The sequence below is a fragment of the Acinetobacter sp. ANC_7512 genome (genome assembly GCF_056779935.1).
In genome coordinates, this window is the sequence record NZ_JBWYIX010000013.1 from 57,672 (window position 1) to 109,495 (window position 51,824).

Below are 51,824 nucleotides of genomic sequence, written 5' to 3' on the forward strand. Positions count from 1 at the left end.
TGGCGATGAACCCGGTAGATCACCCGCATGGTGGTGGTGAAGGGCGTAACAAAGGTATTCAACCTGTAAGCCCATGGGGTCAAAAAGCTAAAGGGTACAAGACACGTACCAATAAGCGTACGACTAAGATGATCATTCGCGACCGTCGCGTTAAGTAACAAGTAAAGGAATCTGACAATGCCTCGTTCTCTGAAAAAAGGCCCATTCGTCGATGCGCACTTGTTCGCTAAGGTTGAAGCGGCTATCGCGGCTAATAACCGTAAGCCGATCAAAACTTGGTCGCGTCGTTCGATGATCCTCCCGGATTTTGTTGGTTTAACAATTTCTGTACACAATGGTCGTAACCATGTTCCGGTAATCGTATCTGAGCATATGGTTGGTCACAAGCTTGGTGAATTTGCACCGACTCGTACTTACCGTGGTCACGGTGTTGACAAGAAATCTAAACGTTAATAGGTGCTATGATGGAAGTAACTGCTAAATTACGCGGTGCCGCTATCTCGGCACAAAAAGCTCGTTTGGTTGCAGACTTGATTCGCGGCAAATCTGTTGCGCACGCTCTTAACATCCTAAACTTCAGCAACAAAAAAGCTGCAGTTTTAGTTAAGAAAGCGTTGGAATCTGCGATTGCAAACGCTGAACATAATAACAGTTTAGATGTAGACGATCTTAAAGTTTCTACGATCTACGTTGATGAAGGCATGAGCCTTAAACGTATTTTGCCACGTGCTAAAGGCCGTGCAGATCGTATTACTAAGCGTACTTGTCACATCACCGTTAAGGTAGGGGTTTGATATGGGTCAGAAGGTTCATCCAATCGGTATCCGCCTAGGTGTTGTGAAACGTCATAACGCTAACTGGTATGCGAATCCGAAACAATACGCTGAATACTTGCTTAAAGATCTTCAAGTTCGTGAGTTTTTGAACAAAAAACTTAAGAATGCGATGGTAAGCAATATTCTTATCGAGCGTCCAACAGGTGCTGCTAAAGTAACAATTAGCACTGCTCGTCCTGGTATCGTCATCGGTAAAAAAGGCGAAGACATTGAAAAATTACAGCGCGAACTTACCAACATTATGGGTGTTCCAGCGCAAGTAAGCATCAACGAAATTGATCGTCCAGATTTAGACGCTCGTCTAGTTGGTGAAGCAATTGCTTCTCAATTAGAAAAACGTGTAATGTTCCGTCGTGCTATGAAGCGTGCGGTTCAAAACACTATGCGTGCTGGTGCGAAAGGTATCAAAGTTGAAGTTTCTGGTCGTTTAGGCGGTGCAGAGATTGCACGTACTGAATGGTATCGTGAAGGTCGTGTACCTCTACATACTCTTCGTGCTGACATCGACTATTCAGCGGTTCGCGCAGAAACTACTTACGGTACGATCGGCGTTAAAGTTTGGATCTTCCGTGGTGAGATCTTGGGCGGCATGAAACAAGTCATGAACCCAGCTCCAGCTGAAGAACGTCCAGCTAAACGTGGTCGCGGTCGTGGTGAAGGTCAAGAGCGTCGTGGTCGTCGCAATGATCGTTCTGCTGAAAAAGGAGAATAATCCATGTTGCAACCTAAACGTACTAAATTCCGTAAAGTGCAAAAAGGCCGTAACACTGGTCTAGCACATCGCGGTAGCACAGTATCTTTTGGTACTATCGCACTTAAATCAGTTGAACGTGGTCGCATGACTGCGCGTCAAATTGAAGCAGCGCGTCGTACAATCAGCCGTCGTGTAAAACGTGGTGGTAAGATCTTTATCCGTGTATTCCCGGACAAACCAATTACTGAAAAACCATTAGAAGTTCGTATGGGTAAAGGTAAAGGTTCTGTGGAATATTGGGTTTGTGAAATCAAACCAGGTAAGATCCTGTACGAAATGGAAGGTGTGAACGAAGAATTAGCGCGTGAAGCATTTACACTTGCTGCTGCTAAACTTCCGTTTAAAACCACTATCGTGACTCGGACGGTAATGTAATGAAAACTAAAGATCTACGTGAAAAGTCGGTAGAAGAATTGACAGCTTTGCTTGATGAGCAACAGTTGAACCAATTCCGTCTTCGCATGGCTAAAGCAACTGGTCAATTGGGTAAATCGCACGAAGTGCAATTAACTCGTAAAACTATTGCTCGCATCAAGACCCTCCTTACCGAAAAACAGGGGAACGCACAATGAGTGAGCAAACAGTTCGCACGTTAACAGGCAAAGTAGTAAGCGACAAGATGGACAAGTCTATCGTTGTTCTTATCGAACGCCGCGTTCAACACCCGTTGTATGGCAAATCAATCCGCCGTTCAACAAAATTACACGCTCATGATGAGAACAACACTGCTAAAACTGGCGATGTTGTAACTATCAAAGAAAGCCGCCCAATTTCTAAAACTAAGTCTTGGACTTTAGTTGAAGTTGTTGAAGCAGCTGCTGAGTAAATAACGTTCTTGTTGCATCATCGGTCAATTTCGAGTACTCTTTGAGCCTTTCGAAATTGTGACCGGTGATGCTCGGTTTTGGAGTAGGGCAATGATTCAGACCGAAACTATGCTCGACGTAGCAGACAACAGTGGTGCTCGCCGCGTACAATGTATTAAAGTACTTGGTGGTTCACATCGTCGTTATGCTTCAGTTGGCGACATTATTAAAGTTACTGTAAAAGAAGCAATTCCACGTGGCCGTGTTAAAAAAGGCGACGTAATGAATGCAGTAGTTGTACGTACAAAATTCGGTATCCGTCGTCCAGATGGTTCTGTTATTCGTTTCGATGATAACGCTGCTGTTATTTTGAACAACAACAAAGCTCCGATTGCTACTCGTATTTTCGGACCAGTGACTCGTGAACTTCGTACTGAACAGTTCATGAAAATCATTTCATTGGCTCCTGAAGTTCTATAATAGAGGCAATCATGGCTAAGATTAAAAAAGGCGATCAAGTAATCGTGATCGCAGGTAAAGAAAAAGGCAAACAAGGTACTGTTTTGTCTGTTTCTAATGACCGAGTTAAGGTTGAAGGTCTTAACTTAGTTAAGAAGCATCAAAAGCCTAACCGTGCAACAGGTGCTGAAGGCGCTATCGTTACACAAGAAGCTTTGCTTCATATCTCTAACGTGGCAATTTTTAATGCTACAACCCAAAAGGCTGACCGTGTTGGTTACCAAGTGATTGATGGCGTGAAAACTCGCGTTTACAAATCAAATGGTGAATCAGTGGCGGTAGCGAAGTAATAGGTTGAAATAGGCAATGGCCAGACTTAAAGCGCGTTACAACGACGAACTTAAAGCTCAATTACAAGAACAATTGGGCGTTAAGAATGTGATGGAGATCCCTCGCATCACTAAAATCACGATCAATATGGGTGTTGGTGCAGCAGCTGCTGACAAAAAACTCCTTGATGGTGCTCTTTCTGATATGCAAGCTATCGCTGGTCAAAAACCAGTTCTTACGTTAGCTCGTAAATCTATCGCTGGTTTCAAAATCCGTGATGGTTGGCCGATTGGTTGTAAAGTTACTTTACGCGGCGAACGCATGTACGAATTCTTAGACCGTTTGATCTCTATCGCGATCCCTCGTATCCGTGACTTCCGTGGTTTCTCTGCGAAATCATTTGACGGTCGTGGTAACTACTCTATGGGTCTTAAAGAACAGATCATGTTCCCTGAGATCGATTTTGATAAGATTGACCGTATTCGTGGTATGGATATTACCATCACTACGACTGCTCGCACCGATGACGAAGGCCGTGCGCTTATGCGTGCATTCGGCTTCCCGTTCAAATAAGAGGTCGATATGGCTAAGAAAGGTATGATTAATCGCGAATTGAAACGCGAAGCTACTGTTGCTAAATACGCTGCAAAACGTGCTGAATTAAAAGCTGTTATTGCAAACGTAAATGCAAGCGACGAAGAGCGTTTCGAAGCGATGATGAAGTTACAAGCATTACCACGTAATGCATCTCCAGTACGTCTTCGTAACCGTTGTGGTTTAACTGGTCGTCCTCATGGTTACTTCCGTAAGTTCGGTTTAAGCCGTAACAAATTACGTGACACAGTAATGCAAGGTGATGTACCGGGCGTTGTTAAGGCAAGCTGGTAAGGAGCACTATAAATGAGTATGCAAGATACCGTTGCCGACATGTTAACACGTGTTCGTAACGCACAAATGGCGAAGAAACAAACTGTTTCTATGCCAAACTCAAAGTTAAAAGTTGCGATTGCTAACGTTCTTCAACAAGAAGGTTATATCGCTGACGTAGCTGTTGCGGATGCTGAAGGCAAACCAACACTTACTTTGACTTTAAAATATTTCGAAGGCAAACCAGTTATTGAAACTGTGAAGCGCGTTAGCCGTCCAGGTTTACGTCAATATCGCGGTAAAGATAACCTTCCAAGCGTTAAGCAAGGTTTAGGTATTGCAATTGTTTCTACAAGCAAAGGCATCATGACTGATCGCGCTGCACGTGCTGCAGGTATCGGTGGTGAAGTTATTGCTTTTGTTTCTTAATAGGTGATTCCTCATGTCTCGTGTGGCTAAAGCCCCAGTAACTGTACCTAACGGTGTAACAGTTACTCAGAACGGCCGGCAGGTCGAAGTGAAAGGCAGCAAAGGTACTTTGTCTTTCAACCTGCATGCGCTGGTCGAGCTAAAACAGGAAGACGGTATTCTAGCTGTTGCTCCTAAAGCTGAATCTAAAGATGCTTGGATGCAAGCTGGTACTGCTCGCGCTGTGCTTAACAACCTTGTTAAAGGTGTTAGCGAAGGTTTCGAACGTAAGTTACAACTTATCGGTGTTGGTTATAAAGCTGCGGTTAAAGGGAATACAGTTCACCTTAACCTAGGTTTCTCTCACCCGATCGATTACAACCTTCCTGAAGGTGTAACTGCTGAAACACCTACAGCTACTGAAATCGTGCTTAAATCTGCTGATAAAGCAGCTTTAGGTCAAGTTGCTGCAGATATCCGTGGTTACCGTCCGCCAGAGCCATATAAAGGTAAAGGTGTTCGTTATTCTGATGAAGTTGTACTTCGTAAAGAAGCTAAGAAGAAATAAGGCGCGAGGTTCTTATGAACGAAAAGAAACAAACCCGTTTGCGTCGTGCGAAAAGCACACGCTTGCACATCCGTGCATTGGGTGCGACTCGTTTGTGTGTAAACCGCACTCCGCGTCACATCTATGCTCAAGTAATCTCAGCAGATGGTGGCAAAGTATTAGCGCAAGCTTCTACTTTAGATGCTACGTTACGTAGTGGTACTACAGGTAACGTTGAAGCAGCTACTAAAGTTGGTGCTTTAATCGCTGAACGTGCTAAAGCAGCTGGCATCACTAAAGTTGCATTTGACCGTTCTGGTTTCAAATATCATGGTCGTATCAAAGCCTTGGCTGATGCTGCTCGTGAAAACGGCTTGGAGTTCTAATCATGGCTAAAGTTGAACAAAACGAAGGTCTTGTTGAAAAGCTGGTTGCCGTTGATCGTGTAGCCAAAGTTGTTAAGGGTGGTCGTATCTTCTCTTTCACAGCATTAACTGTTGTGGGTGATGGTAATGGTCGCGTAGGTTTTGGTCGTGGTAAAGCTCGTGAAGTTCCAGCTGCTATTTCTAAAGCACTTGAAGCTGCTCGTCGCAACATGATTACTGTTGAACTTGTTGATGGTACTGTTCAGCACCCTATCAACGCTCGTCACGGTGCTAGCCGTGTTTACATGCAACCTGCTTCTGAAGGTACTGGTGTAATTGCTGGTGGCGCTATGCGTGCTGTTTTAGAAGCTGTTGGTGTACGTAACGTATTAACTAAATGTTATGGTTCTACTAACGCTGCGAACGTAGTAAACGCGACTTTTAATGGTCTGCGTGATATGACTTCTCCTGAGAAAGTTGCTGCGAAACGTGGTCTTTCAGTAGCACAAATTCAAGGGTAATCAATCATGAAAACGATTAAAGTTACCCAGACTAAATCTGCATCGCATCGCTTGAAAAATCACAAGCTTAGCCTTAAAGGTTTAGGTCTGCGTCGTATTGGTCACACTGTAGAAGTTCAAGATACTCCTTCTAACCGTGGTATGATCAATCAAGTTTACTATATGGTTAGTGTAGAGGAATAAGCCATGACTCTGCGTTTAAATACAATTGCACCTGCAGAAGGTGCTAAGCGTGAAAACCTTCGTTTAGGCCGTGGTATTGGTTCTGGCGTTGGTAAGACTGGTGGCCGTGGTGTCAAAGGTCAAAACTCACGTAAGAGCGGTGGTACTCGTCCAGGTTTCGAGGGTGGTCAAACTGCGTTATATCGTCGTCTACCTAAGTTCGGTTTCACTAGCCAATTGGCTTTGAAAACTGCTGAAGTACGTTTGTCTGAACTTAACAAAGTTGAAGGCGATATCGTTACTCTTGAAACTTTAAAAGCAGCGAACGTTGTACGTAAAGATATGATTCGTGCTCGTATCGTTCTTTCTGGTGAAATCACTCGTGCATTCACTGTTCAAGGTGTTGCATTGACTAAAGGCGCTAAAGCTGCTGTTGAAGCTGCTGGCGGTAAAGTCGAGGAGTAATCGCGAGTGTCTATGTCTCCTAGTTCTACAGGTCATGTTCACATGATGAAAGGTCAACCATTTCACGTGAAATATCGTGAAATTATTCGCCGATTAATGTTTTTAATTGGTGCTTTGGTGGTCTTTCGACTAGGAGCGCATATTCCGCTGCCAGGTATTGATAATGTCGCTTTAGAACGTTTCTTTAATGCAAACCAGGGTACTTTCCTTGGTTTGTTTAATATGTTCTCAGGCGGGGCATTGGAACGAATGTCCATTCTTGCGTTGGGGATCATGCCGTATATTTCTGCATCGATTATCGTGCAGTTAATGTCAACGGTTGTTCCTTCGCTGGAAGCATTGAAAAAAGAAGGCGAGCAGGGCAAGCGTAAGATTAACCAATATACGCGTTACGGCACATTATTCCTTGCAATTGTACAAGGTATTGGTATGTGTGCGGGTCTGATCAGTCAAGGGATTACCTTTACTTCAGGTTTAGCATTCTATATTCCTGCATTAACGTCTTTAGTTGCAGGTACCATGTTCTTAATGTGGTTGGGAGAGCAAATTACCGAACGTGGTGTTGGTAATGGGATCTCTATGATCATCTTTGCAGGTATTGTTGCTGGTTTACCAAGTATGGTTGTGCAATCATTTACCCTTGTGGAAAATGGTCAATCAAGTTTAATTGGTATTGCTATATTTGGCTTATTGTCTTTAGCTGTTTTAGCTGCGATTGTGTTTATTGAAAAAGCACAACGTCGTATACCTGTTAACTATGCTCAAAAGCAGCAAGGTCGCCGAGTATTTACTGCACAGCAGACTCACTTACCATTAAAAATAAATATGGCGGGTGTAATTCCAGCAATTTTCGCAAGTTCGTTATTGCTGTTTCCTGCAAGTTTAGGTCAATGGTTAGGTAGTTCTGATCCTAATGCAGGGATCGTTAAGCGTACACTACAAGATTTGGCATTAGTTTTATCGCCTGGACAACCATTATATTTGGTGCTATTCGGTGCGCTTATTATTTTCTTCTGTTATTTTTATACGGCACTAGTTTTCAGTCCTAAAGAAGTATCAGAAAACTTAAAGCGTAGTGGAGCTTATGTACCTGGTATCCGCCCAGGTGAGCAAACTGCTCGTTATTTAGATCATATTCTTAGTCGTTTAACATTTATCGGTTCGATTTATATCACTGTTGTATGTTTAATGCCGATGGTGCTTCAAAGTTCTTTTGGTATTCCATTCCATTTGGGTGGTACATCGCTGTTGATCGTGGTTGTTGTAGTTATGGACTTTATGGCTCAGCTACAGGCACACCTCACATCGCGCCAATATGATAATCAAACACTAATGAGTAAAACGACTGCTCATCCTAAGGGATAAGCGCACTTAGAGGTTTCATCATGAAAGTTCAAGCTTCTGTAAAGAAAATTTGTGGTAGCTGTAAAGTTATCCGTCGTAATGGGGTAATCCGCGTGATTTGTAGCGCTGAACCTCGTCATAAGCAGCGTCAAGGTTAATCTGATCAAGACCTGTTGATTTCAGTAGGCTAATTAGGTTATTATCCGCCCCTCAAAGATTTTGTGGGGCGGTTGATTATCTCTACTGCCTTTTTGGAGAAAGTGAATGGCTCGTATTGCCGGTGTAAACATTCCGGATAACAAGCATGCTGTTATCTCTCTTACGTATATCTTTGGTATTGGTCGCCATACTGCTAAGCAAATCTTAGCTGCAACTGGTATTGCACCAACTACTAAGATCCGTGAATTAGATGACGCTCAGCTTGATGCGATTCGTGCAGAAGTTGCTAAGGTTCCGACCGAAGGTGACTTACGTCGCGAAATTTCCATGAACATTAAACGTTTAATGGATTTAGGCTGCTACCGCGGTCTTCGTCATCGTCGCAGCTTGCCTGTCCGCGGACAACGCACCAAAACTAACGCACGTACCCGTAAAGGTCCGCGCAAACCTATTAAGAAATAAGATTTCTGGAAGCTAAAAGATGGCTAAAGATACTCGCACACGCAAGAAGGTCACTCGTACCGTCTCTGAAGGTGTTGCACACATTCACGCTTCTTTTAATAACACCATTGTGACTATTACCGATCGTCAAGGTAATGCACTGGCTTGGGCCACTTCAGGTGGACAAGGCTTCCGTGGATCACGTAAATCAACTCCGTTTGCTGCTCAGGTAGCTGCTGAAGTTGCTGGTAAAGCTGCTTTAGATTACGGTTTGAAAAACTTGGACGTCCTTGTTAAAGGTCCTGGTCCAGGTCGTGAATCTGCGGTTCGTGCTTTAGGTGCAGTGGGTTATAAAATTAATAGCATTACCGATGTGACTCCAATTCCTCACAACGGTTGCCGTCCACCTAAAAAACGTCGCGTGTAAGGAGAAACATTCATGGCTCGTTATATTGGTCCAAAATGCAAACTCTCTCGCCGCGAAGGGACAGACCTGCAACTTAAATCAGGCGTTAAACCGTTTGATGTTAAGACAAAAAAACATGCTAAAGCTCCTGGCCAACATGGTGGAGCTCGTGGTGGTAAACAATCAGAGTACTCACTACAATTACGTGAAAAACAAAAAGTACGTCGTATGTACGGTGTTTTAGAACGTCAATTTAGTAACTACTATAAAGAAGCTGCTCGTGTTAAAGGCGCAACAGGTGAAAACTTGTTGAAATTGCTTGAAAGCCGTTTAGATAACGTTGTTTATCGTATGGGCTTTGGTTCTACACGTGCAGAAGCTCGTCAGCTTGTATCTCACCGTTCAATCACTTTAAATGGTCGTCGTGTTAACATCGCGTCAATCCAAGTTAAAGCTGGTGACGTGATTGCAGTACACGAAGGCGCTAAACAACAATTACGTATTAAAAACGCAATTGAATTGGCTGCTCAACGTGGAACTCCTTCTTGGATGGAAGTTGACCATTCTAAATTAGAAGGTACATTCAAATCTGCACCTGATCGTTCTGATTTACCTGCTGAAATCAACGAAAGCTTGATTGTTGAATTGTATTCTAAATAATCCTTGAGGTAGCAATAATGACGCGTACTGCAAACGAGTTTCTAACTCCGCAAGCGATCAAGGTCGAAGCGGCAAGCGGGACCTCGGCAAAAGTGATTCTAGAACCTTTAGAGCGTGGCTTTGGTCATACTCTAGGTAATGCTTTACGTCGCATTCTTTTATCATCTTTACCTGGCGCTGCTGTGGTTGAAGTTGAGATTGAAGGCGTCGAGCACGAGTACAGTACTTTAGAAGGCTTGCAGCAGGACATCGTCGAGCTCTTGCTGAACCTTAAAGGATTGTCTATTAAGCTGTTCGATCAAAATGAAGCATATTTGACATTAGAGAAACAAGGACCTGGCGATGTAACTGCCGCTGATCTTCGTTTACCTCACAATGTCGAAGTGGTTAACCCTGAACATTTGATCGGCACGTTAAGTGCTTCAGGCTCATTGAAAATGCGCTTGAAAGTTGTTCAAGGTCGTGGTTATGAGACTTCTGATTCTCGCTTCCCAGAAGGTGAAACTCGCCCAGTGGGACGTTTACAATTAGATGCGTCTTATAGCCCGATTAAACGTGTTTCTTACACAGTTGAAAATGCTCGTGTAGAACAACGTACAGACCTTGACAAGTTGGTCATTGATCTTGAAACAAACGGGACTGTTGATCCTGAAGAAGCGATCCGTAAAGCGGCAACAATCTTGCAACAACAAATTGCAATCTTTGTTGATCTTCAGAAAGATCAAGCTCCAGTTGCTCAAGAACCTCGTGAAGAAGTTGACCCAATCTTGCTTCGTCCAGTAGATGATCTAGAGCTTACTGTTCGTTCTGCTAACTGTTTGAAAGCAGAAAATATTTACTACATTGGTGATCTTGTTCAACGTACTGAGGTTGAGTTGTTAAAAACTCCTAACTTAGGTAAAAAATCGTTGACTGAGATCAAAGATGTTCTGGCTTCAAAAGGCTTACAACTCGGCATGCGTTTAGAAAACTGGCCACCAGCTAGTTTACGTATGGACGATCGTTTTGCCTATCGTAGTCGTTAATTAAGTAGGACTATCACCATGCGTCATCGTAATAGTGGTGTGAAATTAGGCCGTACAAGCAGTCATCGTAAAGCGATGTTCCAAAACATGGCTAATTCTTTGTTTGAACACGAGTTGATCAAAACAACTGTGCCTAAAGCAAAAGAGTTACGTCGTGTAGCTGAGCCTTTAATCACTTTAGCTAAAGTCGATACAGTAGCAAACCGTCGTTTAGCGTTTGCTCGTACTCGTTCAGCAGCAACTGTTGGTAAATTATTTACCGTTCTTGGCCCTCGTTACAAAGAACGTAACGGCGGTTATCTACGTGTTCTTAAAGCGGGCTTCCGTGCAGGTGATGCTGCACCGATGGCTTACGTTGAGCTAGTAGATCGCGAAGTTAAATAATTTCGTGTAGAACAACGCAAGTTGTTCAAAAAGGTCGGTTGAATAAACCGGCCTTTTTTTGTCTAACAATTGGCATTACTTGACCTCAATTGATATGTTTTTTGCAACTTTTAGTCAAACTTGACATTGTGTATTGTCAAAAATATGTTTTAATAAAAATGTTCTTATAAAAAGGTTAATAAAAGAAATGGATAAGCAAGTCGATATTCTTATTGTTGGTGCTGGTATCTCTGGAATTGGAATTGCAGCACATTTAATTAAAAATAATCCGAACCGTAAATTTGAAATACTCGAACGTCGTAAAAGTTTCGGTGGAACGTGGGATTTGTTTAAATACCCAGGTATTCGCTCCGACTCAGATATGTCTACTTTTGGCTACAATTTTAAGCCATGGCGTAAAGCGAACGTGCTTGCAGATGGCGCTTCGATTAAAGGTTACTTGGGCGAAGTTGTTAGTGAGTACAATATTAAAGAAAAAATTCATTTTGAGCATCGTGTACTTTCTGCGAATTACGATACTTCAATAAAAAAATGGATTGTAGAAATCGAAGATCAAAATCAAAAGAAACAAACTTGGCAAGCTAATTTTGTCTTAGGCTGCACAGGCTATTATAACTATGATCAAGGTTTCCAACCTGATTTTCCAAATCAAGATAAATTTAAAGGTCAATTGATTCATCCACAATTTTGGCCTGAAAATTTAGATTATACCGGCAAGAAAGTAGTTATCATTGGTAGTGGAGCAACTGCAATCACTTTAGTACCAGCAATGGCAAAAGGTGGGGCTGGGCATGTAACAATGTTACAACGTTCACCAACGTATATTGCTTCAATTCCTTCGATTGATTTTGTTTATGACAAAACACGTAAATTTATGACGGAGGACATGGCATATAAGTTCACGCGTGCTCGTAATATCGGAATGCAACGTGCAATTTTTGCTTTGTCAAAAAAACAACCTCAATTGGTTCGCAAGTTACTTCTTAAATCAATTGAAATGCAGTTGAAAGGTAAAGTGGATATGAAGCACTTTACCCCAAGTTACAATCCTTGGGATCAACGTTTATGTGTAGTGCCAGACGGTGATTTATTCAAAATTTTACGTAGTGGTAAAGCAAGTGTTGAAACAGATCATATTGAATCCTTCACTGAAAATGGTATTCAATTGAAATCTGGTAAACACTTAGATGCAGATATCATTGTTTCTGCAACTGGTTTAGAAATTCAAATTATGGGCGGTATCAAAGCGACTGTTGATGGTCAGCCGATCAAGACTAGCGAACATATGCTTTATAATGGTGTGATGGTAAGTGATGTACCAAATATGGCGATGGTTATTGGTTATGTGAACGCGTCATGGACCTTAAAAGTAGATGTCGTTGCTGATTATATTTGCCGTTTATTCAAATATATGGATCAGAACGGTTATGATGAAGTTGTCGCACCAACTGACCATTCTGCAATGCTCGATGAAACAGTTATGGGTGAAATGTCATCAGGTTATATCGCGCGAGCGGCTGATCAACTTCCAAAACAAGGTACTAAGGCACCTTGGATGGCAACGCATAACTATTTAGCTGATCGTAAAGATCTCAAAAATGCGACTTTTAACGATGGTATTTTAAAATTTTCGAAGGCTCCCGCACAGTCTGTAAAAAAGCCTAAATTAGTATCTTAATGAATAGCTATTAAAATAAAAAAGGAAGCGAAAGCTTCCTTTTTCTATTTATAAAGAACGTGATATGAGTTCTTTCATGATTTCATTGGTGCCTGCATATATACGATTTGCACGGTTATCAATATATGCGCGTGCAATAGGGTATTCAAGCATGAAGCCATAGCCACCATGTAACTGCAAGCATTCATCGACGACTTTAGAGAACATATCAGAAATTTTATATTTTGCAGCTGCGGCCGCATCTACACCTAAAGTACCCTCAAGTTGTAATTCCATACAACGATCTAAATAAGAACGACAGAAGTCTATTTCAGTTCGAAGTTCTGCTAGCTTAAAACGTGTATTTTGAAATGCACCAATTGGCTTGCCAAATGCTTTACGATCTTTTGTATATTGTACTGTGTGCGCAAAGGCAGCTTCTGCACCTGCTTGGCAGATAATCGCAACAAGCATACGTTCCCATGCGAGTTCTTTCATAAGCATGATGAAGCCCATGCCTTCCATACCAATTAAATTTTCCTTTGGTACACGAACATTATCAAAGAACAATTCGCAAGTATCTTGTCCTTTCATACCAATTTTATTGAGTGGTTTACCTTTGGTGAATCCTGCTCGTTCAGCTTCGACAATGATAAGCGATAAGTTGGCTGAACCTTTATCACTATTACCTGTCTTGCACACAACAATCGCCATGTCACATAGATAACCATTGGTAATAAAAATTTTAGAACCATTGATGACATATTCATCGCCATCTAAAACTGCAGAAGTTCGTACAGCTTGTAAGTCTGAACCTGTACCAGGCTCCGTCATCGCAATGGCAGTGACAACTTCGCCAGAAGCCATTTTAGGGAGCCATTTTTTCTTCTGCTCTTCGTTGGCAAAATTATTCAGGTAATTCGCAACAATATCCGAATGCAATGAAAAACCAGTTGATGAATCCATTGCATAAGCTTGTTCTTCAATGAGGATCATACTGTAGAGTCGATCTACACCATATCCACCATATTCTTCAGGCATTGTGGTGCACAATAGACCCATTTCACCCGCTTTATTCCATAAGTCACGATCTACATGTTGTTGTTCTTCATATTTTGCAATATTTGGAACGACTTCTTTTTCATAGAATTTTCGGACAGTATCACGAAAGGCTTCATGTTCTGCATTGAATAATTTTCGAGGCAACATATTAGGAATTGGTCGAATTGCGCCTGATTGCATATTTATATTTCCATAAGTGTTATTAGAATAGCCACAACATAAGAGAGCCTGAACATTGGTGCAATGTGTTGAATGCTCAAAACACAAGAATTGCTGATGAATTTGGTCAATTGATATTTTTAAAACACAAAGCTCATGGCTTCAGTTAAAATGGAATGAACACAGATTAGGGGATAAAAATGTACGATGAATTAACGCTTGAAGAGCGTAAAGTTATCTATCGCGCACGTCGTGGTTTAAAAGAAATTGACGTGTATTTTGATCCTTATGTAAAGCAATACTATTTGCAAGCTGAACCAGAAGAGAAAGCAATGTTTGCTGAACTGGTTGAACAAGAAGATCCTGATTTATTGGATTGGTTTATGGAGGTTTCTGAACCACCTCGACCTGAATTGCGCCAATTTATTCAAAAATTAAAAGATTATGTCCATAATCCATGAGCGTTATTCACTGAAACACAGCCTTTATTCAGCTGTGTTTCACGCTTTCTTTATGTTCATCATGAGTATTGCTTTATTAATCAGTATTGAGCTCATTTATGCTTTAAGCAGTATTATATTTATACTGATTATCTGGTGGAGTTTTAGAAAAAAACCACAATTAAGTGAATTACAAAAACTAGACAAAGATTTATGGTCGATTCAAATGACTTCAAATCCAAAAATATACCAAGCAAAACTGACTCGAGTTTTTCATTTTCATTACTTGGTGGTACTCAGTTTTAACGAAAAGAAATTAGATTCTTTGGTGATTTGGAGAGATCAAATAGATGAAAAACAATGGAAAAGCTTGATTACTCATGCAAATTTTGGCTAATTGTTAGACAAAAAGTGCTTTATTTTAAAATTTAAAACATAATAAAAAACAATTATTTAAAAACGTATAGTATGAACAAAAAATGAATTGTTTGACGAAAATGAAAGAAAATCAAATTGTTAGACAAAAATGCGATGAAATCTAAATTTCTAAAGTACATTAAATATACCAACAGCTAATGAGGAATTTCAAAATGAGCGAAATTCATATGTGGTTGTTTCTAGTGGTTGCTGCTGTTATGGCAATTATAATTGGAAGACTAGGAACTGTGCTGAAGGAACGAATTGAACACCACAACAACGAACAAAATAAACTCTCTTGAGTTTACCATTTAATAAGTAGCATGTGCCGAACCGTCGCAATGCTACTTTTTTTTGCCCAAAATTTTAACAATTCAAAAAATAAGTCAATTATTTCAATTCAGATCAATGACAGACTAATTGTTAATGAAGTGCATTGCTGCACTTTTATTCAGCGATTGCATCTGATATTTTAAATCGCAAGGATGACAAAATTATAAAATTGAGGACAGGAAGTATGTCTAAATTAAAGACTCAAGGTCTTTTCACGGCAATTGCGGTTGTAGCAGCTACAACTTTATCTGGATGTTCATACGTAATCAAAACTGGTGCGAATGCATCACTTGCGTTTAGTGAAAAACACATCTTACCGCCAGTACTCTCAATGGGTGATGTGGATATGGTGTGTAATCAGGGCACAGCTTTGACTCCTGTGATTATGGCGACTAAAGATATGGGTGCTGATCCGACCCGTATGGCAGTTCTTTTATATTCAGCTTCAGGGATGTGCGCAGAAAATCGTGCCTTAGATGCAGAATTAAGATACCTAAGAGCATCAAAAGCAGGTCAAGTGACAGAAGCACAAGATGCGCGTATTGAACAAAAGCGTTGGGCTGCTGTTGCTGCCGAACGTCAATATACGGGTTATCAATTGTTTGCGGAGCGTTGGCAGTCTAAATATAAATATAATTTAGGTGACTCATGTCCAACTATGCGTCGTAATCTTGACCAAACAGTATATCTGTTAGGTATGTTAAGTGGCTTACAAGCGATGACCAATGATATTGCTTCTGGTGGTCAAGTGCATGTTCCTAAAGATATCGCAGCAATTGTTGAACGTGGCATGGTCTGCCTCGATAACAACAAGTTCTGGGGCGTACCGAATGCTACTCGAGCAGTGATTTGGACATTATTACCTGGAGCTGATGCAGGCAAACCAGATCCATACCAAACGCTTAAACAATCTATGCAAATTGGTGAGCAAAAAGGAGTACGCTTATCGCATGCCTTGTATGCTGTTGCAGCACAAGCCAGTGGTGACGATGCAAAAATACGTGATGCATTACGTTCTTATGCTGCTTCACGTGCAGAAGAAGTTCCTGTAAATCCAGAGTTTAAGTTATTGGATAATATGGCAGGACAAATGATTCAAGCGATCTCAGACCGTTATTGGACGGAGAATACAGGTGTTCGAACTGAAGCAGATGGAATGTCGAGCTTCTGGGATGATCAAGCGACCAATGAAGCCGATGATCTTTTCGAGAACACATTAGGCGAATAAGGTTTTTTAATTTTGTTCAAAATTAAAAATGGAGTTATTCAAGAAAAAGAGCTTAAAGCTCTTTTTCTTTTAGGAATACGAAAGATGAAAGATACTATCCTGATTCGAAAAATACTGTTTATTGCATGCTGTATCAGTATTGCTGCTAGTTTGCAGATTTTTCAGGAGTATTTTTTCTATTGGCGTCCTGTATTGGATGAAGAAATTTGGCGAGTATGGACAGCCCACTATGTACATGTGGGCTGGATACACTATGCATTGAATATGGTGGGTTTAGCCTGTCTGCCATTCATCTTCCCATATGTCAAAATTAGGTACATGTTGTACTTGTTGATCGCACTCCCGCCATTAGTTAGTTTAAGTTTTTATTATGTTTATCCTCACGTTGAAGCTTATGCAGGTCTATCAGGGGTACTACATGGTATGTATACGGCTTTGGCAGTTTATTTTTTAAAATTTGAAAAAGAACGTAAATTCTCGCTGCTTGTATTAGCTTTAATCACGGGCAAAATTTTGTGGGAAAATATCTTTGGTTCTCTCGATACTGCGCAAATGATTGGTAGCCCAGTATTGGTTGAAGCACATTTAACAGGTGCAATATGGGGGGCATTACTCAGCATGCTCTTTTTAATTTATCAGCATATCTCCGTGAAGGACACACACATCTCTTAATTCCTCTGATGCTTAATTATCACTTATTTTAATGTGTGATCAGATTCAAATCTTTTGCATTTATTTTTTTAAGGTCATATTTGTTTAAAAAAAGAAATACAGTATGGTATAGCCTACTGATTTAGTTGGTTTTTATCTCGCTCTTAGGAGGTGAATTGATGAAAATTGGCATAAATTTAAAAAAAATGGAAAAGTCAGTCATTCTTTTTTAAAAAAAAATCAGTCAGATTCATGTGATAAAAGTGGTAAGGAAATTAGGTAAAGGATTTTGCCTAAGCCCGAATTAGAAAAGATGAGCTGTACAGGCAATGTATAGCAGTATTAAATAATGGAATAACAATGCAAGAGCCTTCTAAAAAGAGATCTGGGTTAGGTCTACTTAGTTATATATGGACTGAGTGGATATCTGCGTTTACGATTTTGCTTCTACTGTTACTGACGCTCATCATCGGGACAGGAGAAATGATTCACGGGCAGATGTTACGTATAGGTGAAAGTCTATACGGTGACGAAAAAATTGGTATGCAGTATTCATTCTTGCGTGCCGAACCTGAAAAGCCAGTCTGTGATCGAAATCCAAATATTGACCTTCTGGTTCAAAACCAAATGCAAGCCAATGCAAAAGATGAATTTGCAGATATTTTTGGCACAACATCTGAAGAAGATGTTCGTGCCTCTGTGTTGGCTGGTCAACAGTTATGTGAAGAAAAATATGCCTTCTACGATAAGTCAATTCAGTATTTAGAAGATAATCCTTCAATACGAACTTACCGAACCATGGAAACAACTTTCTTTGGTATTTTCCAATTTGGTACGGAAAATAAGGCAGTTCTATTGATTATCATGGTGGTACTTGCAGCGATCACTGCAACACTTAAAATCCACCACATTGGTCTACGCGGTCCAAGTTCTGTTTTAGATTATCGGGTTTACGCTGTCGCAATGATACTTGCGAACAGTTTCTTAACCAATTCAGCGATCAGTCAGTATAGATCTGTATTGAACTCTGGTGTTCCGCCAACCAGTGAGATGACAATCATCTATTGGTTATGGATAATCTTGTTCAGTACACTGACATTAATTAGTTTGTACCAATTGTTCCGTGTACCAGAAAATGCGAAGCCAGGTGGTACGATTGGCATGGCATTATTGTCAGTCCCACTTTATGCCTATATGGCGATCACAACAGGATTTAACTTTACCTTTGTGATGGACTATCCAATGGGTCAAGGGATTTATTTAGGGCAGCTGGTTGAGTTCTCTACCATTTTCCTTAATTTATCACTGTTCATTTGGGCAGGTATGCTGCTAAAGCAGACCTTGATTGTTGATAAATTCCTAAACATTTTACGTCCATGGAATCTAGCGCCTGAAACGCTTACCTGGTTAATCTTACTTGCTGCTGCATTACCTACAGCTTATACAGGTGCATCAGGTATTTTTGTAATCGCTGCAGGTGCGATCATTTATAAAGAAGTTTGGAATGCGGGAGGACGCCGTCAATTCGCTTTGGCTACGGCTGCAATGTCAGGTTCGCTTGGTGTGGTACTCCGTCCATGTCTATTAATTGTTGTTGTTGCATCGCTGAACAAAGAAGTGACGACTGACTTGTTATACCAATATGGTATTGGTGTTTTCCTCATCACTTCAACTTTGTTCTTATTGATTTCACTGTTCTTTGCTGAGCAAAAATTCCGTATTGCAGCGCCATCAGTTGCATTCCCGAATTCAGCTAAGGCATTAGTGGCAGTAGTTCCTTATGTGATCGTATTCCTGATTGTGTGGGCATTCTACAAGTATGCGTTAAATACCAACTTGAATGAGTTTACTGCACCAGTCATGATGCCAATCATCTTACTTGTCATGGTGCTTTATGAAAAATTACGTCATGAACCAGCACCGCTCGCACCAGTAGGACATTGGGATACGACATTAAGCCATACTTCGGTTGAACAAGAAGCAGCTAAGGCGCGAGTGTCAGCATCTGAAATTGCAGCGCAAGATAGTCCAGACAATCCTGCGCGTAAAGTGAGTTTCTGGAAGTCAATTCATGTATCTGCAAGTGAAACAGTCGGACATATCGGGGCGCTTGTGATCTTAATGGCATTGTCTGTCAGCGTTGGTGGATACTTAGAGCGTATCGAGTTGATGGAACACTTCCCAACGGATATTGGAAATATCTATATCGTGATTACCTTGATCGTATGTCTCATGGTGTTTGTCGGTATGATTATGGATCCGTTTGGTGCTGTCATCTTAATTTCAGCAACAGTTGCGCCTGTCGCCTACGCTTATGGTATTGATCCTGTTCACTTCTGGATGATTGCTTTAATTGGTTTCGAATTGGGTTATGTATCACCACCAGTTGCACTCAATCACTTGCTCGCAAGGCAGTCGATTGGCGATGAAGAGGTGGCTGCTGCCGATGCAGAAGTGAAAGATAAAACGTTCTACTACAAATACGAACGTTGGATTCTACCTCTGATTGTGATGATTCCAGCAATGTTGATTATCGCCTATGTGCCTTATATCTTTAAGTTATTCGGTTGGTATCAATAATTAAATAAAATAAGCACCTTCGGGTGCTTATTTTTTGATGAATTTACAACAAAGCCAGCTCCATCGAGCTGGCTTTGTTGATTTTTAAAACATCTTAATTTCTTGGGCGCGGCTTAAATTGAATAACACCAATTTCGTCTGCAACCTCAGGCATTTGAGGTTCATCTATATGTGTCGGACGATTTTCAGAATAGTTACATTCAATACATTCGATCCATTCTGAATCACCTGAAGTGAGCATGACAATACGATCCATAGCTTCACATTTCGGACATTTTGCACCTGCAATGAAACGACGTTTGATCGACATAATGACACTCACCTTCAAAAATTAGTAACGTAGTTTAAGCAGTTTTAGTGTCATTCGTCCAACCTTGATGGCGTAATAATGCATCAATTTTAGGCTCACGACCTCTAAATTTAACAAAGGCATCAAGCGCTGTATCTTTACCGCCTACAGCAAGCACTGCTTTGCGGAAAGCAAGCCCAGTCTCTTGGTTGAAGATCCCTTCTTGTTCAAAGCGATCGAATGCATCACTTGCTAAAACTTCAGCCCATTTGTAAGAGTAGTAGCCTGCGGCATAACCCCCTGCGAAAATATGGCTAAAACTATTTTGGAATCGGTTGTATGGTGCTGTAGGGAGAACAGCATATTGTTCACGAATTTCGTTTAAGGATTGTTGAATACCTGTTGCATCTAAAGCAGGAGATTGTTTATGTATATTCAAATCAAACATGGCAAACTCAAGCTGTCGAAGGGTTTGCATGCCTGATTGGAAAAATCTCGCATCCAAAAGAGACTTAAGGAGTTCTTCAGGTAACGGTGTTTTGGTTTCAATGTGTTGGCTGATTAAAGCCAAGCTTTCATTATCCCAAGTCCAGAATTCCATAAACTGACTTGGCAGCTCGACGGCATCCCAAGCGACACCATGTGTGCCTGCTACAGAGATATGATCTACTTCTGTGAGCATATGATGCAGACCATGTCCAAACTCATGGAAAAGAGTAACGACTTCATCATGTGTCAAAAGCGCAGATTGTTGACCAATCGGTGGTGTAAAATTACCGACCATGTAACAAATCGGTTTCTGCATGCCATTGTTGGTTTGCATACGTGAGCGGAATCCGCTCATCCATGCTCCACCACGTTTCCCACTTCTAGCGTACAAGTCAAAATAGAATCCACCTATGACACTGCCTTGATCTTCAAGCTCATAATATCGTGCATCTGGATGCCATACTGGTGCTTCACGTTCAATGACTTGAATACCATATAAACGCTCCACAATTTTAAATAAACCTTGAACGACGACAGGGGTAGGGAAGTATGGCTTAAGTGCTTCCTGAGACAGATTAAACTGTTGAACTCTGAGTTTTTCCGAGAAATACGTCGTGTCCCAAGGTTGTAGTTCATCTACACCATGAGATTGAGCAATTGCTTTTAATGCCTCAATTTCTTGTAGGGCAGGTTTACGAGCATGTTCTGCCAACTCAATCAGGAATTGATCTACAGCTTCAACACTTGGTGCCATCTTACTTGCCAGTGAATATGCTGCATAATGATCAAAACCTAAAAGTTGGGCCATTTCTTGGCGCAATTTGAGAATTTCTTCCATCACCGCAGTATTGTCATATTCAGGGTGATCTGACTGATCCGACGCTCGCGTGGTATATGCTTTATATAAGGATTCGCGAAGCTCTCGATTATCTGCGTAAGTCATGATCGCAAGATAAGAAGGGAAATCCAATGTCGCCACGGCTTGATCGAGTTCACGTTGTTGACCGTATTGCTTTAGCAGTTCGATACTGCTCGCAGGTAAACCAGCAAGTTCATCTTCAGTTAATGGTTTGAAATATGATTGTGTGGCATCAAGAACGTGGTTAGAAAAATCTGAAGAAAGCTGCGATAAACGAGCTGATATTTCTGCGTAGCGTTTTTTTGCATCGCCTTCTAGAGCCACGCCTGAGAGTTTAAAGTCTCTAAGTGCAAGTTTAATCGCACTCTGTTGAGCTTCTGGTAAATCCGAAAAAATAGGTGCATCATGCACATGTTGGTAGGTTTGATAGAGCGCAGTATGTTGCCCTAATTGTGTGTAGTATTCACTTAAGCTAGGTAAAAGAGACTGATAAATCTCGCGGGTTTCAGGATTGTTCATCACAGCATTTAAGTGAGACAAAATACCCCAAGATTCGCTCATTTGGTTTTCTAATTGATCGATTTGATCGAGCACATTTAATTGTAATTGTACCGTGTCTGGGACTTTCTCGAGTTGGTTTATAAAGTGTTGACCATTTTGAATCGCTTGTTCAATCTGTGCTTTAAGTTGATCAAGTGTAATTTGAGAAAAATCGGGTACAGGCAAAGTTGCCTTTTCTAAAGTCATTCAAGGACCTAATTGATTCATTTACTTCATTTAGATGTAGGGGTTTATGGACTTTAAATCAAGTGATACATTCAATTATTTACGTAAGTGCTAAATAAAGAATCGGTGCACTTGATTATAAATTAAAAAAATAAAGCTTAAAAAAAAGAGCGCCGTAGCGCTCTTTAAAGATTTAGTCTAATTTAGCTTTCGCATTCGACTTTTTCTTTTTTACTTTAGCTTTCTTTTTCGCTTTGTCTTTTACTTTTCCATCAGATTTTTTGTCTGATTTTTTAGTATAAGAGCTTGGTTTTGCCTTGGACTTTTTCTTACGAACAGGGCGTTCACCGCTTTCATCTTTATCTTTTAGGGGTTCGACAGGCTCATTCAACATGCGATTTAACGCTTCTTGCTTGGTGACCGGTTTTTCCTTCACGACACGTGGTGCTCGACTACGAATAGCGCGACCTGCATGGCTGAGTTGTTGAATCAATTCAAAATCAATCTTACGTTCTTCTAAATTGACACCTGCAACCTTGATGCGTACTTCATCACCCAAACCGAAGGTCTGACCACGATTTTGCCCAACTAAACTTTGACTCGCTTGATCGAAGACAAAGAAGTCATCGCCAAGCTGGCTTACATGGACCATACCATCGACATATAAATCTTTTAAAGTGACAAATAGACCAAACTCAGCCGTAGCAGTAATGACGCCAACAAACTCTTCACCAAGATGCTGTTGCATATAATGGCATTTTAACCAAGTGGTCACTGAGCGAGAAGCTTCATCAGCTCGACGTTCTGTTGCCGAGAAATGATTACCGGCTTCTTCTAGTGCGCCACCTGAGACTGGTGCAGGTTTATTTTTGAGGTGTGCTTTGATAGCACGATGTAATAATAAATCTGGATAACGACGAATTGGAGAGGTGAAATGAGTGTATGCCTCATACGCCAAACCATAGTGACCAGCGTTATTTGGCCCATAATAAGCTTGCATCATGGAGCGAAGAAGCACAGCATGAATACTTGGCGCATCAATACGGTCTTTAGTGGCTTCAATGACCGCTTGATAGTCCGCTTGTGTAGGTTGATCAGGGAATTTCAAACCTAATAACTTAACAAAGTCGCGAACTTTTTGAATGCGTGAGAATTCAGGTGGCTCATGCACACGATACAACATTGGAATTTCGTGTTTTAAAGCAAATTCAGCAGCAGCGACATTGGCTAACAACATACATTCTTCAATGAGTTTATGAGCATCGTTACGTGATCTTGGTAGAATTTCTTTAATTCCACCAAGTTCATCAAAGGTCATGTACGTTTCAACGGTTTCAAATTCCATTGCATGGCGTTCTGCACGTAAACCTTTTAATACTTGGTAAAGTTGGAATAATGTATTCAGTGATTTACGCACTGTACGATCTTCAGGTACAGCTTGACTATCACCTTCAAAATATTTTGCAACTTGGTCATAGGTGAGTCGTGCTTTAGAGTGCATCACCGACGGATAGAATTCAAATTTTGTGACTTTACCTGCGCGACTTAAATTCAAATCACAGACCATACATAGACGATCGACATTTGGATTGAGTGAGCATAAGCCATTTGAAAGTGCTTCAGGCAACATCGGTAAGACAAAGTGAGGGAAGTACACAGACGTACCGCGTTCTTGTGCTTCATCATCTAAAGGTTTACCAATACGAACATAATGACTGACATCTGCAATCGCCACCACGACGCGATAGCCGCCACCAGGACGTTTTTCTGCATAGACAGCATCGTCGAAGTCACGCGCATCTTCACCGTCTATTGTGACTAAGGGTAAATCTCTTAAATCAATGCGTCCTTGACGATCTCGTGCTGTCGGTTCTTTAAAACTTTCAGCTTCTTGAACTACTTCTTCTGGAAATTCGTAAGGTAAACCATATTCTAAAATGGTTTGAGGAATAATAATTTCAGTATCAGATTTGTCGGCCATAGATTGAATAATATGACCTGTAGCAAACTCTTCACGATTTGGAAAATCATCAATTTCAACTCGAAGAGAATCACCAACTTTAGCTTTCGCATGCGCAATGAGTTCTTTTTCTAAGGTAATCGGTTGATGCGCATTTGGATTTGCTGGTTGAATGAAGTATTCACCTTCATATTCTGCGAGTTTCCCAATGATTTGTTTGACGCGTCGTTGGGTAATTTCAGTAATGAAACCCCATGGTTTACCTTTACGGTCAACAGAGGTCTGTTGAACTTTAACTCGGTCACCATGGAAGACTTGACGTAATTCACGCTCAGGTAACAAATATTCTTCTTTCTTACCATCTATACTCGCAACCCCTAAACCTTTGCTATTGATATAGATGGTCGCATCATGAACAGGTTGATCTGCCATAAGCTGGAACTTATAACCTTCTTTCGTCAATTGACCATCGCGAACCATCGCACTTAAACGGTGACTAAGTGCTTCAATACTTTTTTGATCCGCAATTTCGAAGTGTTCCACAAGGTCTGCATGAGACAATGCTTTTTTCTTATTCTCAATCGTTTCTAGAATAAGAACACGGCTTGGAATAGGATTATCGTAACGTTCAGCTTCCGCTTTGGCTTCAGGGTCGACCCAATTTTTCATAATGTCTTTGGCTTCATATCAGAAGATAAGTTTAGCATAAGACATGATAAGAAATACTGCACGTAAATGATTGCAATAAAGTGTTTTTAGTTCATAAATTATAAAAGAGATGCAGAATAGACAGTATTAAAGTGAAATTAATGCAGATTAAAGGTAAAAAACCTGAAAATTGTTTAAAAAATATATGATTGAACAAAAAACATAGAATTTTTTAAATTCTCACTTGAAGAGTAGGGACGAAGTTTGTATTATGGCGTCTCGTTACGGTGAGGTGGATGAGTGGCTGAAATCACTTCCCTGCTAAGGAAGCATACCTATTACTGGTATCGAGGGTTCGAATCCCTCTCTCACCGCCAACGATAAACTTGAAATGCGCTCATAGCTCAGCTGGATAGAGCACTTGGCTACGAACTAAGGGGTCGGGAGTTCGAATCTCTCTGAGCGCACCAATCAAGTTAATCGATGTAACGAAGTCGTAAGACACTCAAGTACGCGCTCATAGCTCAGCTGGATAGAGCACTTGGCTACGAACTAAGGGGTCGGGAGTTCGAATCTCTCTGAGCGCACCAACTTGATCATCTATAAGATGTAAAAAAGAGAAGAAACCGCTTAATTGCGGTTTTTTTGTTTCTAGAATGAGGTGATGCTATAAATCATCATATTTTATTAGCTACTTAAGATAGAAATAAATTTTAAAATTTCTACACATATTATTTTTAATTAATAGATATTAGCTCTTATAAAAACATCATCAATCCAACTCAGGATTGTTTGGAATTTGGATTGATCTTGTTGACCATCTCTTAAATTGTTGATTATCTAGCCATAATTTACATTTACGTATAAATACTGTTCGCTTGATTTAAATTTTATTAAAAAGTACTTAACAAATAATAATATTCATATATAATGCACTCCATCAAGACGTCGCGCTCATAGCTCAGCTGGATAGAGCACTTGGCTACGAACTAAGGGGTCGGGAGTTCGAATCTCTCTGAGCGCACCAACTTGATCATCTATAAGATGTAAAAAAGAGAAGAAACCGCTTATTTGCGGTTTTTTTGTGTCTATTTTTTTATCTTATTTCTTCTGCTCTTCGTTTTTGACTTTCAATGCAAAGACGACATTCGCCCCAACTGTAGGGAGCACATCATGATAAGGCAAGCTCCGTGCTGCACGAATCAGGAACGGTGCTTTTTCATCTATTTTTCCAGCATTCGTCATTTTCAATAAAGTACCTTGTTGAAACTTATCAAATTGCATTTTTCCTTTAATGTATTTCAGATCACCGCCTTGAGCATAAAAACTATTCTGATTCGAATGAGGAAAGCTAAAATTTAGTTTAAATCGGAATGGAATTTGAATAACTCCTAACCCGAGTTCAACTTTAAAATCTGCCAATTGTGTTTGGTCTTTTAGGGTTTCGATATCAATAGATTTGAGTTGGCGGGGAAACAGCTTTTTATAATGTACAGGCTGTGTCCATTTTTGTAATTGTTGCACTGGTTGGGAATAATACTGATACGTCGTCACAAAACGCATTGATTCTGCACCGTGTTGATAAGGCAAGGTTGTCGGTGTATGGACAAAACTTACAGGGTGTCCGGTGATACGACTGATTTGTGCGATTTTGGCCAATTGATTTGTCGTTAATTGGTCGGATGGAAATTGCCCTGGTTTGAGCGCACTCGAAGAAGGCGCTGTTAATTTTTTTCGAATTGATTCAAGTAAAAATGCATGTGTACCACTTGGAATTCCCATTTTTGCTTCAGGCACTGCATTCAGAACTTTGCTAAATAGAAAACCTTTAGGTTGGTTTAAATCTCCCCATTGCGTTAGGGTTAGAAGGGTATGATTCTGATCCAATTTGAACCATTCAAATTTGCCTAGACCATAAGGAACAGGTGCATCCACAATCAAGCTCGAAATACTGTTGGCTTCAATATGATGCTGAAACACTATGGTCTCATTAAAGTTGAGCACTGGTATCGGTGTTGGAATGGAAATTTTATATTGAACCTGAGTGATATTTTTTTCTTGATCTAATATTTTAGCTGATTTCAATGTCGGGAATAATCCAACAAAATTTTCAAACTGTGAAAGCGTTTTGGCGACCTTTTCTTCATTAACAGGCAATACGATGGCAGATGATGTGAACTTCACATTTGGATTGGGTTGTTTTTTGCGTGTCGGAATAGATGTTTGGGTATTTGTGTGCGCATAGATGAGAATCTGATCTTTTGCGATGCTGGCGAGTTCGGTACTATTATTTTGAAATGGTTTTAACGCACTGGGTATATTTTCTTTCCATTCAATAATCGCACTGTACGACAAGCTAGGTACAAAAATAAGGCTTAAGCACAATGCTCGATAGTTAAAGTATTTCATTTTCATCCTGAACTATGAATTTAGACTTTTTATTTTGTGTCATTTTAAATCGTGTGATGCTTTCATCAATAGTGCGATGATGTAATCAACAGTATTCATTAAAACGACAATTCGATTTCAGGTAAAGTGGTGTAATATCTTTGCTTAAGAAAATCGATTGTTGAATCCCCTATGTCTGATACTCAACCAGTTTTATCTGTCCGTTACTTCTTAAATTTACAAGAGTCTCAGGATGGTTTTGCATTAGCTACTTTTGGCAAAAAACAATTTACGCGTTTTTTAACGCCACTTGTCAGTATTGCGATCGTGATTTGGGGGCTTTATCTTGGATTAGAGGGAGTAGGGCGCTATTACGTGGCTTTAGGCACGTTCTTTATCTTGTTACAAATCGTTATGCGTTACTGGTTCTTACCTATGATGTTCAAGCGTCAGTTTGAAAAATATCAATTTGGTAAGACTGAACAAGGTATCGATTTGTTTCAAAACTCTGCCGAGCTTTTTTCAAGTGGTCGTCCTAAACAAGCATTTGCCTACAGTGAAGTACAAAAATTTGTAGTGGGTAAATTGACCTATATGCTTGAACTTAAAAATCATACAGTGGTCATTATTCCAAAACGTGCATTTGAGTCTGATGTAGACAGAACACTGTTTGAAAATACATTCCAAAAACGTTAAGTTTTGATGAGTTCATTACTCAAACTATAAATAAGAGAGATTTTCATGAGTGCAGTTCCATCAAAAATTGTATGTGTCGGTCGCAGTTATGCTGCGCATGCTCAAGAATTAGGTAATGCGATTCCTGATCAACCTGTCTTATTTATCAAGCCGCCGAGTAGCTTGGTGTCCTTAGCAGAAGGGATTGATTGGAATCGTGCATTGGGACAGTGTCATCATGAATGTGAACTTTCATTACGAATAGATCGACCGCTCAAAAACGTTACGGATCCTCAAGAGGCATTAGCAGCAGTAGGTGCAGTCACCCTTGGTTTGGATTTGACTTTAAGAGATCAACAAGATCAGCTTAAAAAGAAAGGACAACCTTGGGAACGTGCGAAAGCATTTGATGGATCTTGTATTTTGGCAGATTGGATTTCGCTTGATCAGGTTCCAGCATTAGATCAAGTCCAGTTTAAGCTCGAAATTAATGATGAACTTAGACAACATGGTGATACGGGGTTACTGATTTTTAAATTAGGAGCGCTTTTGGCAGAAATCAGTCAAAACTTTAGCTTAATGTCTGGTGATGTTGTCATGACGGGTACGCCTGCAGGTGTGGGACCATTAGAGTCGGGTGATCAGCTCAAAATGACTTTGACTGGCTTAAATGAAGATTTTGTGTGGACTACGCAAGTGCATTAATGATGCATCAGGCTTAATTAAAAAGGATGATGGTTCATCCTTTTTTTTATGGCTAGAGATTGTCTGAATTGATGTTTTTACGAAACTGTTGGGGCGTGATGTGCATCCAGCGTTTAAACATATTGATAAAGGCTGAGGCGTTGGCATAGCCCAAATCTAGGGCAATATGTTCAACAGTTTTATTTTCAGACAATAAGCTTAATGCTTGTGTAATTTTAAAGCGTTGACGCCATTCATTGAGCGACATCGAAATTTCAGCTTCACATAAGCGCGATAAAGTGCGCTCACTCATATTTACCATTTGAGCATAATTTCTCAGTGGACGCTGATCACTGAGATGCTCATGGATGTAGGTAAATATTGTTTGTAATGCAGGATGATCAGAATGGGGTAAGTAGCTTTTGAGCAGGGGTGAACTTTTTAATTGATCCAGTAAAACCATTAAAAGTCGTTGATATTCGGGTTGATCATGTTTGAAATATGTTTTTCTGAGTTCATTGAGTAGCGCCGTCACTAAGGGGGAGCTCAGTAAAATACCTGCTTGTTTGGGCAGTGCATCACACAGGCTTTCATGCACGTATAAGGTGGCATGAGAAACAGCTGTGAGATTAATACTGCTGTGATGCAGATGCGGCGGTAGCCAAATTCCGTAGGGCGGAGGTGTTAAATATTGATTTTGGTCAATATGAACTTCCATTACGCCATCAAATGCATAGATAAATTCGCCCCATGCATGACCGTGTTTAGGATATTCCGAATGGGCTGGATCATTGCGGAATGTTAGCCAAAGATTCTCTTGGATATGATCATAATTATCTAACTGAACGAATGGTTCTTGTGGATGGCGTTTTGGCATATTAAATTGCCTGAATAAATGTATTTGTTGTCTGTTTTGAATTATATATTCTAATTCAGTCAGCAGTATAGTGAGGACTTGTTTGTGTGAAGAGTGCCACTCATGGGTGAGCGAAGAGGTCTTGACCTTCAGGCGTCAAGCTTAATGATCGTATTGTGTTTAGTCTGGGGGTTACAGCAAATTGTCTTGAAACTTGCAGCTACTGATATTAGTCCTCTGATGCAAATCGCATTGCGCTGTGGTTTGGCAACCTTGCTTGTCGTTCCATTATTGTATCGACAACGAGTGCAACAACTGTTCCATTACCGTTATGTTGTTCCTGGAATTTGGTTAGCCTTTTTATTTTCTGCAGAATTTTATTTGGTTGCTGAGGCACTCAGGTACACCAGTGCTGCGCACACTGTTGTTCTGCTCTATACCGCGCCTATTTTTGTGGCTTTAGGCTTACATTGGAAAGTCAAAGCTGAAAAATTGAATCACTTGCAGTGGTTTGGAATTTGGGTCGCATTTTTTGGCATCGCTTATACTTTTTTAGTGCGTGATCAAGCTCAAAGTCAACTCAACCATATTTTATGGGGAGATTTTCTTGCTGTAATGGCAGGGATGATGTGGGCATTGACTACGATTTCTTTAAAATTTTCAACGCTTTCTGAGGCGCCGCCCACTCAAACATTATTTTATCAATTGCTTGGGGGCTTTATTTTTTTATTACCCTTAGCTTTTTGGACTGGACAAGCAGATGTACGCTGGTCACAACTGACGTTTCTGAGCTTAACATTTCATGCGGTTGTCATGTCTTTTTTAAGTTTGCTGCTATGGTTTTGGTTGTTACGAACTTATTTAGCAAATGGCTTAGGTGTGTTTTCGTTTTTGACCCCCATGTTCGGCATGTTGTTTGGTGTATGGCTGTTAGATGAGGAGGTCGAAACGAGTTTCTTGGTCGGTTCTAGTATGGTTCTTGCAGGGATTATGATTGTATCTTTGCACCGCTATTTGAGAATTTATTTTGATCGAATCAGCGCAAGAATTGGAGCACTCTATTGAATCAGTACACATGGCTGGGATTAAGCTCGATTTTGATTTGGGCCTCGTTGGTTGCGGTGGTGAAACTTGTAACTGAATCATTAAGCCCGGTACAGGCGGTGGCACTGATCTATAGTTTTAGTGCATTGTTCATGTTATGGAAAAATGGTTTTCCCAAGCTTTCACTCATGCCTAAAAAATACCTATTGGGCTGTGGTGCTCTTTTTGTGGGCTATGAAATCCTATTTTTAATTTCGATTGCTTTTTCAACACATCGAGAACAGGTATTAATTATTGCAATGATTAATTATCTTTGGCCTCCTTTGCTGATTGTATTTTCGATTCTTGCAAGGCAATTGAGCGCGAATATTTGGGTGATTGCTGGCTTTGCATATGCCATTCTTGGGTTAATGATGGTTGTTAATCCAGATATTCTCGAGCCGAAACGCATATTGGTGGCCGTGCTTGAAAATCCATTGGCGTACTCATTTGCTTTCATTGGCGCCGTGCTATGGCCTTTGTACAGTATATTTACCAAGAAATATGCAGAAGGTCATAATGCTGTTCCATTTCTTTTTCTAATGACTGCAGTTGGGTTGTGGGCTGTACATTTTGTGATGCGAGAACCCTTTGTTGAGCTGAATTTGATGACATGGCTGATGGTTGTAGTCATTGGCAGCTTAATGGGCTTGGCTTACAGCAATTGGAACCAAAGCATGCAATATGGACATCTCAAAATTTTAATTTTGGCAACGTATTTTATGCCCATTTTTTCAAGTCTGATGTCGATGCTGATTCTAGATGTGCAACCTCTAATGAGCTTTTGGATCGGTTGTGTCTTAGTGACCTTAGGCGCACTTATTTGTTGGCAATCTACACGTCCATATAATCCGTCTACGAAATAAGAAAAGACCTATAGAGGTTTTTTCTTATTGCAAGAGTTTATTTTTCTTCAAGTATGGTCGATAGCGGTACGGAGAGCTTTGCAGCCAGATAATCATCAGCTTCAATCAGTGCAGGACCAATACGGTTCATCCATACATCATCTTCATGAATTTTTCCGATATCATTTTTATCAGGCAGCGTATAAGGCAATGATTTATAAAATGACCAAAAATCAAGATGATCTAAATTTCTAACCAAAACATATTCATTATTATCTGTACGTTTAATAATATTCTGCTGTTCTAATAGATTAACATATTTAGGCCAGCGGCCAATTTCACCGCGTCCTAAAATATCAAGTGCCTCCAGATCGGTTACGGTTTTACCTTGTTTTTGTTTTTTATAGAATAACTCAAGTATATCTAGAAGCATGAGAATTGGATGGCGCGTTTGGGTCTTACCTGTATGAAATGCTGTGAGGGCATAACTTATCTCAACACCAAGCAGTACGATGTTCCAAGAGAGATAAATCCACAACAGGAAAATTGGAACTGCTGCAAAAGCACCGTAAACCAACTGATAACTGGTAAAGTTAGTCATCACGAAGCCGAATAAATTTTTCAGTAACTCGAAGGTAACAGCACTAAAAATCGCAGCAATCATGGCTGCTTTTATTGGAACAGAGCGGTTTGGAATCGTCCAATACAAGGCAAAAAAACCAAATGCGGTGAGTGCAAATGAGATGACCCATAAAATAAAAGTGCCATTCAATTCATAACCTGCAAAATTATTGCTTAGGATGTTCATAGACGCTAAAGTCGATGAAATCACAAAAGCCGAACCCAGCAGGATTGGTCCCAGTGAAATGATGGTCCAATAGCGCATAAAACCAATAATGCCATTACGCGTTTCTGTCACACGCCAAATACGATTGAATGCTGTCTCAATGCTAGTGAGCATCATTACTGTGGTAAAGAATAAAAACAGCACACCAATAATGGTTAAGTTGCTCGAATTGTCAGTAAATGCATTCAATGCTTTATCAAACGCGATACTGGTTTTAGGCAGAAAATTACTGTAGATCAATTGTTGTAATTGTTGCCGAGCAGGTTCTAATGCTTTAATCGATGAAATGATAACCAAGAATACGGTCAACATCGGCACGACAGCGAAAAGTGTGGTGTAAGTTAAAGAGCCTGCTTGCTCACGACAATTGTTAGCTTCAAAGCGTCGTAGTACAAACAAAATAAACTGAAACCATGTTTTATTGTAGAAAGGTAACTTTTTTAAGATTTCCGCCATAAATAATGAGTCTCGAGTATTTTTTAGTTAAAATTCTGTACGTTCGTTGCACAGCTTAACCAAATTTTAAAAAAAATACCGTATAGTTTTCTTTTTTCATTGGATGATCTTTTTATGCAAGCATATGTTCTAGTTTTGTATTACAGCAAATATGGTTCAACCAAGGAAATGGCACATTTAATTGCTCAAGGAATTGAATCTACTGGAATGCTTGCGAAAATTAGAACAGTTCCACAGTTGGCAACAGTGGTGACCGAAGCAGCACCAAGTATTCCAGAGGAGGGCGATATTTATGCGACTTTGGATGATCTTCAACATTGTTCGGGACTTGCATTAGGATCACCAACTCGATTTGGCAATATGGCATCAGAAATGAAATATTTTTGGGATCAAACAACGAGTTTATGGCTCAATGGTGCATTGCATAATAAACCTGCTTGTGTATTTGGTTCATCGGGCTCTATGCACGGCGGGCAGGAAAGTACATTACTGACTATGTTGCCACCTTTGTTTCATCATGGAATGTTGATTTTGGGTTTAACCAATGCCAACCCAGCTTTATCGAATACAAAATCAGGTGGGACACCCTATGGTGCTACACATGTCAGTGGTCCTAGACACGATCAATCTCTAAGCCAAGATGAAAAATCACTGTGTATCGAGCAAGGGAAACGATTAGGTGAAGTGGCGTTGCAAATGTTAAAGAAATAATTTAAAAGATTATTTTATCAGGCATAAAAAAAGTGAGCTTCTCGCTCACTTTTATTTTGAAATATGTTTTTGTTCAAACCGGTGTTTGCACTTTTTGCATTGGTAATCGAGGAAAACATTCTTATCGACGATTTCTCCCGCTTTTTTTCCAAAACGATGACCTAAAAAGCCACCAGTCACACCCACACTGATTGCACCAACAAAAGTGCCAATTGTGCCACCCATGATTACACCTAAAGGCCCCGCAACAGCACCAATGGAAGCACCAATAGAAGCACCTGATGCAGCACCACCCACAGTACCCGCAGTTGTACCCGCTGCGGAAAGAAGAACACCACCTGTTTTTTGCAGTAATTGTTCATGGTTGCGTTTTTCAATATCAGTTGAACCGCATTTTGGGCAGTGTATTTCTAAGTTTTCAGTCATTTAGGATTGCTCTAATCTATACATCCATTTATTTAAAAGATTCTAGCATTGCGCTTAAAGTTGCAACATGGCCGAATGTAGAAAAACTGTAATGCCAGATAAAATAAAAAATTGATTTGAAAATAGATTAATTTAATTTTTAAGGATAAAACCATATTCTATGAGCAGGATGGCTTAGATCTTGAACTGAATAACTAAGCGCAAATAGTGATTTAATTTTTTTCGAAGTTTGGCTTATTTTTTTATTCCAATCAAAAAAATTACCAAGACAATGAAAAAATTATTTGTACTAAGCACCATTGTGACATTGAGTTTTAGCCTTATTGCATGCTCAAAAGAAAAGCCTACTGAGCTTAAGGGGCAAGATGAATCAAAAGAAAAGTTAACAACCTTGAATATTGGCTATCAAAAAGCGGCGCTTAAATTCATCGTTGCAAAACAAAATAAAACTTTTGAGCAGGCATTCCCTGGTGTGAAAATTCAATGGAAAGAATTCCCGGCAGGTCCTCAAACACTAGAAGCATTAAATGTCGGTGCTATTGATGTGGGGTATACAGGGGATACACCTGTAATTTTCGCACTTTCTGCAGGTAAACCAATTCAATATTTAGCTTATGAAAATGGATCTAAAAACTCACATAGCTTGCTCTTACCCAAAGACAGTACGATTCAAAGCTTAAAGGATCTAAAAGGTAAGCGCATTGGTGTTACACAAGGTTCAAGTGCGCATTACTTTCTCTCACAAATATTAGATCAAGCTCAATTGAGCTGGTCTGATATTCAACCCGTCTGGTTAACGCCTGCAGATGCCCGAGCTGCTATTGATAAAAAATCACTCGATGCTTGGGCGATTTGGGATCCTTATGCAAGTGCTGCTTCGCTTAAAGGTGATACACGTGTTCTTATTGATTCAAAAGCTTTGCCATTAGCGTATAGCTTCTATTTGTCTTCTCCAAAATTTTTAAAACAACATGCGGTTGAAGCCCAAAGATTTGTGCAAACATTAAATCAAGTAGATGATTGGATCAATCAACACCCAGATCAAGCCGCAAAAATTTTGGCGCAAAGTACAAGCTTGGACGAAAATATTACCAAACTGGTTTTAGAAAAAAGAAATATTCCTGCTTATGCCAAACTGGTCGATACAGATACAGTCACGGCGCAACAAAAAATTGCAGATTTGTTTTATCAACTTAAACTCATTCCGAATGCGGTGTCTTTAAAAGATCATGTGTGGACTGGGCAAGAGTAAGTGATTGAACGCGAATCATATTTTTATAGACGCATAAGTATCCAATTTAAATGATTTCAAAAGCATTCATCTTTCAGTCATTAATACAATGAAGTATTAGAAAGATGAGTGCATCATGAATCAACCATTACAACAAAGCTTAACAGCACTTCCTATTCTGAATTTAAGTCAATTTGATCAATCATCAACGCAAGCAGATTTTCTGCAACGACTTGCACATATCGCCAAGGATATTGGTTTTTTTTATTTGACAGGTCATGGCATTTCAGCTGAAAAAATTTTGGAGATTCAGCGTATTACTCGACAGTTTTTTTCGCTGCCACAAGAACAAAAAGATGAAATCGCTATGATTCATTCCCCGCATTTTCGAGGGTATAGTCGAGTAAATGCCGAAGTTACACGTCTGCAACCTGATTTTAGAGAACAAATAGACATTGGTTTTGAGCTGGCAGCATTAGAACCTGAAACTGGACCGACATGGAGACGTTTACAGGGACCAAATCAGTGGCCTTCGAATTGGCCTGATTTTCAACGCGTAGTCACCGCATGGCAACGAGATCTCAGACAAGTTGCAATTAAATTATTAAAAGCCTTGTTGCTTTCATTGGGGCAGCAGGACACAGCACTTGATCAATTGATTACAGGCAGTCCACATGAACTACTCAAGCTGATTCATTATCCCCCAATTGATCAAATGAATCATCAGGGTGTAGGCCCTCATAAAGACTCCAATATTTTAACTTTACTTTTACAAGACCAGATCGGAGGACTTCAGGTCTTAAGTCAAGGCAAATGGATTGACGTACCATTTGTTGAACACGCATTTGTCGTCAATATCGGTGAGGTTTTAGAGCTTGCCACAAATGGATATTTGATTGCGAATCAACATCGAGTCATATCTCCAACCAATGCAGAACGGTACTCGGTTGCTTATTTTCTTTCTCCAAATTTATTTGCTGGTGAAATTCCGCTTTTAAATCTTGCAAATGATTTAAAAGCACTTGCACAAGGACCAGAGACAGATCCACTGAATCCTTTACTGAGAAATGTGGGAGAAAACTGTATCAAAGGTCGACTTAGATCTCATTTAGACGTTACTGAAAAATATTATCCAGCGCAATTTAAACAACTCAAACAATCAACAACAATATCGAGTAAATCATGAAGTCAAAATACGCCCAATTTTTATTTATTATTTTTGCAATTCTCATTATCAGTGCATGTAGTGCTCAACCTGAACCTCAAAAAACAAAGCAAACACAACAAACAATCGTGATTGGATCACATGGATCGGATGTTGATATTTGGAGACATATCGCGGATTCTGATCAGGCGAAAGCAGCAAATGTTGACATTGAGGTGAAAGAAATTAATGACGGTGTGGTTTTGAATCAAGCTTTGCTCGATGGTGAAATTGATGTAAATGCATTTCAATCTTGGGCGTATTTCAAAGAATTTAATGACTTGAATCATCATAAGCTTGCTGTCTTGGCGACCACTTATTTAGAGCCTATGGGTTTATATTCTCAAAACTACAAGTCACTAACTGCTTTGCCTGATCGGGCCTTAATTGCAATTCCAAATGATGTGGCGAATACAGCACGTGCATTAAGACTATTAGAACGTGCTCAGTTGATTCAACTTAAGCCAGATTTTAATACGATTTCTGGAACTCTTGAAAGTATCCAGTCAAATCCGAAATCACTCCAATTTAAATTGGTCAAAGGTGCGCAACTCCCACGTGTCTTGTCTGAGGTGGATTTAGCTGCAATTGGAAATACTATTGCTCTAGAAAGTGGACTAAATGTAATAACAAATGCGATATTTAAAGAAGAGGTTACTGATAAAGCTTTAGAAAATGTCAATATACTGGCAGTGCGTAAAGATCGATTGAATGATCCACAATTTCAAAAACTTTCAAATCTTTACCATCAGCCTTACGTTGATGATTATATTCAAAAGCATCTTGGTGGTACAAAATTGGGTATTCAACTTGATCCTGCCACATTAAAATAAAAAAAGCGCCGTTAGGCGCTTTTTTACTGTTCAACATTATTCTTGAACAAAAGTCACTGTCCCATTTGCAAGTGATTCAACACGAGCAAGTGATTCAACTCGGTAACCTTTTTCAAGTAAAAGATCACGGCCAGGTTGGAACGACTTTTCAATCACGATACCAATCCCGACAACCTCAGCTTCAGCTTGGTGAATCAAATCAGCTAAACCTAAAGCTGCTTGTCCATTCGCAAGAAAGTCATCGATCACAAGAACCTTATCTGTTGCTGCAATGTGCTTCTTAGAAATAGCAATTGTGCTTTCTACTTGCTTTGTAAAAGAGAATACTTTTGAACGATATAAATCATCTTTTAAAGTTAAAGATTGATACTTACGTGCAAAAATTACCGGTACACCAAGTTCCAAGCCAGCCATCACAGCAGGTGCGATACCTGAAGCTTCAATTGTGATGATTTTGGTGATGCCTGCATCTTTGAATAGACGAGCAAATTCTTGACCAATTTGTTGCATCATCACTGGGTCGATTTGGTGGTTTAGAAAAGAATCAACTTTTAAAACCTGATCAGATAGAACGATACCTTCGTTTAAGATTTTCTGTTCTAGTGCGTACACGGGAGAATCCTCTAGGGCAGGTGCCTTTTTAAGCAAAGACGTATTTTAAAAAGCATCTGCAAAAAAGCAAGTAAAAAATGCCTTAATTTTGTGGACCGTTATACCCTGTCAGTAAGAGCCCGTATGAAGATTTCTTATCTTGGTGTGTGACTTTCACTGGTAGATAGTCCAATTTCGGAGACAGCCAAAAAATCGTTTCACGACCTGGTTTATCATGTTTCATCACTACTTTGATGGTATCAAACGTACCGTACTTGGTTTCTACTTTTTCAGTGCCTTGTTTGACGAAACGACGTGATTCAACTTCTTTAGCATCTGCAATCCAATATTGCGATTTTAAACCGTTATTTTTTAAGTCTTCACGAATTTGCAATTCTGCATTTAACTCATCCAGTACACCAGATTTCCAAGCAAATGAACGTTGCTCTTTATCTTTGGTGGTGTTAATGGTTTTGGCACTTGGATTAAATTTAATGCTCATTGTATTGTTATGAACCAAAATTTTACTGGTGCGACTGAAATTGGATGATTGAATCTGATTATTGTTGAATGTGAAGTTACTGGTTTCAGTCGCTGAAGCAATACCACCTGCTTTAGCTGCAAAAACGTAATTCCATGTGTTACCTGATTTTTTCAAGGTTCGTGTTGCTGACCCCAAGTTTTTACCATTGTATGCAAACTGATAAGAGGCTTGGAAGGGCGTCATGGCAAGCGCTTGACTTGAATAGCCTGTGAAAAGCACGGCTGTACCTACACTTGCAATCACACTCAAAGTTTTAAACGATTTAAATGCCATAAATATTTTCCTTTACCTTCGTATCGAAGGATCACTTGAAGTTTTATTATCTCTGATAAATAAGGAGAAATAATCAATAATCACAGTGAAAATGTATTTTTCTGTAGCTTAAGCTTTATGACGACATCAAAACGCTGCGCTCTAGTCGTCCTTTTGTTTAATTGGTGTAATGTGATCACTTTCCACTTCATCAGATTTCGATTTGAATCGATCAGTATTCATTTTGCTGAATAAAGCCATCAAATTTACATTACCAATCACCACCAATTCTGTTTCACGAAGTTCTGCATGGTTGACGTGTACTTTGCCCAATGTTTCAATGATCGAGCGATTTTTTCCGAGCCACTGATTTAAATCGAGATGTAAGAGATCGTCTTTGACTTTAATGACATTAAACCGCTCTAAAATCATGCCAAGTGGATCTTTACGAAGAATTTTTTGATAGAAAAATAGGGCAGAGCGGAATGCAATTTTCATCCAAAAGGTTTGAAATTTTGCTTCAATGACTTCGGTTTCACTAATTTGTTCAAATACAATCAGTTGTACATCTTTATTCAATTCCATTTGAATCAGCTTTAAATCTACAGAGAGAATGGTATAAAGCCCTTTCACATTCAAAGTGGCATAGAGTCGAAGCCAATCGTCGTGTAAATCAGCATGTAAGTCTTCAAGGATGCTGACATTGTCGGTCACAAAGCGCTTGAAAGTCGCATTTAAAAAAACTTGAGAGACAGGAAATTCACGTTCTTCTTCAATAAACCCTTCAGCCTTTTGATAGACTTTACGAAATTTGTTCGCGATATTTGAAATAATCGTTGGCATAAGTGAAGTTCCATTACCTCTAAATCTTGTGAGATGTCAGCTAGTGTATATCTTGTAGGTGATTACTGCCGAAGGATAACAGCTTATCCAATTGCGATGTAATGTTTACAAAGACGTTTATTATGGTTTTGATGGTCAGGCGTTATTTAAGTTTAATCTATTGGTTTCGCATGACTTTATCTTATTTTATCTGAAGAACTTGCTCAATATTTAACTCATTTGTCTAAAATATGTCATCAATATAAAGGTCAACTCGATTTACTCAGATTGATAAGCGCGCTGAATCTGACAGACCTCAATCGAATACGTGTCATACCATGATAGGCGACCTTTTTGTTGGGCATAAAGATGTTGGGTGTCTTGATGCCAAGCTTGAATATCTTCTAACCGACTCCAATAAGAAAGACTGACTTCATTATCATTCTCTTGATAGCTTTCAAACTTTGTACAATTGTAATCATGCATCGCTTTATGCCGCATTTGGCTAGCCAATATTACATATTCATCATCAATATTTTTTATTCTAGCTTTGAAGATGACAACGAAGTTCATTTTTGAATACTCATTTATTATTTTAATTTGCTTCCCGAATAACGGGAAGCATAGACCGAAGTCATTGAGGAGTGTTATTCATCATCTAAAAGCAAGTAAGGGTTTTCAAAACCTAGTTTTTGTAAAATCTCAATCTCAATTGCTTCCATTTCCTCAGCATCTTGTTCAGAAGTTTCATGATCATAGCCCATAAGATGTAAAGTACCGTGAACCAACATATGAGTGAAATGTGTTAATGGTGCTTTAAATTGTTCTTCTGCCTCTCGAAGCACAACGGGAATACAAATCACCAGATCTCCGATAGGGAAACTGTCTAAAATTTCAGCCATTTCATCTGGTAAGTCGCTTGGAAAAGATAAAACATTGGTTGGCTTATCTTTACCACGATATTCAAGGTTAAGTTTGTGACTTTCTTCGACATCTACGCAAGCTATTCCAATTTCACAATCGCTTTGTGTATCAATATGACGAAGGGTGGTTTCAATAATTTTTTTAACATACGCACGTTTGAGCACCAAGTTTGATGCTTCAAACGATTGTTGTAATGAGAGACTTAGTTTCAAAATCTTGCCTTGAGCGTGATTAGATTTAAATTACTCTGCATCTTGATGCTGAGCATCAGCAGCAGAATCATTTTCTGATATGAGTGCTTCTTGACGCGCTTTACGTTCCGCACGTGCTTCAGCAGTTAAACGATGTTGTTCACTGTCCCAACCTTCGTATGCTTCTACAATTTTTTGTACAAGCTGATGTCTTACAACATCACGTGAGTGAAAACGTGTGATATGGATTTCTTTAATCTTTTCAAGCACACGTAATGAATGTGCCAAACCAGACTGTTGTCCACGTGGTAAATCCACTTGAGTAATGTCACCGGTAATGACTGCACGCGAACCAAAACCAAGACGAGTTAAGAACATTTTCATCTGTTCTGGCGTTGTATTTTGAGCTTCATCTAAAATGACAAAGGAGTGATTGAGTGTACGACCACGCATATATGCAAGTGGGGCTACTTCAATAATTTGACGCTCAATTAATTTTGCCACTTTTTCAAAGCCAAGCATTTCATACAGGGCATCATAGAGTGGGCGTAAATAAGGATCAATTTTTTGTGATAAGTCACCTGGCAAGAAGCCAAGTTTTTCACCAGCTTCCACAGCAGGGCGAACTAAAAGAATGCGTTGAATTTCATTGCGTTCAAGCATATCAACGGCAGCAGCTACAGCCAAATAGGTCTTACCTGTACCCGCTGGACCAATCCCGAAAGAAATATCACTTTGAAGAATACGTTCTACATAGCGTTTTTGGTTGGCCCCCCGCGGATTAATGCGGCCCTTGCGAGTTTGGAGCCAGACTTCGTCAAGTCCTGTGTGTTCTTGATTAGGATCAAATTGTAATTCATGATCAGTCTGGCTGCCTTGAATCATTAAATGAATCAAATCAGAGCTGATTTGTTGAGAAACTTCAGCTTCGGCGTATAAGCGCTGAAGTAAGCTTTCAACTCTCTCGACTTCATCAATTCCACCGTCAATAAAAAAACTATCACCACGCTGACTGATTTTTACATCTAAACGTTGTTCAATTTGTTTCATATGACCGTTGTACGCACCAAGCATGGTTTGTAAACGGTCCATTGAAACACCGGGAAAAGCCACTGTACGTCGAATCGCTGCAGTCAAGAGATTTCCTTTAGAGTCTATTAATCTATACCTCTACATTACGCCACGTCAGGTTCAAGATTCAAGAGTTCACCGTAAACTAAATTTAAGGTTTTAATCTCTGTAATCTCAATCTCTGCAAAGCGTCCAAGCCAAGAGGCATCACCAATAAATGTTACTAAACGTGTATTGTCTGCGGTTCCTACCAATAAGTTTGGATCGTGCTTTGAAACGCTCTCAATGAGCACACGTTGGACAGTACCAAGCATAGCATCAGTTTTTTGGATACTTGACTGCTTAATCCATTGTTGAACTTTAGCCAAGCGCTCTTTTTTAACATCTTCAGGTGTTAAATCTTCCAGCTCTGATGCTGGTGTACCAGGACGTTTCGAGTAGATGAAACTATAAGAATGATCAAAATCTAAGTCTTGAATAAATTGATATGTCTCTTCAAAGTTAGCATCAGTTTCACCAGGGAAGCCAATAATAAAGTCTGAAGACAAATGCATATCAGGGCGTACCTGGCGTAATTTAGCAATCTTATCGATATAAACGTCAATCGTGTGGTTACGCTTCATCGCCTTCAATACATCATTTGAACCACTTTGAACTGGTAAATGAAGGTGAGAAACCATCTGTGGTAGGTCACGATAGCATTGGATAAGGTCATCATTGAATTCTAATGGATGAGATGTCGTATAGCGAATACGACCAATGCCTGGAATTTCCGCCACTAGACGAAGAAGATCAGCAAACGTACAGATTTCACCATCGAATGTTTCTCCGCGGTAACCATTTACGTTTTGACCGAGTAAAGAAACCTCACGTACGCCCTTTTCCGCAAGACCAGCAATTTCAGCAAGTACATCATCTAGGGGACGAGAGACTTCCTCACCACGAGTGTATGGCACCACGCAGAATGAACAGTATTTTGAACAGCCTTCCATAATCGATACGAAAGCTTTATAACCTTCAACGCGAGGTTCAGGTAAGAAGTCGAACTTTTCGATATCTGGAAATGAGATGTCTACCAGTTTGATTTTCTCTTTTTTCGGCTTTTCAATTTGATCCGTATGCTGATCAAGCATTTGTGGCAAACGGTGAAGTGTTTGTGGACCAAATACCATGTCGACATAAGGTGCACGTTTTTGGATATTGTCACCTTCTTGAGATGCAACACATCCACCTACACCAATCACCAAATCAGGATTTTTTTCTTTCAGCTTGCGCCAGCGACCTAATTCTGAAAATACTTTTTCTTGCGCTTTTTCACGAATTGAACAGGTATTCATTAAAAGAATATCTGCATCAGCAGGGTCTGTTGTTAATACATAACCGTGTGAATCACCTAGCAAGTCGGCCATACGATGACTGTCATACTCATTCATCTGACACCCTTGCGTTTCGATATACAGTTTTTTGACTGCACCATCGATGGCTGGGGTGTGCTGTGGCTGGGTAACAGTGTTTTCTGAGGCAGCTGGGGCACTATTCGGAATGAAGGTTTGAACCGTCATGAAGGCTCCTATCCTATAAAAAGGGATAAATATGTTCCGGTGAAGTATGGGGGAATCCCACACTCGATAAAAGCGAGCTATTTTACAGTATTTGTACTACGGGTTGAACAAATATATAAATCAGATCAAGTTTATGGATTTACAGTAAAAATACTTTAAAATAATAGTGGTTAATCAGCGCTTTACATAACAGAACAGTACTTGATCATTAGAGTATTTAAAATACATTTTAAAATTGCCAAGCGCTGCAAAAGAGTTGATCATGCAAAAAAGCATGTCCAAATGTAGCGACGAGTTAAAGTTGAGAAGAGAAGCGTGTCAAAAAAAGCAGTGAAGCAAAAACAGTTAAAACAATATTTAATGGGGCTGATAACACTAGGTTGTTTGCCCGTTGCTCATGCGGCTGAAGAGCAATTTAATGAAGCGATTAAATTTGCGAACTCGGGTAATACAGCTCAGCTCGAATATTATCGTTCTGCAATGCAAAATGATGCGCTTGGATATTATCCAGAATATTGGATGTTGAATAATAATTTAGGCTTCCAACCTGCAACGAATATTATCAGCTTTGCACAGCGCTATCCTCAATCTGCAATGGCTGAAAAATTAGCTGCTGATTATGTCGAAGAAAAGGTAAAACAAGCAGATTTCAAGACAGCTCAACCTGTTTTACCTTATGTCACCAATCCTGATCAAGCTGAAAGCTGTGCGGTTGCGCAAGTAAGAGCAAAAAATGGCGATACATTGGTATACGCTGAATACAAAGATGTCTGGTTTACAACAGAATCGCAGCCAGAATCGTGTAATGGTTTAGGTCGCTTAATGCTAAGTAGTCCCTTACTCACCACCACAGATCGTCAACAGCGCCTGTATGCGCAACTTAGAGCGGGACAGTCTGGTCAAGCCATCGCAACAGCACAAACTCTGGGTTTAAACTTGTCATTAGCACAATTAAATCAAATTCAGGCAGATCCTTTGAATTATTTATGGAATGCGACCAAAGGAACAACAGCAGATTATGCTTATTTAGTATTTGCTTTAGGTCGTGCTGCGGATGCGGACTTGAACACGGCGCTTCAAAATCTTCCTCGTGTTGTGCAAGGTGTTCCTGTAGATGTTCAAAAATATATGTACCGCACGGTGGCGTATATTGGAGGCACGACAGTGATGAAAAATAATTTTAATCCTGAAGTGCTGAAGAACTTTGATTACAGTTATGGCGTGCCTTTTACACCAGAAGAGGCTGAAATTTACGCGCGTCAAGCAATTCGTTTTGGTGAGTGGGAAAGTGTGTTGCGTGCCATAGATAGTATGAGCGTTACGCAAAAACAAGAAGATCGCTGGCAATATTGGATGGCGAGAGCGTATGAAAATCGCAAAGATCAAGCTTCCAAGCAAGCTGCAAAAAGTATTTATCAACGATTAGCTGCCGCTGGCGATGATTATCACAATCTGTTGGCAAAAGACCATTTAGGTATTCGTTATAATGAAGCACATGATCGTGCTCAACCAAGCGCACAGGATATTCAACGTTTAGATCAAGATATTCACTTTAGACGTGCTTTTGCATTACGCAATATCAATGCTTCAGCAACTTACACAAATCGTGAATGGAATTGGGCTGTCCGCCAAGCTTATCTTAAGCAAGATGATGGTCTATTACTGGCTGCGGCAAAACGTGCCACAGAAATGGGGTGGTATGACCGTGCTATTTATGCGGCGGAAAGAACACTTAAACGTCATAACTATGCATATCGTTATGCGACACCACATCAAAATCTAGTGGTGACACATAGTAAAAATGCAGGGATTGATCCTTCGTGGGCTTATGGTTTAATGCGTCAAGAAAGTCGCTTTGTAACCACGGCCCGTTCACATGTAGGTGCTGGTGGATTGATGCAAATTATGCCTGCAACAGCAAAAGATGTGGCACGAAAAATGGGTGAAACGTATAATCCTGCTGCATTATCAGATCCGAATACCAATATTCGTTATGGGACATATTACCTGTCAATGATTCAAGGTATGCTGAGTAACAGTCCAGTTCTAGCTACGGCTGGCTATAATGCAGGGCTGACTAGAGCACGCCGTTGGCAACCAGAGTTTAAAAGTATTGCGGCGGATCAATACACAGAGTCAATACCACTTCATGAAACACGTGACTATGTGAAGAAAGTTATGACCAATGCTGCTCATTATGGTGTTTTGCTTGGTCAGGGGCCGCAAGCGATCGAAAGTCGTATGCCGCCTATTCCAGTAAGAAATACGCAATAGCATTTCAACTACTTTTGTGAGCTTGGATGAATCACGCAAAACTGCTGTTTAGTCGTCAACACACTTACCTCCTCTGTAGTTTGAGCGTAGGGGCTTTGTTGTGTCCAGCAGATGTGATGGCATCAGGGAAAGGTTTACAAGGATATGTGCTTCAAGTACAGATGACACCTGCCATTTGTGCATTAGATCGAACAAAAGCGAAACACCGTAAATGCCTAGAAGGGTATTCACTGACGATAAAGGGTCTTATCCCAGAAACCAGTCGTCATGATTGCCAAACGAGTTCATCTGCCACCTTGGCACCGCTACAGAAGAGGGTTGTTGCTAGGGTGATGCCTGATGAGCAGGCTAGAATTAGGCTGTGGGCCAACTTTGGTGGTTGCGTTCCAATGAATGCCAGTCAGTATTTTCGTACCATTATTAATCATGCAGACCAATTAAAAGTTCCTGATTACTTAACAGGAGTGGATCGTAAAACAGTCTCTATCGCGACATTACGATCGCAATTCATCAAACTCAACCCAAAATTACCCAGCCAAGGTATTGAATTTCACTGCCAAAGCTTAAATGGTCGCCCGGTGTTAACGGGGGTCGAAATCTGTTATCGCACGAATGGTCAATTCAAGTCATGTGCGTCTGATATTGTCTCAACCTGCCCAAATACATTTGACATAGAGGGCGCCTACTAATTTATTTCCACGAAGTTAATTTATATTTCCTATCAGACTTTTGTTGAAATTCATTCTCTTTTCAATGCATCTGTCAAAGTATTGGAGTACAATCTTCGCCGTTTATGATTATTAAGATTAGATAGAACAGCTATTTAATCGCATTGACTATCCTCTCAACTGGAGATAATTACATGAAGCAACCTGTTCGCGTTGCCGTTACTGGCGCTGCTGGTCAAATTGGTTACAGCCTTTTATTCCGTATCGCTAGCGGTGAAATGTTGGGTAAAGACCAACCAGTTATTCTTCAATTATTAGAAATTCCTGTTGAGAAAGCTCAACAAGCGCTTAAAGGCGTGATGATGGAACTTGATGACTGTGCTTTCCCATTATTGGCTGGCATGATCGGTACTGATGATCCTAAAGTTGCATTCAAAGATGCTGACTACGCGCTTCTTGTTGGTTCACGTCCACGTGGTCCTGGTATGGAACGTGCTGACCTTCTTAAAGTCAACGGTGAAATCTTCATCGGTCAAGGTCAAGCGCTTAACGAAGTTGCTAGCCGTGACGTTAAAGTTCTTGTTGTAGGTAACCCTGCTAACACGAATGCTTATATCGCAATGAAATCTGCTCCAGATCTTCCAGCGAAAAACTTCACAGCAATGTTACGTCTTGACCACAACCGTGCGTTAACTCAACTTGCTCAAAAAGCTGGTGTTGCAGTTTCTGACATCAAAAACATGACAGTTTGGGGTAACCACTCTCCAACAATGTATGCTGACTACCGTTTTGCTAACGTAAACGGCGAAAGCTTAAAAGACAAAATCAACGATGCTGCATGGAATAAAGACGTATTCCTTCCAACTGTTGGTAAGCGTGGTGCTGCGATCATCGAAGCGCGTGGTCTTTCTTCTGCTGCTTCTGCTGCAAACGCTGCAATCGACCATATGCGCGATTGGGCTCTTGGCACAAACGGCGAATGGGTAACTATGGGTATTCCTTCTGATGGTTCTTACGGTATCCCTGAAGGCGTAATGTTCGGTTTCCCTGTAACTTGTGAAAATGGCGAGTACAAAATCGTTCAAGGTCTTGAAATTGACGAATTCAGCCGTGAGCGTATCAACTTCACGCTTAATGAGTTAGAAGAAGAACGTGCAGCGATTGCTGACATGGTTAAATAATTTAGTTTTCAACTAAATTAAAAAAGCACTCCGAATGGAGTGCTTTTTTAATGCACAAAACTTAACAATGCTTAAGAAATCCTTCTACATAGAATTTTGTATTGACATGTTATCTTGAACAAAATCATTAAAATTCAAGGAGCAATCCATGTTGGATATGGAAGTAAATCAAGAATTACTTTTTGAGCAATTGGGCTTAGATAGCTCACCTGAAGGGATTGATCAATTTATACAAACACATCGGCTTGATCCCAATACGCCGATGCATGAAGCTGATTTTTGGAATCCATCGCAACGCGATTTTATTATTAGTCATTGGAAAAAAGATAATGAATGGGCCATTGTCATTGACCAATTGAGTGAGCAGCTCACTAACGATACAAAGTGATTAAAATATAATCACAAATTGAAACAATAAACCCAGACCAAAAGCTAGGTTTTTTCATGGATTTTTTATAAGTTATTTAAATAATAATTTTATTAAAATCTGATAAGGGGAGTCTCTTGATGGAACATAAACCTTCCTTAGCGTTATTGTTTTCTCAATTGGGGTTGGCAAATAGTCCAGCGGCAATTGAACTCTATATCCGTACACATCAGCTTTCCGCTCAACAAAATTTACATGATGCACCATTTTGGAATAAAGGTCAGCGCGACTTCTTAATTAGTCATTTAGTACAAGATGATGATTGGGCAATATGGATAGATGAACTTAATCAACAATTACATATGGATGCATATAAATTAAGAATGGCCTAAAAAAAGCCCCTTTCATGGGGCTTTTTTTAATGCATCTTAGGTTTGGTTAACTGGATAAACCACTCTTGGTCATGAAATTGTTTGAAAGCAGGGTGAGTTCTTATCACCTCTAAATCATGATCAATAGTTTTAAAATATTTATTTAGCCAATGGCGTGTAAGTGCTGATTCTTTACGAGAAGCGCAAGCATAAGCCAGATTAAAATAAACATCACTATGATTGTTTGATGTTAATGATTTTAAAATTTGCTGAGTGATGATCGCAAATTTTTCATCTTGAGTAATCTCAAAATACATCATGTAGGCTCTAGCTAACATCAGGGTAAGATTAATATACAAACGCATTGGCATTTCTTCGAAATCTACTCGACCTTGTTCAAGAAGAACAATCGCTTCTTGAAGAAAATGAATTTGTTCCTGACGAAGCTTACTCATACTGACCAGCTCTAAACGCAATTCGGCACGTTCAAAGGCAAGCTCAGGCGTATTTTTTTGTAAGTAAAGTTGGTCTGTTTCACCAATGCGTTGAATAATTAGCTTGGTATTTGATTGCATGGATGAGTCCTCATCAGGTTTAAAACCTATATGGAGGCAACTTCGAAAAAATAAAGCGCTAAATTAAAGTTCGTGCGGTCCTTAACCAAGCTGTAATTGAAAGACGTTGGTGGTGTGCAACAAGAACTTCATGTAATAAATCGCTTTGAAATAGAGCGATGCGATTAGGTTTGGGTTCAATAATATGCCACTGATTATTCTTATCTTGGAGCTTTAGTTGACCACCCCAATGCTGATGCCATTCTTCATGCAGATAAAAAACTGTCGAAATCACACGACCATTTTTGCCTTGAGGGTTGTCTCGATGTAAAGCATAGAAATCACTAGGATTATAACAAGCGAAGTGGGCTTCGACTTCTTGAATGCCTAAATAAAATGCACGATTTAATTCCTGAGAGAGTAAATCTAAGGTTTTTATGTGTTGATGGGAAATTGATAGTTTTGGATCTAACCACAAAATGTGATCGCTGCGGATTGTGCTGACAATGCCATTTTGAATTGCTGCATTTCGAAAATCATCGAGATGGATTTGGCATTCATTTACAACGTTTTTTAAATAGCTTGGTGGGTATGCATGATCGATGATACTGAAGCCATGTTGATCTAAATCATCAAGGATTTGATCAACATTCCAATCCCCTGGGATGACAACTGCTTCCATATTTATCTCGCTATTTACTGTAAAAAAAAAGGTCAGCTATTTTAGAGTAATAATCGATTCTGAATGAAACACTTTTTCATGTTAAAATGATTGTTGATCTTAGGAATAATTGAAACATGAATTACCGTCACCATTTCCATGCTGGAAACTTTGCCGATGTCATGAAGCATGTATTGTTGCTTCAGATTTTGTCGCGTCTTAATCAAAAAGATAAGCCGTATCGTTACATTGATACACATGGTGGTGCAGGTAAATACGATTTATCAACGTCTGCAGCACAGAAGTCGGGAGAGTTTTTAAATGGTATTCACCGTTTAGTTAAACTCGATGACTCAATTAAGCGTAATGCCCCTGAAGGTGTTAAGCAATATCTTAAAGTTGTAGAAGATATGCGTGCAGGTGCCGGAAAAGGCGCTTATCCGGGTTCGCCATGGTTCGCTTTGGAAGGAATGCGCGAAACAGATAAAGCAACAATTTTTGAGATGCAACGAGATGTATTTCAGCAACTTTACATGAATGTGCGTGATCGTCGGGCAGGTTTGCATGAGCGTGATGCTTATGAAGGTTTGCTCGGTGTGATTCCTCCTAAAGAAAAACGTGGATTGGTCATGATTGATCCACCATATGAGGTGGAGCGAAAGGATTTTCCGCAGTTGGTTGAACTCATCGCTACGGCATATAAGAAATGGCCTACAGGCATATTTGCAATTTGGTACCCAATTAAAGACCGCGCAATGATTGATCGTTTTGAGAAAAAAATGATTAAGACTGGTATTCGCCGTCAATTGGTTTGTGAAGTATGTGTATGGCCAGACGATACACCTGTAGGATTAAACGGTTGTGGTTTATTAGTGATTAATCCACCTTGGAAGTTTTCTGAAGATGCAGATGAAGCATTGCAATGGCTTTTTCCGCACTTAAGAATGAGTGAAAATGGTGGTCATGCTGCCGTTCGTTGGTTGGTCGGCGAATAAGAATATTGAGAGATAAGGCTACAGTTAGGACGAATGACAATGACAAATATAAATAAACCTGAAACTGAATCTTCTCCAAGAAATGTTCCGGGCTTTGATGGTATTACTTTCGAAGTTGAAGAAGAGGAACATACACAAGAAGGGCAAAAGGTTAAGCGTCGTGGGATTTATCTGTGGCCAAATCTGATTACTACTGCGGCATTGTTGTCAGGGTTTTACTCAATTATTGCAAGTATGAATGGCGAATTCACACAAGCCATTTATGCCATTTTTATCGCTGCTTTATTTGATGGTTTAGATGGTCGGGTCGCACGAGCAATTGGAGCGCAAAGCCCTTTTGGTGAGCAGTTTGATTCATTATCAGATATGTTGGCATTTGGTGTTGCGCCTGCAATTTTGATGTATAGCTGGAGCCTCCATGATCTAGGTCGAATCGGTTTGGCTGCATGTTTTGTCTATACTGCTTGTGCTGCATTCCGATTGGCACGTTTCAATGTGCAAATAGGTGTGGTTGATAAACGCTATTTTATTGGTGTAGCTAGTCCTCTAGCCGCAGTAATGATCATTTCTTTGGTTTGGGTGGGGCGTGATTTCCCTGAAATTTTTGTCCTATCTGATCCAATGATTCAGACGATAAATGCAGTCATTATTATTGCAGTTGGCTTGCTGATGATTTCGAATATTAAATACTATTCGTTTAAAACCGTAGATCGTAAACGTGTGCCGTTCGCAGTCTTGCCTATTGTTGTGTTTATCTTTGCTGCGATTACATACAATATTCCTGTCGGTATTTTAGTGCTCTCGATAATTTATGCACTTTCAGGTTTCGTCACTACATTTTTGGCTCGAGAAAAAACAATATAAATAAAAAAGGAGTTTGGTATGCAGTTGTTGATGAGTTTAGCGGACGATTCAAAACAGCTGAATCAGGCTCCTTTTCCTCTTCGGTTGGATTATCACGGTCCACGAGGAATCTATAAAATTATCCATCAAGGATTGATGATTCCAGGATTACCATCTCCACTTCATTATTTTAATTTTTTAACCATTATCGGACAGCCGAATGTTCCAATGCTGCGTAATGATTATGCAATTAAAACAAGAGCCTTGGATACTGTTTCACTCATTACGAGCATTAGTCCACATATGGTTGGACATTTTCATGGTTATTCAATCATCAATGATTGCGAGATTAAAGAGAATAAATTTGTATTCGGACAAAGAGAGCAACTAGAAGGCTCAATCCCAAACTTCAAATTAATAAGAAAGGACAATGAACTTTCCGTTGATCTGAATATTCAAACTCAACCAATTATTTCGTACTTTACCAAACTAAAATTAGGTTTATTTGATCACTGGTCATTAGTGTGTCAATGCAAAGGAACAGTAACCTATAAAGAACAAACATATAAAATTGACCAGTTAGGATCATTTGAATTTGCCAGAGCGATCAATATTCCTTATCTACCGCTTCATTTTTTTACCTATCAGATAATTAACTTAATTGACCAAAGACAGTTACTTCTTGCTCATATACGCAACGGTTTAAATCAAATTGTGCAATCAAGGATGTATCTAAGAGATTTAAAAGCTCAGACATCTGAAATGTTTGATGATGTTTATTTCAAAGTCCATCGTGTATACCCAAAAATAAAGACCCCTAATGGACATGAGATGTATTTAGCGCGCGTATTTGAATGGTCATTTGAAAATAAAAAAAGAAAAATAATCGTGAAAGGTGAAAGTCGTGGAGATTTTAAATTCGGTCTTGCCGCAGGTTATGTCGGTAGTTTTAGTTATCAGGTGCAGATTGATGGAATTAAAGAAGTGGGACAATCTGGGTATTGTGAATATATAGATTGCCGTAGTTTAAAGTGGCAAGAAATTAATAAAGATGAAAAATTAATGGATAATTTTGCAAGTATTGTGCCATGCACGCTTAAAAAATAGCTCCAAAAGCATAAAAATCACGTAAATTGAACAATAAATATCCAGTTAATCATATTTTTTTTAAATATTTAAAAAACATGGTTGCATTGGATATGAAATACTGTAGAATGCACATCCATCGGCGGTGATGTTGATTAAAACTTGTTGAAAAACAAGGGTTTAGCTTAATA

At 39.8% G+C, this 51,824-nt stretch carries 62 protein-coding genes, 4 tRNA genes and 1 pseudogene (1 of these 67 only partly in view); 50 read left to right on the forward strand and 17 right to left on the reverse strand.

Translation table 11 applies throughout. The features are described from left to right. From rplB to AC1M9H_RS12470, 25 genes and pseudogenes are all read left to right on the forward strand, one after another. Positions 1-158, forward strand: the final stretch of a protein-coding gene (gene rplB, locus AC1M9H_RS12350; RefSeq protein ID WP_035265099.1) for a 50S ribosomal protein L2. The gene continues 667 nt to the left of window position 1, outside the view; only the last 158 of its 825 coding nucleotides appear in the window; its start codon lies beyond the left edge, outside the window; it ends in the stop codon at positions 156-158. 19 nt (positions 159-177) lie between these two features. Beyond that, positions 178-453 carry a 30S ribosomal protein S19 gene (gene rpsS / locus AC1M9H_RS12355; protein WP_004281508.1) on the forward strand — a complete coding sequence of 92 codons (276 nt, stop codon included), beginning with the start codon at positions 178-180 and terminating at the stop codon, positions 451-453. A gap of 11 nt (positions 454-464) precedes the next feature. After that, entirely contained in the window at positions 465-794 is a 330-nt protein-coding gene (gene rplV / locus AC1M9H_RS12360) for a 50S ribosomal protein L22 (protein WP_035265103.1), read from the forward strand. Between the two features lies 1 nt (position 795). Further along, positions 796-1,612, forward strand: a pseudogene (gene rpsC / locus AC1M9H_RS12365) (30S ribosomal protein S3). Next, positions 1,552-1,965, forward strand: a complete 414-nt coding sequence (rplP, locus tag AC1M9H_RS12370; protein WP_035265110.1) for a 50S ribosomal protein L16 — start codon at positions 1,552-1,554, stop codon at positions 1,963-1,965. The pseudogene rpsC and the gene rplP overlap by 61 nt, the downstream one beginning before the upstream one ends. Further along, positions 1,965-2,162 carry a 50S ribosomal protein L29 gene (gene rpmC / locus AC1M9H_RS12375; RefSeq protein WP_035265113.1) on the forward strand — a complete coding sequence of 66 codons (198 nt, stop codon included), beginning with the start codon at positions 1,965-1,967 and terminating at the stop codon, positions 2,160-2,162. Before rplP ends, rpmC begins: the two co-directional genes overlap by 1 nt. Further along, entirely contained in the window at positions 2,159-2,416 is a 258-nt protein-coding gene (rpsQ, locus tag AC1M9H_RS12380; RefSeq protein ID WP_004691314.1) for a 30S ribosomal protein S17, read from the forward strand. The genes rpmC and rpsQ overlap by 4 nt, the downstream gene beginning before the upstream one ends. A 91-nt stretch (positions 2,417-2,507) precedes the next feature. Continuing rightward, a complete protein-coding gene (rplN, locus tag AC1M9H_RS12385) occupies positions 2,508-2,876 on the forward strand; it encodes a 50S ribosomal protein L14 (RefSeq protein ID WP_035265119.1) in 369 nt (122 codons plus the stop codon). Between the two features lie 11 nt (positions 2,877-2,887). Next, the gene (gene rplX / locus AC1M9H_RS12390) at positions 2,888-3,205 is read left to right on the forward strand and encodes a 50S ribosomal protein L24 (RefSeq protein WP_035265122.1); all 318 of its coding nucleotides are present in this window, start codon (positions 2,888-2,890) and stop codon (positions 3,203-3,205) included. Between the two features lie 16 nt (positions 3,206-3,221). Continuing rightward, a complete protein-coding gene (rplE, locus tag AC1M9H_RS12395; protein ID WP_004809796.1) occupies positions 3,222-3,758 on the forward strand; it encodes a 50S ribosomal protein L5 in 537 nt (178 codons plus the stop codon). Positions 3,759-3,767: 9 nt separating this feature from the next. Next, positions 3,768-4,073, forward strand: coding sequence for a 30S ribosomal protein S14 (rpsN, locus tag AC1M9H_RS12400; RefSeq protein WP_067731180.1), 306 nt, complete (start codon positions 3,768-3,770; stop codon positions 4,071-4,073). 12 nt (positions 4,074-4,085) lie between these two features. Then, positions 4,086-4,481, forward strand: a complete 396-nt coding sequence (gene rpsH / locus AC1M9H_RS12405; RefSeq protein WP_035265132.1) for a 30S ribosomal protein S8 — start codon at positions 4,086-4,088, stop codon at positions 4,479-4,481. A 13-nt stretch (positions 4,482-4,494) separates the two neighbouring features. Continuing rightward, the gene (gene rplF / locus AC1M9H_RS12410; RefSeq protein WP_035265135.1) at positions 4,495-5,028 is read left to right on the forward strand and encodes a 50S ribosomal protein L6; all 534 of its coding nucleotides are present in this window, start codon (positions 4,495-4,497) and stop codon (positions 5,026-5,028) included. Between the two features lie 14 nt (positions 5,029-5,042). After that, positions 5,043-5,393 (forward strand): 50S ribosomal protein L18, encoded by a 351-nt coding sequence (gene rplR / locus AC1M9H_RS12415; RefSeq protein ID WP_481597844.1) that lies wholly within the window; start codon positions 5,043-5,045, stop codon positions 5,391-5,393. Positions 5,394-5,395: 2 nt separating this feature from the next. Further along, on the forward strand, positions 5,396-5,893 hold the full coding sequence (gene rpsE / locus AC1M9H_RS12420; protein WP_035265141.1) for a 30S ribosomal protein S5: 498 nt from the start codon (positions 5,396-5,398) through the stop codon (positions 5,891-5,893). A gap of 6 nt (positions 5,894-5,899) precedes the next feature. After that, entirely contained in the window at positions 5,900-6,076 is a 177-nt protein-coding gene (rpmD, locus tag AC1M9H_RS12425; RefSeq protein ID WP_004786899.1) for a 50S ribosomal protein L30, read from the forward strand. Between the two features lie 3 nt (positions 6,077-6,079). Further along, positions 6,080-6,520, forward strand: a complete 441-nt coding sequence (gene rplO / locus AC1M9H_RS12430) for a 50S ribosomal protein L15 (protein ID WP_035265144.1) — start codon at positions 6,080-6,082, stop codon at positions 6,518-6,520. Between the two features lie 45 nt (positions 6,521-6,565). Then, positions 6,566-7,885, forward strand: a complete 1,320-nt coding sequence (secY, locus tag AC1M9H_RS12435) for a preprotein translocase subunit SecY (RefSeq protein ID WP_171076742.1) — start codon at positions 6,566-6,568, stop codon at positions 7,883-7,885. A 20-nt stretch (positions 7,886-7,905) separates the two neighbouring features. Continuing rightward, positions 7,906-8,022 carry a 50S ribosomal protein L36 gene (gene rpmJ, locus AC1M9H_RS12440; protein WP_000867907.1) on the forward strand — a complete coding sequence of 39 codons (117 nt, stop codon included), beginning with the start codon at positions 7,906-7,908 and terminating at the stop codon, positions 8,020-8,022. Positions 8,023-8,128: 106 nt separating this feature from the next. Continuing rightward, positions 8,129-8,485, forward strand: a complete 357-nt coding sequence (gene rpsM / locus AC1M9H_RS12445; protein WP_035265156.1) for a 30S ribosomal protein S13 — start codon at positions 8,129-8,131, stop codon at positions 8,483-8,485. Between the two features lie 19 nt (positions 8,486-8,504). Further along, the gene (rpsK, locus tag AC1M9H_RS12450) at positions 8,505-8,891 is read left to right on the forward strand and encodes a 30S ribosomal protein S11 (RefSeq protein WP_001040166.1); all 387 of its coding nucleotides are present in this window, start codon (positions 8,505-8,507) and stop codon (positions 8,889-8,891) included. Between the two features lie 12 nt (positions 8,892-8,903). Further along, positions 8,904-9,530, forward strand: a complete 627-nt coding sequence (gene rpsD, locus AC1M9H_RS12455; protein WP_035265160.1) for a 30S ribosomal protein S4 — start codon at positions 8,904-8,906, stop codon at positions 9,528-9,530. Positions 9,531-9,547: 17 nt separating this feature from the next. Next, the gene (locus AC1M9H_RS12460) at positions 9,548-10,555 is read left to right on the forward strand and encodes a DNA-directed RNA polymerase subunit alpha (RefSeq protein ID WP_035265161.1); all 1,008 of its coding nucleotides are present in this window, start codon (positions 9,548-9,550) and stop codon (positions 10,553-10,555) included. A gap of 18 nt (positions 10,556-10,573) precedes the next feature. Continuing rightward, positions 10,574-10,939 carry a 50S ribosomal protein L17 gene (rplQ, locus tag AC1M9H_RS12465; RefSeq protein ID WP_034587447.1) on the forward strand — a complete coding sequence of 122 codons (366 nt, stop codon included), beginning with the start codon at positions 10,574-10,576 and terminating at the stop codon, positions 10,937-10,939. A gap of 178 nt (positions 10,940-11,117) precedes the next feature. Next, complete coding sequence (locus AC1M9H_RS12470; protein WP_481613530.1) at positions 11,118-12,617, forward strand: flavin-containing monooxygenase; 1,500 nt, start codon at positions 11,118-11,120, stop codon at positions 12,615-12,617. 48 nt (positions 12,618-12,665) lie between these two features. Here the strand turns inward: AC1M9H_RS12470 and AC1M9H_RS12475 are convergent, their stop codons facing one another. Next, positions 12,666-13,838 (reverse strand): acyl-CoA dehydrogenase family protein, encoded by a 1,173-nt coding sequence (locus tag AC1M9H_RS12475; RefSeq protein ID WP_481613510.1) that lies wholly within the window; start codon positions 13,836-13,838, stop codon positions 12,666-12,668. Positions 13,839-14,017: 179 nt separating this feature from the next. Here AC1M9H_RS12475 and AC1M9H_RS12480 point away from each other — a divergent pair, with 179 nt between their 5' ends. From AC1M9H_RS12480 to AC1M9H_RS12500, 5 genes are all read left to right on the forward strand, one after another. Next, positions 14,018-14,278 carry an FAD assembly factor SdhE gene (locus AC1M9H_RS12480; RefSeq protein ID WP_035265169.1) on the forward strand — a complete coding sequence of 87 codons (261 nt, stop codon included), beginning with the start codon at positions 14,018-14,020 and terminating at the stop codon, positions 14,276-14,278. Between the two features lie 61 nt (positions 14,279-14,339). Continuing rightward, the gene (locus AC1M9H_RS12485; RefSeq protein WP_481613511.1) at positions 14,340-14,654 is read left to right on the forward strand and encodes a hypothetical protein; all 315 of its coding nucleotides are present in this window, start codon (positions 14,340-14,342) and stop codon (positions 14,652-14,654) included. 537 nt (positions 14,655-15,191) lie between these two features. Further along, positions 15,192-16,235, forward strand: a complete 1,044-nt coding sequence (locus AC1M9H_RS12490; RefSeq protein WP_035265182.1) for a hypothetical protein — start codon at positions 15,192-15,194, stop codon at positions 16,233-16,235. A gap of 84 nt (positions 16,236-16,319) precedes the next feature. Next, positions 16,320-16,907, forward strand: a complete 588-nt coding sequence (rrtA, locus tag AC1M9H_RS12495; RefSeq protein WP_481608161.1) for a rhombosortase — start codon at positions 16,320-16,322, stop codon at positions 16,905-16,907. 1,173 nt (positions 16,908-18,080) lie between these two features. After that, positions 18,081-19,466, forward strand: coding sequence for a TRAP transporter large permease subunit (locus tag AC1M9H_RS12500; RefSeq protein ID WP_481613531.1), 1,386 nt, complete (start codon positions 18,081-18,083; stop codon positions 19,464-19,466). A 94-nt stretch (positions 19,467-19,560) separates the two neighbouring features. Here the strand turns inward: AC1M9H_RS12500 and AC1M9H_RS12505 are convergent, their stop codons facing one another. The 3 genes from AC1M9H_RS12505 to rnr all read right to left on the reverse strand — a co-directional run bounded on the left by AC1M9H_RS12505 (position 19,561) and on the right by rnr (position 24,461). Continuing rightward, positions 19,561-19,770: a YheV family putative zinc ribbon protein gene (locus AC1M9H_RS12505; RefSeq protein WP_171076743.1), complete on the reverse strand. Its 210-nt coding sequence runs from the start codon at positions 19,768-19,770 to the stop codon at positions 19,561-19,563. A 40-nt stretch (positions 19,771-19,810) separates the two neighbouring features. Continuing rightward, positions 19,811-21,850 carry a M3 family metallopeptidase gene (locus AC1M9H_RS12510; protein ID WP_481613512.1) on the reverse strand — a complete coding sequence of 680 codons (2,040 nt, stop codon included), beginning with the start codon at positions 21,848-21,850 and terminating at the stop codon, positions 19,811-19,813. A 172-nt stretch (positions 21,851-22,022) separates the two neighbouring features. Beyond that, positions 22,023-24,461 carry a ribonuclease R gene (gene rnr, locus AC1M9H_RS12515; protein ID WP_481613532.1) on the reverse strand — a complete coding sequence of 813 codons (2,439 nt, stop codon included), beginning with the start codon at positions 24,459-24,461 and terminating at the stop codon, positions 22,023-22,025. 262 nt (positions 24,462-24,723) lie between these two features. On the opposite strand from rnr, the gene AC1M9H_RS12520 reads away from it, so the two are divergent. The 4 genes from AC1M9H_RS12520 (at position 24,724) to AC1M9H_RS12535 (ending at position 25,464) form a co-directional block, all read left to right on the forward strand. Continuing rightward, positions 24,724-24,814, forward strand: a tRNA-Ser gene (locus tag AC1M9H_RS12520). A gap of 16 nt (positions 24,815-24,830) precedes the next feature. Next, a tRNA-Arg gene (locus tag AC1M9H_RS12525) sits at positions 24,831-24,907 on the forward strand. Between the two features lie 43 nt (positions 24,908-24,950). Then, positions 24,951-25,027 (forward strand) — tRNA-Arg (locus AC1M9H_RS12530). A gap of 360 nt (positions 25,028-25,387) precedes the next feature. Further along, positions 25,388-25,464: transfer RNA gene (locus AC1M9H_RS12535), tRNA-Arg, on the forward strand. Between the two features lie 74 nt (positions 25,465-25,538). Here the strand turns inward: AC1M9H_RS12535 and AC1M9H_RS12540 are convergent. Continuing rightward, positions 25,539-26,846, reverse strand: a complete 1,308-nt coding sequence (locus AC1M9H_RS12540; RefSeq protein WP_481592034.1) for an SRPBCC family protein — start codon at positions 26,844-26,846, stop codon at positions 25,539-25,541. Positions 26,847-27,017: 171 nt separating this feature from the next. Here AC1M9H_RS12540 and AC1M9H_RS12545 point away from each other — a divergent pair, with 171 nt between their 5' ends. Both AC1M9H_RS12545 and AC1M9H_RS12550 read left to right on the forward strand, forming a co-directional pair. Next, positions 27,018-27,521 carry a YcxB family protein gene (locus AC1M9H_RS12545; RefSeq protein WP_481613513.1) on the forward strand — a complete coding sequence of 168 codons (504 nt, stop codon included), beginning with the start codon at positions 27,018-27,020 and terminating at the stop codon, positions 27,519-27,521. Between the two features lie 45 nt (positions 27,522-27,566). Continuing rightward, entirely contained in the window at positions 27,567-28,205 is a 639-nt protein-coding gene (locus AC1M9H_RS12550) for a fumarylacetoacetate hydrolase family protein (RefSeq protein ID WP_481613514.1), read from the forward strand. A gap of 52 nt (positions 28,206-28,257) precedes the next feature. Here the strand turns inward: AC1M9H_RS12550 and AC1M9H_RS12555 are convergent, their stop codons facing one another. Next, positions 28,258-29,061 carry an AraC family transcriptional regulator gene (locus AC1M9H_RS12555; RefSeq protein ID WP_481613515.1) on the reverse strand — a complete coding sequence of 268 codons (804 nt, stop codon included), beginning with the start codon at positions 29,059-29,061 and terminating at the stop codon, positions 28,258-28,260. Between the two features lie 102 nt (positions 29,062-29,163). Between AC1M9H_RS12555 and AC1M9H_RS12560 the strand changes: the two genes are divergently transcribed. After that, positions 29,164-30,105: a DMT family transporter gene (locus AC1M9H_RS12560; protein ID WP_481613516.1), complete on the forward strand. Its 942-nt coding sequence runs from the start codon at positions 29,164-29,166 to the stop codon at positions 30,103-30,105. Next, positions 30,102-30,989, forward strand: coding sequence for an aromatic amino acid DMT transporter YddG (gene yddG / locus AC1M9H_RS12565; protein WP_481613517.1), 888 nt, complete (start codon positions 30,102-30,104; stop codon positions 30,987-30,989). The genes AC1M9H_RS12560 and yddG overlap by 4 nt, the downstream gene beginning before the upstream one ends. 37 nt (positions 30,990-31,026) lie before the next feature. Here yddG and AC1M9H_RS12570 read toward each other — a convergent pair whose 3' ends face one another. Further along, positions 31,027-32,271, reverse strand: coding sequence for a YihY family inner membrane protein (locus AC1M9H_RS12570; protein WP_481613518.1), 1,245 nt, complete (start codon positions 32,269-32,271; stop codon positions 31,027-31,029). Between the two features lie 114 nt (positions 32,272-32,385). On the opposite strand from AC1M9H_RS12570, the gene wrbA reads away from it, so the two are divergent. Then, positions 32,386-32,982 carry an NAD(P)H:quinone oxidoreductase gene (gene wrbA, locus AC1M9H_RS12575; protein WP_035265209.1) on the forward strand — a complete coding sequence of 199 codons (597 nt, stop codon included), beginning with the start codon at positions 32,386-32,388 and terminating at the stop codon, positions 32,980-32,982. Between the two features lie 51 nt (positions 32,983-33,033). Here wrbA and AC1M9H_RS12580 read toward each other — a convergent pair whose 3' ends face one another. Then, on the reverse strand, positions 33,034-33,408 hold the full coding sequence (locus AC1M9H_RS12580) for a hypothetical protein (RefSeq protein WP_035265212.1): 375 nt from the start codon (positions 33,406-33,408) through the stop codon (positions 33,034-33,036). 271 nt (positions 33,409-33,679) lie between these two features. Here AC1M9H_RS12580 and AC1M9H_RS12585 point away from each other — a divergent pair, with 271 nt between their 5' ends. The 3 genes from AC1M9H_RS12585 to AC1M9H_RS12595 all read left to right on the forward strand — a co-directional run bounded on the left by AC1M9H_RS12585 (position 33,680) and on the right by AC1M9H_RS12595 (position 36,676). Then, a complete protein-coding gene (locus AC1M9H_RS12585) occupies positions 33,680-34,660 on the forward strand; it encodes an aliphatic sulfonate ABC transporter substrate-binding protein (protein WP_481613519.1) in 981 nt (326 codons plus the stop codon). A gap of 115 nt (positions 34,661-34,775) precedes the next feature. Further along, positions 34,776-35,825 carry an isopenicillin N synthase family dioxygenase gene (locus tag AC1M9H_RS12590; RefSeq protein WP_481613520.1) on the forward strand — a complete coding sequence of 350 codons (1,050 nt, stop codon included), beginning with the start codon at positions 34,776-34,778 and terminating at the stop codon, positions 35,823-35,825. Further along, on the forward strand, positions 35,822-36,676 hold the full coding sequence (locus tag AC1M9H_RS12595) for a MetQ/NlpA family ABC transporter substrate-binding protein (RefSeq protein ID WP_481613521.1): 855 nt from the start codon (positions 35,822-35,824) through the stop codon (positions 36,674-36,676). Before AC1M9H_RS12590 ends, AC1M9H_RS12595 begins: the two co-directional genes overlap by 4 nt. A gap of 36 nt (positions 36,677-36,712) precedes the next feature. On the opposite strand, the gene AC1M9H_RS12600 is transcribed toward AC1M9H_RS12595, so the two are convergent. The 7 genes from AC1M9H_RS12600 to miaB all read right to left on the reverse strand — a co-directional run bounded on the left by AC1M9H_RS12600 (position 36,713) and on the right by miaB (position 42,633). After that, complete coding sequence (locus tag AC1M9H_RS12600; protein ID WP_035265221.1) at positions 36,713-37,288, reverse strand: xanthine phosphoribosyltransferase; 576 nt, start codon at positions 37,286-37,288, stop codon at positions 36,713-36,715. A gap of 82 nt (positions 37,289-37,370) precedes the next feature. Next, positions 37,371-38,084 (reverse strand): DUF3108 domain-containing protein, encoded by a 714-nt coding sequence (locus AC1M9H_RS12605; protein WP_035265223.1) that lies wholly within the window; start codon positions 38,082-38,084, stop codon positions 37,371-37,373. 141 nt (positions 38,085-38,225) lie between these two features. After that, positions 38,226-38,906 (reverse strand): hypothetical protein, encoded by a 681-nt coding sequence (locus AC1M9H_RS12610; protein ID WP_179999309.1) that lies wholly within the window; start codon positions 38,904-38,906, stop codon positions 38,226-38,228. Positions 38,907-39,164: 258 nt separating this feature from the next. Beyond that, positions 39,165-39,458, reverse strand: coding sequence for an antibiotic biosynthesis monooxygenase family protein (locus AC1M9H_RS12615; protein WP_481613522.1), 294 nt, complete (start codon positions 39,456-39,458; stop codon positions 39,165-39,167). A gap of 74 nt (positions 39,459-39,532) precedes the next feature. Next, on the reverse strand, positions 39,533-40,021 hold the full coding sequence (gene ybeY, locus AC1M9H_RS12620; protein ID WP_481592023.1) for an rRNA maturation RNase YbeY: 489 nt from the start codon (positions 40,019-40,021) through the stop codon (positions 39,533-39,535). A 30-nt stretch (positions 40,022-40,051) separates the two neighbouring features. Next, positions 40,052-41,137, reverse strand: coding sequence for a PhoH family protein (locus AC1M9H_RS12625; RefSeq protein WP_481613523.1), 1,086 nt, complete (start codon positions 41,135-41,137; stop codon positions 40,052-40,054). A 38-nt stretch (positions 41,138-41,175) separates the two neighbouring features. Next, positions 41,176-42,633, reverse strand: a complete 1,458-nt coding sequence (gene miaB, locus AC1M9H_RS12630; protein ID WP_481613524.1) for a tRNA (N6-isopentenyl adenosine(37)-C2)-methylthiotransferase MiaB — start codon at positions 42,631-42,633, stop codon at positions 41,176-41,178. A gap of 360 nt (positions 42,634-42,993) precedes the next feature. Here miaB and AC1M9H_RS12635 point away from each other — a divergent pair, with 360 nt between their 5' ends. The 5 genes from AC1M9H_RS12635 (at position 42,994) to AC1M9H_RS12655 (ending at position 47,515) form a co-directional block, all read left to right on the forward strand. Further along, positions 42,994-44,907 (forward strand): lytic transglycosylase domain-containing protein, encoded by a 1,914-nt coding sequence (locus AC1M9H_RS12635; protein ID WP_481613533.1) that lies wholly within the window; start codon positions 42,994-42,996, stop codon positions 44,905-44,907. Positions 44,908-44,933: 26 nt separating this feature from the next. Further along, on the forward strand, positions 44,934-45,596 hold the full coding sequence (locus tag AC1M9H_RS12640) for a ribonuclease T2 family protein (RefSeq protein WP_481613525.1): 663 nt from the start codon (positions 44,934-44,936) through the stop codon (positions 45,594-45,596). A gap of 173 nt (positions 45,597-45,769) precedes the next feature. Further along, complete coding sequence (locus tag AC1M9H_RS12645; RefSeq protein ID WP_035269892.1) at positions 45,770-46,756, forward strand: malate dehydrogenase; 987 nt, start codon at positions 45,770-45,772, stop codon at positions 46,754-46,756. Positions 46,757-46,904: 148 nt separating this feature from the next. Further along, a complete protein-coding gene (locus AC1M9H_RS12650; protein WP_179999322.1) occupies positions 46,905-47,144 on the forward strand; it encodes a DUF2789 family protein in 240 nt (79 codons plus the stop codon). Between the two features lie 119 nt (positions 47,145-47,263). Beyond that, positions 47,264-47,515: a DUF2789 family protein gene (locus tag AC1M9H_RS12655; protein WP_481586807.1), complete on the forward strand. Its 252-nt coding sequence runs from the start codon at positions 47,264-47,266 to the stop codon at positions 47,513-47,515. A gap of 26 nt (positions 47,516-47,541) precedes the next feature. Here the strand turns inward: AC1M9H_RS12655 and AC1M9H_RS12660 are convergent, their stop codons facing one another. Both AC1M9H_RS12660 and AC1M9H_RS12665 read right to left on the reverse strand, forming a co-directional pair. Continuing rightward, positions 47,542-48,069: a hypothetical protein gene (locus tag AC1M9H_RS12660; protein WP_481613526.1), complete on the reverse strand. Its 528-nt coding sequence runs from the start codon at positions 48,067-48,069 to the stop codon at positions 47,542-47,544. A 58-nt stretch (positions 48,070-48,127) separates the two neighbouring features. After that, on the reverse strand, positions 48,128-48,730 hold the full coding sequence (locus AC1M9H_RS12665; protein ID WP_481613527.1) for a 2OG-Fe(II) oxygenase: 603 nt from the start codon (positions 48,728-48,730) through the stop codon (positions 48,128-48,130). A gap of 116 nt (positions 48,731-48,846) precedes the next feature. Between AC1M9H_RS12665 and AC1M9H_RS12670 the strand changes: the two genes are divergently transcribed. Genes AC1M9H_RS12670 through AC1M9H_RS12680 form a run of 3 tightly spaced genes read left to right on the forward strand, consistent with a single transcriptional unit; the run spans position 48,847 to position 51,654 of the window. Then, positions 48,847-49,704, forward strand: coding sequence for a 23S rRNA (adenine(2030)-N(6))-methyltransferase RlmJ (locus tag AC1M9H_RS12670; RefSeq protein ID WP_035269897.1), 858 nt, complete (start codon positions 48,847-48,849; stop codon positions 49,702-49,704). A gap of 39 nt (positions 49,705-49,743) precedes the next feature. Then, positions 49,744-50,568 carry a CDP-diacylglycerol--serine O-phosphatidyltransferase gene (pssA, locus tag AC1M9H_RS12675; RefSeq protein ID WP_035269898.1) on the forward strand — a complete coding sequence of 275 codons (825 nt, stop codon included), beginning with the start codon at positions 49,744-49,746 and terminating at the stop codon, positions 50,566-50,568. A gap of 18 nt (positions 50,569-50,586) precedes the next feature. Continuing rightward, entirely contained in the window at positions 50,587-51,654 is a 1,068-nt protein-coding gene (locus AC1M9H_RS12680) for a DUF6670 family protein (protein ID WP_481613528.1), read from the forward strand. The last annotated feature ends 170 nt before the right edge of the window (positions 51,655-51,824 follow it).

Bases quoted from the DNA above. Each gene is read 5' to 3' on its own strand.
- AC1M9H_RS12640 (WP_481613525.1), top strand. From the start codon at position 44,934: ATGAATCACGCAAAACTGCTGTTTAGTCGTCAACACACTTACCTCCTC.
- AC1M9H_RS12510 (WP_481613512.1), bottom strand. From the start codon at position 21,850: ATGACTTTAGAAAAGGCAACTTTGCCTGTACCCGATTTTTCTCAAATT.
- rpsM (WP_035265156.1), top strand. From the start codon at position 8,129: ATGGCTCGTATTGCCGGTGTAAACATTCCGGATAACAAGCATGCTGTT.
- miaB (WP_481613524.1), bottom strand. From the start codon at position 42,633: ATGACGGTTCAAACCTTCATTCCGAATAGTGCCCCAGCTGCCTCAGAA.
- AC1M9H_RS12635 (WP_481613533.1), top strand. From the start codon at position 42,994: ATGGGGCTGATAACACTAGGTTGTTTGCCCGTTGCTCATGCGGCTGAA.
- rpmC (WP_035265113.1), top strand. From the start codon at position 1,965: ATGAAAACTAAAGATCTACGTGAAAAGTCGGTAGAAGAATTGACAGCT.
- rplN (WP_035265119.1), top strand. From the start codon at position 2,508: ATGATTCAGACCGAAACTATGCTCGACGTAGCAGACAACAGTGGTGCT.
- rpsK (WP_001040166.1), top strand. From the start codon at position 8,505: ATGGCTAAAGATACTCGCACACGCAAGAAGGTCACTCGTACCGTCTCT.
- rplO (WP_035265144.1), top strand. From the start codon at position 6,080: ATGACTCTGCGTTTAAATACAATTGCACCTGCAGAAGGTGCTAAGCGT.
- AC1M9H_RS12490 (WP_035265182.1), top strand. From the start codon at position 15,192: ATGTCTAAATTAAAGACTCAAGGTCTTTTCACGGCAATTGCGGTTGTA.
- rplP (WP_035265110.1), top strand. From the start codon at position 1,552: ATGTTGCAACCTAAACGTACTAAATTCCGTAAAGTGCAAAAAGGCCGT.
- rpsH (WP_035265132.1), top strand. From the start codon at position 4,086: ATGAGTATGCAAGATACCGTTGCCGACATGTTAACACGTGTTCGTAAC.
- AC1M9H_RS12595 (WP_481613521.1), top strand. From the start codon at position 35,822: ATGAAGTCAAAATACGCCCAATTTTTATTTATTATTTTTGCAATTCTC.
- rpsQ (WP_004691314.1), top strand. From the start codon at position 2,159: ATGAGTGAGCAAACAGTTCGCACGTTAACAGGCAAAGTAGTAAGCGAC.
- AC1M9H_RS12670 (WP_035269897.1), top strand. From the start codon at position 48,847: ATGAATTACCGTCACCATTTCCATGCTGGAAACTTTGCCGATGTCATG.
- AC1M9H_RS12655 (WP_481586807.1), top strand. From the start codon at position 47,264: ATGGAACATAAACCTTCCTTAGCGTTATTGTTTTCTCAATTGGGGTTG.
- AC1M9H_RS12475 (WP_481613510.1), bottom strand. From the start codon at position 13,838: ATGCAATCAGGCGCAATTCGACCAATTCCTAATATGTTGCCTCGAAAA.
- wrbA (WP_035265209.1), top strand. From the start codon at position 32,386: ATGCAAGCATATGTTCTAGTTTTGTATTACAGCAAATATGGTTCAACC.
- AC1M9H_RS12570 (WP_481613518.1), bottom strand. From the start codon at position 32,271: ATGGCGGAAATCTTAAAAAAGTTACCTTTCTACAATAAAACATGGTTT.
- AC1M9H_RS12610 (WP_179999309.1), bottom strand. From the start codon at position 38,906: ATGCCAACGATTATTTCAAATATCGCGAACAAATTTCGTAAAGTCTAT.
- secY (WP_171076742.1), top strand. From the start codon at position 6,566: ATGAAAGGTCAACCATTTCACGTGAAATATCGTGAAATTATTCGCCGA.
- rpsE (WP_035265141.1), top strand. From the start codon at position 5,396: ATGGCTAAAGTTGAACAAAACGAAGGTCTTGTTGAAAAGCTGGTTGCC.
- AC1M9H_RS12650 (WP_179999322.1), top strand. From the start codon at position 46,905: ATGTTGGATATGGAAGTAAATCAAGAATTACTTTTTGAGCAATTGGGC.
- AC1M9H_RS12480 (WP_035265169.1), top strand. From the start codon at position 14,018: ATGTACGATGAATTAACGCTTGAAGAGCGTAAAGTTATCTATCGCGCA.
- AC1M9H_RS12555 (WP_481613515.1), bottom strand. From the start codon at position 29,061: ATGCCAAAACGCCATCCACAAGAACCATTCGTTCAGTTAGATAATTAT.
- AC1M9H_RS12660 (WP_481613526.1), bottom strand. From the start codon at position 48,069: ATGCAATCAAATACCAAGCTAATTATTCAACGCATTGGTGAAACAGAC.
- AC1M9H_RS12560 (WP_481613516.1), top strand. From the start codon at position 29,164: ATGGGTGAGCGAAGAGGTCTTGACCTTCAGGCGTCAAGCTTAATGATC.
- rplQ (WP_034587447.1), top strand. From the start codon at position 10,574: ATGCGTCATCGTAATAGTGGTGTGAAATTAGGCCGTACAAGCAGTCAT.
- rplV (WP_035265103.1), top strand. From the start codon at position 465: ATGGAAGTAACTGCTAAATTACGCGGTGCCGCTATCTCGGCACAAAAA.
- rpmD (WP_004786899.1), top strand. From the start codon at position 5,900: ATGAAAACGATTAAAGTTACCCAGACTAAATCTGCATCGCATCGCTTG.
- rpsD (WP_035265160.1), top strand. From the start codon at position 8,904: ATGGCTCGTTATATTGGTCCAAAATGCAAACTCTCTCGCCGCGAAGGG.
- AC1M9H_RS12460 (WP_035265161.1), top strand. From the start codon at position 9,548: ATGACGCGTACTGCAAACGAGTTTCTAACTCCGCAAGCGATCAAGGTC.
- rpmJ (WP_000867907.1), top strand. From the start codon at position 7,906: ATGAAAGTTCAAGCTTCTGTAAAGAAAATTTGTGGTAGCTGTAAAGTT.
- AC1M9H_RS12605 (WP_035265223.1), bottom strand. From the start codon at position 38,084: ATGGCATTTAAATCGTTTAAAACTTTGAGTGTGATTGCAAGTGTAGGT.
- AC1M9H_RS12615 (WP_481613522.1), bottom strand. From the start codon at position 39,458: ATGAACTTCGTTGTCATCTTCAAAGCTAGAATAAAAAATATTGATGAT.
- rpsS (WP_004281508.1), top strand. From the start codon at position 178: ATGCCTCGTTCTCTGAAAAAAGGCCCATTCGTCGATGCGCACTTGTTC.
- AC1M9H_RS12580 (WP_035265212.1), bottom strand. From the start codon at position 33,408: ATGACTGAAAACTTAGAAATACACTGCCCAAAATGCGGTTCAACTGAT.
- rplX (WP_035265122.1), top strand. From the start codon at position 2,888: ATGGCTAAGATTAAAAAAGGCGATCAAGTAATCGTGATCGCAGGTAAA.
- AC1M9H_RS12550 (WP_481613514.1), top strand. From the start codon at position 27,567: ATGAGTGCAGTTCCATCAAAAATTGTATGTGTCGGTCGCAGTTATGCT.
- AC1M9H_RS12485 (WP_481613511.1), top strand. From the start codon at position 14,340: ATGAGTATTGCTTTATTAATCAGTATTGAGCTCATTTATGCTTTAAGC.
- AC1M9H_RS12585 (WP_481613519.1), top strand. From the start codon at position 33,680: ATGAAAAAATTATTTGTACTAAGCACCATTGTGACATTGAGTTTTAGC.
- AC1M9H_RS12545 (WP_481613513.1), top strand. From the start codon at position 27,018: ATGTCTGATACTCAACCAGTTTTATCTGTCCGTTACTTCTTAAATTTA.
- pssA (WP_035269898.1), top strand. From the start codon at position 49,744: ATGACAAATATAAATAAACCTGAAACTGAATCTTCTCCAAGAAATGTT.
- rpsN (WP_067731180.1), top strand. From the start codon at position 3,768: ATGGCTAAGAAAGGTATGATTAATCGCGAATTGAAACGCGAAGCTACT.
- AC1M9H_RS12665 (WP_481613527.1), bottom strand. From the start codon at position 48,730: ATGGAAGCAGTTGTCATCCCAGGGGATTGGAATGTTGATCAAATCCTT.
- AC1M9H_RS12590 (WP_481613520.1), top strand. From the start codon at position 34,776: ATGAATCAACCATTACAACAAAGCTTAACAGCACTTCCTATTCTGAAT.
- AC1M9H_RS12540 (WP_481592034.1), bottom strand. From the start codon at position 26,846: ATGAAATACTTTAACTATCGAGCATTGTGCTTAAGCCTTATTTTTGTA.
- AC1M9H_RS12645 (WP_035269892.1), top strand. From the start codon at position 45,770: ATGAAGCAACCTGTTCGCGTTGCCGTTACTGGCGCTGCTGGTCAAATT.
- AC1M9H_RS12500 (WP_481613531.1), top strand. From the start codon at position 18,081: ATGGCGATCACAACAGGATTTAACTTTACCTTTGTGATGGACTATCCA.
- rplR (WP_481597844.1), top strand. From the start codon at position 5,043: ATGAACGAAAAGAAACAAACCCGTTTGCGTCGTGCGAAAAGCACACGC.
- rplE (WP_004809796.1), top strand. From the start codon at position 3,222: ATGGCCAGACTTAAAGCGCGTTACAACGACGAACTTAAAGCTCAATTA.
- AC1M9H_RS12680 (WP_481613528.1), top strand. From the start codon at position 50,587: ATGCAGTTGTTGATGAGTTTAGCGGACGATTCAAAACAGCTGAATCAG.
- rplF (WP_035265135.1), top strand. From the start codon at position 4,495: ATGTCTCGTGTGGCTAAAGCCCCAGTAACTGTACCTAACGGTGTAACA.
- rrtA (WP_481608161.1), top strand. From the start codon at position 16,320: ATGAAAGATACTATCCTGATTCGAAAAATACTGTTTATTGCATGCTGT.